General features: G+C 51.4%; 51 protein-coding genes (1 of these 51 cut by a window edge). 21 read left to right on the top strand and 30 right to left on the bottom strand.

Going from position 1 to position 57,671, the window contains the following annotated elements; translation table 11 throughout:
• The 7 genes from QZ310_RS07890 to QZ310_RS07860 all read left to right on the top strand — a co-directional run.
• Positions 1–2,152, top strand: partial view of a hypothetical protein gene (locus QZ310_RS07890; protein ID WP_297071963.1) — the 3' portion only. 170 nt of this gene lie to the left of the window's left edge; 2,152 of the gene's 2,322 nt are visible here — the last part of the coding sequence; its start codon lies beyond the left edge, outside the window; the stop codon is at positions 2,150–2,152.
• A gap of 242 nt (positions 2,153–2,394) precedes the next feature.
• Complete coding sequence (locus QZ310_RS07885; protein WP_297071962.1) at positions 2,395–3,351, top strand: RnfABCDGE type electron transport complex subunit D; 957 nt, start codon at positions 2,395–2,397, stop codon at positions 3,349–3,351.
• Positions 3,348–3,926, top strand: coding sequence for an RnfABCDGE type electron transport complex subunit G (locus tag QZ310_RS07880; protein ID WP_297071961.1), 579 nt, complete (start codon positions 3,348–3,350; stop codon positions 3,924–3,926). The genes QZ310_RS07885 and QZ310_RS07880 overlap by 4 nt, the downstream gene beginning before the upstream one ends.
• Positions 3,927–3,941: 15 nt before the next feature.
• The gene (locus QZ310_RS07875; protein ID WP_297071960.1) at positions 3,942–4,535 is read left to right on the top strand and encodes an electron transport complex subunit RsxE; all 594 of its coding nucleotides are present in this window, start codon (positions 3,942–3,944) and stop codon (positions 4,533–4,535) included.
• Positions 4,536–4,578: 43 nt separating this feature from the next.
• Complete coding sequence (locus QZ310_RS07870; protein WP_297071959.1) at positions 4,579–5,160, top strand: electron transport complex protein RnfA; 582 nt, start codon at positions 4,579–4,581, stop codon at positions 5,158–5,160.
• Positions 5,161–5,413: 253 nt separating this feature from the next.
• Entirely contained in the window at positions 5,414–6,286 is an 873-nt protein-coding gene (locus QZ310_RS07865; RefSeq protein ID WP_297071958.1) for a serine hydrolase, read from the top strand.
• A 57-nt stretch (positions 6,287–6,343) separates the two neighbouring features.
• Positions 6,344–6,901, top strand: a complete 558-nt coding sequence (locus QZ310_RS07860) for a sugar O-acetyltransferase (RefSeq protein WP_297071957.1) — start codon at positions 6,344–6,346, stop codon at positions 6,899–6,901.
• A gap of 191 nt (positions 6,902–7,092) precedes the next feature.
• Here the strand turns inward: QZ310_RS07860 and nhaD are convergent, their stop codons facing one another.
• On the bottom strand, positions 7,093–8,385 hold the full coding sequence (nhaD, locus tag QZ310_RS07855) for a sodium:proton antiporter NhaD (protein WP_297071956.1): 1,293 nt from the start codon (positions 8,383–8,385) through the stop codon (positions 7,093–7,095).
• A 230-nt stretch (positions 8,386–8,615) separates the two neighbouring features.
• Here nhaD and QZ310_RS07850 point away from each other — a divergent pair, with 230 nt between their 5' ends.
• Positions 8,616–9,404, top strand: a complete 789-nt coding sequence (locus QZ310_RS07850) for a HipA family kinase (RefSeq protein ID WP_297071955.1) — start codon at positions 8,616–8,618, stop codon at positions 9,402–9,404.
• Positions 9,373–9,759: a DUF3037 domain-containing protein gene (locus QZ310_RS07845; RefSeq protein ID WP_297071954.1), complete on the top strand. Its 387-nt coding sequence runs from the start codon at positions 9,373–9,375 to the stop codon at positions 9,757–9,759. Before QZ310_RS07850 ends, QZ310_RS07845 begins: the two co-directional genes overlap by 32 nt.
• 446 nt (positions 9,760–10,205) lie before the next feature.
• Here the strand turns inward: QZ310_RS07845 and QZ310_RS07840 are convergent, their stop codons facing one another.
• The 7 genes from QZ310_RS07840 to mce form a co-directional block, all read right to left on the bottom strand.
• Positions 10,206–10,979, bottom strand: coding sequence for a tRNA threonylcarbamoyladenosine dehydratase (locus QZ310_RS07840; protein WP_297071953.1), 774 nt, complete (start codon positions 10,977–10,979; stop codon positions 10,206–10,208).
• A gap of 4 nt (positions 10,980–10,983) precedes the next feature.
• A complete protein-coding gene (locus QZ310_RS07835) occupies positions 10,984–11,358 on the bottom strand; it encodes a hypothetical protein (RefSeq protein WP_297071952.1) in 375 nt (124 codons plus the stop codon).
• A gap of 341 nt (positions 11,359–11,699) precedes the next feature.
• Positions 11,700–12,854: a sodium ion-translocating decarboxylase subunit beta gene (locus QZ310_RS07830; RefSeq protein ID WP_297071951.1), complete on the bottom strand. Its 1,155-nt coding sequence runs from the start codon at positions 12,852–12,854 to the stop codon at positions 11,700–11,702.
• Between the two features lie 68 nt (positions 12,855–12,922).
• The gene (locus QZ310_RS07825; protein WP_297071950.1) at positions 12,923–13,357 is read right to left on the bottom strand and encodes a biotin/lipoyl-containing protein; all 435 of its coding nucleotides are present in this window, start codon (positions 13,355–13,357) and stop codon (positions 12,923–12,925) included.
• A gap of 68 nt (positions 13,358–13,425) precedes the next feature.
• Entirely contained in the window at positions 13,426–14,352 is a 927-nt protein-coding gene (locus tag QZ310_RS07820) for an OadG family transporter subunit (RefSeq protein WP_297071949.1), read from the bottom strand.
• Between the two features lie 86 nt (positions 14,353–14,438).
• Positions 14,439–15,992: an acyl-CoA carboxylase subunit beta gene (locus tag QZ310_RS07815; RefSeq protein WP_297071948.1), complete on the bottom strand. Its 1,554-nt coding sequence runs from the start codon at positions 15,990–15,992 to the stop codon at positions 14,439–14,441.
• A gap of 67 nt (positions 15,993–16,059) precedes the next feature.
• Positions 16,060–16,479 (bottom strand): methylmalonyl-CoA epimerase, encoded by a 420-nt coding sequence (gene mce, locus QZ310_RS07810; protein WP_297071947.1) that lies wholly within the window; start codon positions 16,477–16,479, stop codon positions 16,060–16,062.
• A 687-nt stretch (positions 16,480–17,166) separates the two neighbouring features.
• Here mce and rd point away from each other — a divergent pair.
• The gene (gene rd / locus QZ310_RS07805; protein WP_297071946.1) at positions 17,167–17,331 is read left to right on the top strand and encodes a rubredoxin; all 165 of its coding nucleotides are present in this window, start codon (positions 17,167–17,169) and stop codon (positions 17,329–17,331) included.
• Positions 17,332–17,522: 191 nt separating this feature from the next.
• Here rd and QZ310_RS07800 read toward each other — a convergent pair whose 3' ends face one another.
• From QZ310_RS07800 to QZ310_RS07755, 10 genes are all read right to left on the bottom strand, one after another.
• The gene (locus tag QZ310_RS07800) at positions 17,523–19,121 is read right to left on the bottom strand and encodes an FGGY-family carbohydrate kinase (RefSeq protein ID WP_297071945.1); all 1,599 of its coding nucleotides are present in this window, start codon (positions 19,119–19,121) and stop codon (positions 17,523–17,525) included.
• A gap of 18 nt (positions 19,122–19,139) precedes the next feature.
• Complete coding sequence (gene araA, locus QZ310_RS07795; RefSeq protein WP_297071944.1) at positions 19,140–20,675, bottom strand: L-arabinose isomerase; 1,536 nt, start codon at positions 20,673–20,675, stop codon at positions 19,140–19,142.
• A gap of 36 nt (positions 20,676–20,711) precedes the next feature.
• The gene (locus QZ310_RS07790; RefSeq protein WP_297071943.1) at positions 20,712–21,383 is read right to left on the bottom strand and encodes an NUDIX domain-containing protein; all 672 of its coding nucleotides are present in this window, start codon (positions 21,381–21,383) and stop codon (positions 20,712–20,714) included.
• Between the two features lie 84 nt (positions 21,384–21,467).
• Positions 21,468–23,171: a sodium:solute symporter gene (locus QZ310_RS07785; protein WP_297071942.1), complete on the bottom strand. Its 1,704-nt coding sequence runs from the start codon at positions 23,169–23,171 to the stop codon at positions 21,468–21,470.
• Positions 23,172–23,307: 136 nt separating this feature from the next.
• Positions 23,308–24,471, bottom strand: coding sequence for an aldose epimerase family protein (locus tag QZ310_RS07780; protein WP_297071941.1), 1,164 nt, complete (start codon positions 24,469–24,471; stop codon positions 23,308–23,310).
• Between the two features lie 249 nt (positions 24,472–24,720).
• Positions 24,721–26,343 carry an Rne/Rng family ribonuclease gene (locus QZ310_RS07775; protein WP_297071940.1) on the bottom strand — a complete coding sequence of 541 codons (1,623 nt, stop codon included), beginning with the start codon at positions 26,341–26,343 and terminating at the stop codon, positions 24,721–24,723.
• A 340-nt stretch (positions 26,344–26,683) separates the two neighbouring features.
• A complete protein-coding gene (locus QZ310_RS07770; RefSeq protein ID WP_107032403.1) occupies positions 26,684–26,965 on the bottom strand; it encodes an HU family DNA-binding protein in 282 nt (93 codons plus the stop codon).
• A gap of 176 nt (positions 26,966–27,141) precedes the next feature.
• Positions 27,142–27,876, bottom strand: coding sequence for a YjjG family noncanonical pyrimidine nucleotidase (locus QZ310_RS07765; RefSeq protein ID WP_297071939.1), 735 nt, complete (start codon positions 27,874–27,876; stop codon positions 27,142–27,144).
• A complete protein-coding gene (locus QZ310_RS07760) occupies positions 27,866–28,552 on the bottom strand; it encodes a queuosine precursor transporter (protein WP_297071938.1) in 687 nt (228 codons plus the stop codon). The genes QZ310_RS07765 and QZ310_RS07760 overlap by 11 nt, the downstream gene beginning before the upstream one ends.
• Entirely contained in the window at positions 28,549–29,034 is a 486-nt protein-coding gene (locus QZ310_RS07755; protein ID WP_297071937.1) for an HAD family hydrolase, read from the bottom strand. Before QZ310_RS07755 ends, QZ310_RS07760 begins: the two co-directional genes overlap by 4 nt.
• 149 nt (positions 29,035–29,183) lie before the next feature.
• On the opposite strand from QZ310_RS07755, the gene guaA reads away from it, so the two are divergent.
• The 4 genes from guaA to QZ310_RS07735 all read left to right on the top strand — a co-directional run bounded on the left by guaA (position 29,184) and on the right by QZ310_RS07735 (position 33,442).
• On the top strand, positions 29,184–30,707 hold the full coding sequence (gene guaA, locus QZ310_RS07750; protein ID WP_297071936.1) for a glutamine-hydrolyzing GMP synthase: 1,524 nt from the start codon (positions 29,184–29,186) through the stop codon (positions 30,705–30,707).
• A gap of 78 nt (positions 30,708–30,785) precedes the next feature.
• Entirely contained in the window at positions 30,786–31,682 is an 897-nt protein-coding gene (locus tag QZ310_RS07745) for a DNA adenine methylase (protein ID WP_297071935.1), read from the top strand.
• A gap of 39 nt (positions 31,683–31,721) precedes the next feature.
• On the top strand, positions 31,722–32,435 hold the full coding sequence (locus QZ310_RS07740) for a helix-turn-helix domain-containing protein (protein ID WP_297071934.1): 714 nt from the start codon (positions 31,722–31,724) through the stop codon (positions 32,433–32,435).
• A 503-nt stretch (positions 32,436–32,938) separates the two neighbouring features.
• Positions 32,939–33,442: an RNA polymerase sigma factor gene (locus tag QZ310_RS07735; RefSeq protein WP_297071933.1), complete on the top strand. Its 504-nt coding sequence runs from the start codon at positions 32,939–32,941 to the stop codon at positions 33,440–33,442.
• Between the two features lie 366 nt (positions 33,443–33,808).
• Here QZ310_RS07735 and QZ310_RS07730 read toward each other — a convergent pair whose 3' ends face one another.
• The 7 genes from QZ310_RS07730 to QZ310_RS07700 form a co-directional block, all read right to left on the bottom strand.
• Positions 33,809–35,134 (bottom strand): ATP-binding protein, encoded by a 1,326-nt coding sequence (locus QZ310_RS07730; RefSeq protein WP_297071932.1) that lies wholly within the window; start codon positions 35,132–35,134, stop codon positions 33,809–33,811.
• Between the two features lie 340 nt (positions 35,135–35,474).
• Positions 35,475–36,536, bottom strand: coding sequence for a 3-isopropylmalate dehydrogenase (gene leuB / locus QZ310_RS07725; protein ID WP_297071931.1), 1,062 nt, complete (start codon positions 36,534–36,536; stop codon positions 35,475–35,477).
• Positions 36,537–36,597: 61 nt separating this feature from the next.
• Entirely contained in the window at positions 36,598–38,106 is a 1,509-nt protein-coding gene (locus QZ310_RS07720) for an alpha-isopropylmalate synthase regulatory domain-containing protein (RefSeq protein WP_297071930.1), read from the bottom strand.
• A gap of 130 nt (positions 38,107–38,236) precedes the next feature.
• Entirely contained in the window at positions 38,237–38,824 is a 588-nt protein-coding gene (leuD, locus tag QZ310_RS07715; RefSeq protein WP_297071929.1) for a 3-isopropylmalate dehydratase small subunit, read from the bottom strand.
• Positions 38,825–38,844: 20 nt separating this feature from the next.
• Positions 38,845–40,239 (bottom strand): 3-isopropylmalate dehydratase large subunit, encoded by a 1,395-nt coding sequence (gene leuC / locus QZ310_RS07710; RefSeq protein ID WP_297071928.1) that lies wholly within the window; start codon positions 40,237–40,239, stop codon positions 38,845–38,847.
• A 42-nt stretch (positions 40,240–40,281) separates the two neighbouring features.
• On the bottom strand, positions 40,282–41,778 hold the full coding sequence (locus tag QZ310_RS07705; protein WP_297071927.1) for a 2-isopropylmalate synthase: 1,497 nt from the start codon (positions 41,776–41,778) through the stop codon (positions 40,282–40,284).
• Positions 41,779–42,232: 454 nt separating this feature from the next.
• Positions 42,233–43,237 (bottom strand): alpha/beta hydrolase, encoded by a 1,005-nt coding sequence (locus QZ310_RS07700; protein ID WP_297071926.1) that lies wholly within the window; start codon positions 43,235–43,237, stop codon positions 42,233–42,235.
• A 359-nt stretch (positions 43,238–43,596) separates the two neighbouring features.
• Between QZ310_RS07700 and QZ310_RS07695 the strand changes: the two genes are divergently transcribed.
• The 3 genes from QZ310_RS07695 to QZ310_RS07685 all read left to right on the top strand — a co-directional run bounded on the left by QZ310_RS07695 (position 43,597) and on the right by QZ310_RS07685 (position 48,769).
• Complete coding sequence (locus QZ310_RS07695) at positions 43,597–46,215, top strand: outer membrane beta-barrel protein (protein WP_297071925.1); 2,619 nt, start codon at positions 43,597–43,599, stop codon at positions 46,213–46,215.
• Positions 46,216–46,360: 145 nt separating this feature from the next.
• Positions 46,361–47,935, top strand: a complete 1,575-nt coding sequence (locus QZ310_RS07690; protein WP_297071924.1) for a hypothetical protein — start codon at positions 46,361–46,363, stop codon at positions 47,933–47,935.
• 225 nt (positions 47,936–48,160) lie between these two features.
• Positions 48,161–48,769 (top strand): hypothetical protein, encoded by a 609-nt coding sequence (locus QZ310_RS07685; RefSeq protein ID WP_297071923.1) that lies wholly within the window; start codon positions 48,161–48,163, stop codon positions 48,767–48,769.
• Positions 48,770–48,858: 89 nt separating this feature from the next.
• On the opposite strand, the gene QZ310_RS07680 is transcribed toward QZ310_RS07685, so the two are convergent.
• The 5 genes from QZ310_RS07680 to QZ310_RS07660 form a co-directional block, all read right to left on the bottom strand.
• Positions 48,859–49,944, bottom strand: coding sequence for an LptF/LptG family permease (locus QZ310_RS07680; protein WP_297071965.1), 1,086 nt, complete (start codon positions 49,942–49,944; stop codon positions 48,859–48,861).
• Between the two features lie 42 nt (positions 49,945–49,986).
• On the bottom strand, positions 49,987–51,117 hold the full coding sequence (gene tgt, locus QZ310_RS07675; protein ID WP_297071922.1) for a tRNA guanosine(34) transglycosylase Tgt: 1,131 nt from the start codon (positions 51,115–51,117) through the stop codon (positions 49,987–49,989).
• Between the two features lie 38 nt (positions 51,118–51,155).
• Positions 51,156–51,722 carry an FKBP-type peptidyl-prolyl cis-trans isomerase gene (locus QZ310_RS07670; RefSeq protein WP_297071921.1) on the bottom strand — a complete coding sequence of 189 codons (567 nt, stop codon included), beginning with the start codon at positions 51,720–51,722 and terminating at the stop codon, positions 51,156–51,158.
• 9 nt (positions 51,723–51,731) lie between these two features.
• The gene (locus QZ310_RS07665) at positions 51,732–52,310 is read right to left on the bottom strand and encodes a LemA family protein (protein WP_297071920.1); all 579 of its coding nucleotides are present in this window, start codon (positions 52,308–52,310) and stop codon (positions 51,732–51,734) included.
• A 204-nt stretch (positions 52,311–52,514) separates the two neighbouring features.
• The gene (locus tag QZ310_RS07660; protein ID WP_297071919.1) at positions 52,515–54,059 is read right to left on the bottom strand and encodes a glycine--tRNA ligase; all 1,545 of its coding nucleotides are present in this window, start codon (positions 54,057–54,059) and stop codon (positions 52,515–52,517) included.
• Positions 54,060–54,361: 302 nt separating this feature from the next.
• Here QZ310_RS07660 and QZ310_RS07655 point away from each other — a divergent pair, with 302 nt between their 5' ends.
• From QZ310_RS07655 to crcB, 4 genes are all read left to right on the top strand, one after another.
• The gene (locus tag QZ310_RS07655) at positions 54,362–55,165 is read left to right on the top strand and encodes an Imm26 family immunity protein (protein WP_297071918.1); all 804 of its coding nucleotides are present in this window, start codon (positions 54,362–54,364) and stop codon (positions 55,163–55,165) included.
• A 155-nt stretch (positions 55,166–55,320) separates the two neighbouring features.
• Complete coding sequence (locus QZ310_RS07650; RefSeq protein WP_297071917.1) at positions 55,321–56,196, top strand: zinc ABC transporter substrate-binding protein; 876 nt, start codon at positions 55,321–55,323, stop codon at positions 56,194–56,196.
• Positions 56,197–56,289: 93 nt separating this feature from the next.
• On the top strand, positions 56,290–56,991 hold the full coding sequence (locus tag QZ310_RS07645; RefSeq protein ID WP_297071916.1) for an ATP-binding cassette domain-containing protein: 702 nt from the start codon (positions 56,290–56,292) through the stop codon (positions 56,989–56,991).
• A gap of 29 nt (positions 56,992–57,020) precedes the next feature.
• Positions 57,021–57,398, top strand: a complete 378-nt coding sequence (crcB, locus tag QZ310_RS07640) for a fluoride efflux transporter CrcB (protein ID WP_297071915.1) — start codon at positions 57,021–57,023, stop codon at positions 57,396–57,398.
• The last annotated feature ends 273 nt before the right edge of the window (positions 57,399–57,671 follow it).

Below are 57,671 nucleotides of genomic sequence, written 5' to 3'. Positions count from 1 at the left end.
CGGAACACGTGTGATCACTGAAGAACTCAACACTGTTGAACTCGCATGGTATGGTGTCGACGGTGCGGCCGGTTATGAAATCGCCTACGGACTCATGCCACCGTTGACCAATCCTGCCGGATGGGACGATGAGAATAACCTTGCCGTATGGCCTGACGGAAAGCATACAAAAGTTGTTCCGGCTGACCAACTGACTCTCCGTATCGAAGACCTCGAATACGGTACAGACTACCGTTTCTCAATCCGTGTTCTTCATCCCGATGGTGTGGAAGAGCATCATTCAAAATGGTATGGTCATGGCGACGGTCGCCAATGGGCTGATTACTGCGGTCTCAAAACTGAGGACCGTTATGTGACCCCCGGTATCATCAACGTTGGCAACATATCTGAAAACCGCGATGCGTTCACCGTATATATTGACCTCAACGTTGCCTCCGCTCTGTCCGGTTCGAACGATGAAAAGGCCATCATGTTCAAGGAATTTCAGGAAAATTTCGAACTCCAGAAGGATGGCAATGAAAATGACATGACCAAAGCTAAGTTCAAAGTCGACAAGCTCACCGTGCTTCCCTCTTCTGAGACTCCCAATGCTACTGTCGATGCAATCTGGCAGGATTATCCCCTTTCAGATGCAGACTTTGTCGATGGTAAGGCTGAACTCCGCATTACCGGTCTCACTAAGAATGCAATCTATCTCGTGAACGTACTCAACTCCAACATCCCTGTTCTTGTTGATGCCCGCTACAACACCATCCGTAAACCTATTTATGGTGATCCCGGCGATCCTCGTCTTATCAAGCACACTGTCCGCGCCACTGACTCTATCCCCGGTGAGGTAAAGTATCAGGCTTGTTATCTTGATGACATCATCGGCTCATTTGCAACTGATATTACCCTTGCTGAGGGTCAGACTTTCTATCTTGAAGGTGACAAGGCTTATTTCTTCTTCGCCAACCCGACACTTTCAAAGGGTTTCACCCTTGAAACTGATCCCGCAGATGTCGCTCAGGGCAAGAGAGCTAAAGTCTACCTCGGTGGTATCGGCGTAGGTCTGGATTCTGACGGCAACCGTACAGGTGACCTTGCCACATGTAACTTCATGTTCGGTAAGCAAAAGGCCGCCGGCGAGGCTGACTGTCCTATCGAAGTAGGTTCTGTCATTTTCCGTAACATTGACTTTGACTGTCCGGAAGCTTACAACTACGGCCACCAGATGGAAAACGTCCACAATGCATCCGGTAACTACTTTGCCAACATGTATTCCAACGGTATGGAAGTTTCTTTCAAGTCATTTGAGGTTTACAACTGTACATTCCAGCGCATGATCCGCGGTTTCTTCCGTGTCCAGGGTTCCAAAGACAAGACCTTCGAGAAAATCGTCATTGATGGTAATCTCTTCTACAACTGCGGTTACTATGACAACAACGGTCGTGGCTATGCATGGTTCGCAGGCGACGGTGGCCGTGTATCATCCAATGTCTACAAGGACTTCACATGGTCTAACAACACAATGTATGACTGTCCTCGTACCGCGATGATTTCCGACAATGACAAGAACATCAACTATGAGTCGAACGTGCAGTGGAACATCAAGATTGAGAATAACACCTTCTTCAACTTCTCAACCCGTTCCACAGGCCGTAACTTCTTCCAGACCCGTTATGTTCCCAGTGGTTCTCACTACACCTTCAAGCGCAACCTCATCGTCCTTGCCGCAGCAGACAATGACAACCGTGCCCTAAACCAGTATGGTGCTGACATCCGTGAAATCAAGGGTGAAGGTCTCTTCTCATTCGACGTAGCCGACAACTATTCTATCGGTTGCCGTGACAGCCATCTTGCTGATGACAAGATTTTCAACGGCTCTCAGTTCTCCAATGCCAAGAACTCTTTCGGTGCCGTCACCTGGACTCCCGGTAACGATGGTTCTGCTGAAGACCTCGTGGTTAAGGCCGTTACTGAAAACGGAAAGGCACTCAAAGCTACCGAAGTATTCAACAACCCGAATCCTCCCTTCACCTCACACAATCCTGCCTCTGCAAACCATCGCGACCATGAGGCTCCCGCCGACATCTTGAATGCACTCCGCTACAAGATGGTGCCATCGGTAATCGTCGAGAAGAACATCGGTGACCCCCGCTGGCGTAACTAAGAAGTGCTTGTGATTTCAACGCTTGATGCGTAATTATCACAATCCATAGACCACTCAGGCCGACTCCACTCCGGAGCCGGCCTGAATTTTTTCTGCCCGGCCATTGTTTCAAGTCATCCGTAAACCACTATGAATTATGCTCTCCAAAACATGAATTGTGCATTAAGTGAAGATTAATTATGCAATATTTTAAAATTTTTTCTTAATTTTGCACCGACTAATACCAATTTCAAAACTTAGTAATGAGCCAGCTTATCACCATTTCACCTTCGCCCCATGCGCAGACATCTGTCACGGTGAAGAAGCTGATGACGCATGTCATCATTGCACTTCTTCCCGCCGTCGCTTTGGCGCTCTACTGCTTCGGTATCGGCGCAGCAATCGTAATAGTCACGTCTATAGTCGGTTGCGTAGCCGTTGAATATCTCATCTCGCGCTACATGCTTGGAGAACGTCCCACAATCGGCAACATGTCGGCTGTGCTTACCGGTCTTCTTCTCGCGCTCAACCTCCCGTCGAATCTTCCGATCTGGACAGTCCTCATCGGTTGCGTCATTGCAATCGGTATCGGCAAGATGACTTTCGGCGGTCTCGGTTGCAACATTTTCAATCCCGCACTTGTCGGTCGTGTGTTCCTGCTTCTCTCTTTCCCCGTGCAGATGACCACATGGCCTCTCCCGATGGAAAACCGTCTCAACTACCTTGATGCGACAACCGGTGCCACAACCCTCGGTCAGCTCAAGATGGATCAGATTTCCGGTGCTGATGTCGACCTTCTCACGCAGGCGCTCGGTTTCACCGGCGGTTCGATGGGTGAGATCGGAGCCATCGCGCTTCTCATCGGTTTCATCTACCTCCTTTGCACCCGCGTAATCACCTGGCACATCCCCGTTGCCATCCTTTGCACAGTCGCCGTCTTCTCGCTCTGCATCGGCGCCAATGTCGGTGTGCAGTTGCTCACAGGCGGTCTGATGCTCGGCGCTATCTTCATGGCGACTGACTATGTCACCTCGCCCATGAGCCATGCAGGCATGATCATCTACGGTATCATGATCGGTATCATCACCGTGGTTATCCGCCAGTGGGGTGCATATCCCGAAGGCGTTTCCTTCGCCATCCTTATCATGAACGGTCTCACTCCGCTCATCAACCGCTATGTCAAACCCCGCAAATTCGGAGAAGGGAGGGTAGCAGCATGAAATCATCGCTCGTAAACATGGTGCTTTCGCTCGGCATCATCACTGTCGTGGCCGCTGCCGCGCTTGCCGGAGTCTACACCGCAACCAAGGAGCCTATCGCACAGGCCAAGGCCGAGAAGCAGAAGGCTGCAATCGGTCAGGTGCTCCCCGACATACAGTTCAACAACAATCCTGCCGATGAGGCTTCGGAAGTGACTGTCGACGGCGAGACCGTCACCGTTTTCCCCGCCCGTCAGGACGGCGAGCTCGTCGGCATAGCTGTCGAGAGCCACGACACCAACGGTTTCTCCGGTCTTATCACCGTGATGTATGGCTTCAATCCTGCCGGCGACATCACCGGCTATGCAGTGATGCAACATGCCGAGACCCCCGGCCTCGGATCAAAAATGGGTGAGTGGTTCTGCAATCCCGCCCACAGCATCATCGGCCTCAACCCCGCCACCTCCAACCTCACAGTCAGCAAGGATGGTGGTGATGTCGACGCCATCACTGCTGCGACCATCTCGTCGCGCGCGTTCCTGAGAGCTCTCACACTCGCCAATCAGGCTTCACAACAATTTGCCGCACAGCAATAAACCCCTCATCAAGCCATGAACGATAAACTTAAAATACTTTTCAACGGTATTATCGCCGAAAACCCGACATTCGTGCTGATGTTGGGTATGTGTCCCACTCTCGGTACCACCGGCAGTGCCCTCAACGGCATGAGTATGGGACTTGCCACAATGGCAGTGCTCATCTGCTCCAACGTGGTGATCTCGCTCATCAAGAACTTTGTGCCCTCAAAGGTGCGCATCCCTGCCTACATCGTCGTGATCGCAGCCTTCGTGTCGGTGCTTCAGCTTGTCATGGAAGCCTACGTCCCCTCGCTCTACGCCACTCTCGGCATCTTCATTCCCCTTATCGTGGTGAACTGTATCGTCCTCGGACGTGCTGAAGCCTTCGCTTCGCGCCACGGTGTCCTCGACAGTTGCCTTGACGGTATCGGCATCGGCCTCGGCTTCACCATCGCGCTCACACTCCTTGGCGCTGTGCGTGAATTCCTCGGAACAGGTAAGATTTTCGACCTCACCATCTATCCCGAGCAGTTCGGTTCGCTCGTCTTCGTCCTCGCCCCCGGTGCGTTCATCGCCCTCGGTCTTCTCATCGCGCTCTTCTCGAAACTCCGTGCGAAATCCTGCTGATACTTTATACTTAGTCCTTAATATTTAATACTTAACTAAGTTTATGTTAGAATACATTTCCATCATCATAACGGCAATCTTTGTCAACAACATCGTATTTGCCCAATTCCTCGGCATCTGCCCCTTCATCGGTGTTTCGCGCAAGCTGTCGAGCGCTGTCGGCATGGGTGCAGCCGTGACTTTCGTCATGCTGCTTGCCACTGCCATCACATGGCTCCTCCAGGACCTCGTCCTCACTCCCTTCGGCCTTGGGTTCATGCAGACAATCGTCTTCATCCTCGTCATCGCCGCTCTCGTGCAGATGCTTGAGATTATCCTTAAGAAGATTGCTCCGGTGCTCTACAGCGCACTCGGTGTGTTCCTTCCCCTCATCACAACCAACTGCGCCGTGCTCGGTGTGGCCATCACTGTTGTCCAGAAGGGCATGAACCTCGGCGAGAGCATCGTCTATGCCTTCGCAACCGCCGTCGGTTTCACAATGGCAATCGCCATCTTCGCCGGTATCCGCGAACAGCTTGCCTGGACTTCCGTACCCAAGGCTATGCGCGGTGTGCCCATCGCCATGATTTGCGCAGGTCTCCTCGCCATGGCCTTCATGGGATTCTCCGGCATCAAGATCGGTTGATTCCTCCATCCCTCAGTCTGTGCAACGCCCCGTTTGGGGTGTGCAACGATAAATCCCGAAGCCTTTCGGCTTGCCTTCATAAGCATGACGAAAGGCTTCGTCGTATAATCTCCGAAGGCTTATTCCGACAGCCTTTGAGGGAGTTGCAGAGGGGGTATCACCTTTTTCCGTCTCAGTCATAAATCCGATAATTTGTAAAACTCCATTCTCTATGCGCAATCTTTCATCATTTCAGTCTTTTCTGATTTTCATCGTGACTATTTTTATTGCAGTATGTTCCTGCAAGACCGCTCCCACGCTCGAATCGCAGTTGATGGATGTGGTGAAGGATGCGAAAGGGGATGTCGGTATAGCAGTGATTATCGACGGCAAGGATACCGTTACGGTCAACAACGACGGTGTCCGCTACCCGCTGATGAGTGTGTTCAAACTTCATCAGGCCGTAGCTCTCTGCGCGGTTCTTGACGGCATGTCGGTGGAAATTGACACCCTTGTGCAGATCCGACACGGCGAACTCAATCTTCAGACATGGAGTCCGATGCTGAAAGACTATCCGGAAGGTGATTTCTCCCTCCCGATGACCGACCTGCTTGACTATCTGCTCTTGCTGAGCGACAACAATGTCAGCAACATACTCTTTGACCGTTTCTGTTCGCCCGAACGGACCGACAGTATCATCCGCCGAATGACTGGCATCACTGATTTTTCCATCCGTCACACCGAGCACTCCATGCAGCTCGACCATTCGTTGGCTGCCGACAACTGGTCGTCACCCTTGGCTTGTGCGGCGCTCATCAACCGTGTGTTCACCGACAGCCTCGTTACCCCTCGGAAGCAGGAATTCCTCATCTCGGCGCTGAAACGCTGCGAGACGGGCCGTGAACGCATTCCTGCGCCATTTTTCGACAATGACAGCATCACTGTCGGTCACCGCACAGGCAGCGGCTACATTAATGAGGACGGTGTGATTGCGGCGGTCAATGATGTGGCCTACATCACCCTTCCCGATGGGCATTCCTATTCCCTCGCCGTACTCGTGAAGGATTTCGATGGCACAATGGAGGGTGCCGAGCGTCTGATTGCCCGCATCTCCGCCACTGTCTATGGATATGTGACGGCCAATTGATGACGGGTAAAAACATTCTCTTTGAAATTGTAAAATAACTCTATAATCACCTTTCCAATGGATTCGGAGAAAGAAAAAATGCTTCGCGGAGAGCTTTATGATGCAAACTACAATCCGCAACTCATCGCCGAGCGCATGGAGTGCAAGAAGCGCTGCCGTGCCTACAATGATTTGCAACCCGACATGCTTGAGGAGCGTAAAGCCCTCATGAAATCGCTTCTCGGCAAGACTTCCGGTGAGTTTTTCATCGAGCAGCCGTTCTATTGCGACTACGGCTACAATATTGAAATCGGGGAGAATTTCTATTCCAATGTCAACCTTGTCATTCTCGACGGTGCCAAGGTTACTTTCGGCGACAACGTGTTCATCGCTCCCAACTGCGGTTTCCACACTGCAGGTCATCCTCTCGATGTCGCGCAGCGCAATCAGGGCCTCGAATATGCCCGTCCTATCACCGTTGGCAACAATGTGTGGATCGGTGCGGGAGTGAATGTGCTTCCCGGTGTCACGATAGGCGACAATTGCGTGATTGGTGCAGGAAGTGTGGTTAACCGCGACATCCCGGCCAATTCACTTGCTGTTGGCAATCCCTGTCGTGTTGTCCGTTCGATTTGACGGGGTGTTTGAGGTTCATCTGGCCACTATTTTGGGGGTGTTTGAGGTTCATCCGGCATACGCGCTACAGCGCGTCCCTACAAGCGCCTGATTTTAATTGAAAATTAGTCATAGCCTAAAAATAAACCATCCGGCATTGCAACTCACGCAATGCCGGATGGCTTATTTTTAGGCTATATGTTTTAAGTGCCTTAGCCCATGAAGAGGGTTTCGAGGGCATAGACGGCCATACCGGCTATGTAGCCGACGAATGCAATCCATGTGAATTTCTTGAGATACCATCCGAAGCTGATTTTCTCCAGACCCATCACGACCACGCCTGCGGCAGAGCCGATGATGAGCATCGAGCCGCCGACACCGGCACAGTAGGCGAGGAGCTGCCAGAAGAGGCCGTCGCAAGCGAAATCGCCGGTTGCAGCGATGGGATACATATCCATGCAGCCTGCAACGAGAGGCACATTGTCAACAATACTCGAAACAACGCCGATGACACCGGTGACGAGATAGTGGTTGCCGTTGGAAACCTCGTTGAGCCACTGGCCGAAGGCTGTCAGCACGCCTGTTTCCTGAAGGGTCGCAACCGAGAGAAGGATGCCGAGGAAGAAGAGGATGGTGGCGAGGTCGATGCGTGAGAGAAGTGTTGTCACTTTCAGATGGCTGTCCTCAACAACGATTGATGCGCGGGTGGTGCGCCATTCGCTGACAAGCCACAGAACGCCGAGGGCGAGAAGGATGCCCATGAAGGGAGGAAGTCCGGTGAGCATACGGAAGATGGGGACAAAAATCAGACCGCCGACACCGAAGAAGAGGATGATTTTCCTGTCGGCAGGGGAGTTGGCAGGGAGGTTTGAGGCCGAACCGGCTGGAGCTACGACATCGCCTTTAAGATAGAGCGACACGCAGAGAGCCGAGACGACAACCGAGACAATCGAGGGGAGGATGAGCTGTGAAATCACACCGCCGGTTGAGATCATACCCTTGATCCAGAGCATGATGGTGGTGACGTCGCCGATGGGCGAGAAGGCACCGCCGGCGTTGGCTGCGATGATGATGATACCGCCGTATATCATACGGTCCTTGTGGTCTTCGATGAGTTTTCTCAACACCATAATCATCACGATTGAGGTGGTCAGGTTGTCGAGGATTGCCGAGAGGATGAAAGTCATTGCGGTGATTCGCCAGAGGAGCGCGCGTTTGCTTTTGGTGGCGAGAGCGTCATGGACGAAGTAGAAGCCGCCGTTGGCGTCGACAATCTCCACGATTGTCATGGCTCCCATTAGGAAGAAGAGGATTTCGCAGGTCTCGCCCAGATGGTGGAGCAGACGGCCGGAAGTGTCGGCCTCGCCTCCGACTCCGCAGGCATAGAGTGTCCAGCAGACCACGCACATCAACAGCGCGGGCACGGCCTTGTTGATCTTGAGCACGCTTTCAAGAGCGATGCACAGATAACCGAGAATAAAAAACGTGACGATAGCAGTTACCATTTTCTAAATAGATTTCATGGATTATAGTTAAAGATTCAGTTAATTCTCTGCGTTACCGACCCCGGCTTCACGCCCATGTCGGTTGCAATCCGTCGGTTTGTGGCGAATCTATGCGCAAAGGTCGCAATTATCATTCTGACTTCAAAATTTACAATAATGAAATATTTCTTTAATGCGCTTTCCCACAAATCAGTAGGAAAAATGTTGTAATTTTGTAGACAATAAAGAATATGAAACTCGATATACGACATGAATCAACCGCCCTCTACATGCAGCCTCTTCGCGAGGGTGGTTCACTTCCCGGCCTCGTGGAAGCGACGGACGGTTTCAAGTATGTGGCCAAGTTCCGTGGAGCCGGTCATGGCACAAAAGCGCTTATCGCTGAATTTATCGGTTCGGAAATCGCCCGTGCGGCAGGCTTCCGTGTGCCCGAACTGATTTTTCTTGATCTTCCGGAGGATTTCGGGCGCACCGAACCCGATGAGGAGGTGCAGGATCTGCTGAAAGGAAGTGCAGGGTTGAATCTGGGTGTCCATTTCCTTTCGGGGGCACTGACGTGGGATGTGCTGGCCAACCGTATGGACGAGCTGACAGCCTCGCGTCTTGTCTGGCTCGACGCTTTCCTTACCAACATCGACCGCACGGCGCGCAACACAAACATGCTCCTCTGGAACCGCGAACTGTGGCTAATCGACCAAGGAGCCTCGCTCTATTTCCATCATTCATGGTCGGATTGGGAAAAGGCAGCCCTGAGTCCATTCCCCTACGTCAAGGACCATGCTCTCATCCGCCACGCTACCCGCATGGAGGAGGCTGACGCGGAAATGCGCGCGAGGATTACTCCCGAAGTGATTGATGCTGTTGTCGATGCCGTCCCGGATGACTGGTTGGCCGCTTCCGGCACTCCCGCATCGGTCGCTGAGCAGCGCGATGTCTATAGAAATTTCTTGAAGACCCGATTGTCAAATTCTCAAATATTCGTCAGCAATGCAAGCAGGACCCGAAAGACACTTGTTTGAATACTCCGTCGTGCGTTTTCTTCCGCGTGTGGAGCGTGAGGAATTTATCAACATCGGATTGGTGATGATGTGTAAGCGCCGTCGGTGGATACGTGCGCGAATCAGCATTGACGAATCGCGGCTGAAAGCTTTCTGTCCCGATGCCGATATTGATGCCTTGCGCGGTCAGCTCGATGCGTTCTGCCAGGTGGCCGACGGATGTCCCGGAGCGATTGGTGAACTCGACCCGCACGAGCGTTTCCGCTGGCTGACGGCTGTGCGCAGTGCCTGTCTCGCAACCTCACGTCCCCATCCCGGCCTCACCCCCGACCTCGATGCGACCTTCGACCGCCTGTTTGCGGAGTTGGTGTTGTGAGGGGTGGGAGAGTTGTGAGTTTTTAGTTTTTAGTTGTGAGTTGTCAGTTGTGGGCTGTCAGTTGGTTGTAGGGACGCGCTGTAGCGCGTATGCCAGATTACCCTATACGACCCACCCGATTAACCCATTATTCCCCGAACGGGGGTACAGAAATTCAGAAATTACAAAAATAACAGACTATTATTTATCCTATTTGCATTTGCCGAATAGCATACATCAACTGTCGCATGGTAAATGTCGCGTAGTTTAAATAATAGTCTGTTATTTTTGTGATTTCTGAATTTTTGTACCTCCGAAAATATGGCAATCGTCGTGTGAAATGTCGGATATGGTCATCGGGCATACGCGCTACAGCGCGTCCCTACAACCAACGAATGCAGTTCACAACTGTAAACTGACAACTCGCAACTGACAACTCAAAACTCACAACTAACAACTCACAACTTTCACCTCCCCACTACCTCCCGGATTGCCAGTGAGGCGAGGGTTATGCCGAAAATGGCGGTGATGTGCATCATCGCGCCGTTGGTTGCAACCTTGTTGTAGGTCATCGCGCCTGAGTGGTCGGTAAGTTCGGCTGCATCTTTATGGTTGGCGACAAGTTCGTCGGAGTACACACATTTGAACTTCCTTGCAGGAAACTCACCGCTCTTCTTGAACTTCCTGCGGAGAGCGGCCGCGAGCGGACACCCTTTCACCTTCCAGAATTCAGCCACAGCGATGCGCGAAGGGTCCATTTTCAGTGCCGCGCCCATTGACGAATAGAAGCGTGTCGGTCTTTCGCTCTTGGCAGTGGCAGCGGCGGCTTCTGTAGCCTTCAGTATGAGCAGAGCTTTGTCGGAAAGGGAATCAATGGCATCAATGACTACATCGAAATCCGTCAGGACATATCTGTCCTGCGTTGATGAGTTGTAAAAATCGTGGATAGCCTCGATTTCCGCATCAGGATTGATGTCGAGGAGTCTTTTTTTCATGGCTTCGACCTTCACCTCCCCGAGTGTCGAGGTTGTTGCCGGAAGCTGACGGTTTATGTTGGAAAGGGCTATGCGGTCGGCATCGACGATGGTCAGTCGGGAGAATCCGCTCCTGACAAGAGTCTCGGCAGCCCAACTGCCGACACCTCCCATGCCGAAAATTATCACCCGTGCTTCTCCGAGACGGTCGAGATTGTCGCGCCCGATGAGCAGGGCTGTGCGGTTGAATACTTCTTCGCGGTTCATCTTATCAAAGGAGTGCGCAGCGTGTGGCTCCGCGTCTGCTTGCAAGCGAATCCTTCAGTTTTGACCACACAGAGGGAGTCTCCATGCGCAGATGGACGTTCACGTCGGAGTTTTCCTTGTTTAAGAATATGATGGAATTGCGCAGCACGATGGCTATGCAGGTCTCGAATTCGAGAATTTCGCAGATATGGCGCAAGGGGATTGTCGCGAACGGAGATTTCGGATCGACACTGCCGATATAGAGATCATTTTCATCAATGACTATCCCGTGGTTCTCCAGGGCGTAGGCAAAGAGAAGTCCGAGGTTGAGCTCGTCGGGCGAGGCCGGCGGACGCTTGTAAAGCTTGTAAATCTTATCAATGAGTTGTCGTGTTACCATATTCTCTAATGTAAAAGAATTTTTTTGCCGGAATTGGCAGGTTGGCTTCTTTATAGAGACAGTTTCACTGTGGGTGATGAAACACTTGTGATGAATTTCTTTATGCGCGGTGAAGTTGTCTGTACTTATAAAACAACCATGAATGGCTAAGGTTTGATGGTAAACTGTTAAAAAGGATACATCTTTTGGTCGGAACGTCTTTTTTTATCCGGCTATGCCGTGAATGGCACTGAGGGGAGTTGACTATTGTGGAAAAAAGAGCGCAGGGACATAACTTCATTTCAGTAATTATGTCCCTGCGCGGGGTATCGGACGAAACGGATTCGTTGGGTTCGGATTGATTAAGCAAGGAATCCGAGGAGGACACCTGCGGCTACGGCTGAACCGATGACACCGGCCACGTTCGGGCCCATGGCGTGCATGAGCAGATAGTTGCTCGGGTCATATTCAAGACCGAGGTTGTTGGAGATACGGGCCGACATGGGCACTGCCGATACACCGGCGTTACCGATGAGCGGGTTGATCTTCTTGGATTTCGGCAGGAAGAGGTTGAAGAGCTTCACGAAGAGCACACCGCTGGCCGATGCGATGACGAAGGCCATGAATCCGAGAAGGAAGATGCGGATGGTCTCTGAGGTGAGGAACTCCGAAGCCTGGGTGGATGCGCCGACGGTCATACCGAGAAGGATGGTGACGATGTCGGTGAGGGCGTTGCTTGCCGTCTTTGCAAGACGGTTGGTCACGCCGCATTCACGAAGAAGGTTGCCGAAGAAGAGCATACCGAGCAGGGGCAGACCGGAGGGAACCACGAAGCAGGTGAGGATCATACCGACGATGGGGAAGATGATCTTCTCGTTCTGCGACACGGCGCGCGCGGGCTTCATCTTGATGACGCGCTCGTTCTTGGTGGTCAGCAGGCGCATCAGCGGGGGCTGGATCACGGGGACGAGGGCCATGTAGGAGTAAGCCGACACTGCGATCGCACCCATGAGGTTCGGCGCGAGTTTCGACGAAAGGAAGATTGCAGTCGGGCCGTCGGCACCGCCGATGATGGCGATTGCACCTGCCTGGTCAGGCGCGAAGCCGAGAAGGAGTGCGACCATGTAGGCACCGAAGATGCCGAACTGGGCGGCAGCACCGATAAGCATGAGTTTCGGATTGGCGATGAGGGCCGAGAAGTCGGTCATTGCACCGATGCCGAGGAAGATGAGCGGGGGATACCATCCGGCGCTGACACCATTGTAAAGAATATTGAGCACCGAGCCTTCTTCATAGATACCGATTTCGAGACCGGCGGTGGTGTTGAAGGGGACGTTGCCGATAAGTATACCGAAGCCGATGGGCACGAGGAGCATCGGTTCGAAATTCTTCTTAATAGCGAGCCAGATGAAGAACAAGCCCACGACGAGCATCACCAGATGCTGCCATGTGGCGTTGTAAAAACCTGTCAGATGCCAGAACTCCTGAAGGTTTTGAAGTAAGAATTCGCTAAACATAATGTTTGTTGGTTACTTAGATGTGAGGTTTTCAAAAAGTGTGAAGCTTTGTAAGACGCTCACTCTACTTATTCAAGGGTCAGGAGGGGTGTGCCCTGAAGGACGGAATCACCTGTGGCTACATTGATGGCAGCCACCTTGCCGTCTTGGCCGGCATGGATGGCATTTTCCATCTTCATTGCCTCAAGCACGGCTACGGTGTCGGCAGCCTTGACGGTGTCGCCGACCTTGACGTTGATTGAAAGCACAACGCCGGGGAGCGGAGCCTCGACTGCGTGACCGCCGGTCTTGACCTGGGGCTTGTTGATGACCTTGGCGCCGCTCTCGGTGCGGGGAGCTGCCGAGGGACGGGGTGCCGAAACGATGGTGACAGGCTTTTCAGTCTTCTGGAGTTCGACTTTGTAAGGAACACCGTTGACCTCCACCTTGGCGAGATTATTGTCGATATCGCCGATTTTCACCGTATAGAGGTTACCGTTGATTCTATATTTATACTCTTTCATTTCTGTTTTGAATGTTTCAAATGGTTGAAGCGGGGGAAATTTTTAAATGACTTTGGGGTCCTGGCGCTTTAACGGCGGGGGAGTTCGCGGAGACTGTAGATCTTCGAGCTCCAGGGTGAGTAAGCGCGGCGTACCTTGTTGATGGTGAGGACGGTGCTCTCGCGGTCGTGTGCATCAAGATGCTCTGCGAGTGCGGCCGAGATGGCTGCGATGACCTCACCCGAATCCTGTTCGTGGTGGTGGTCCTCGATTTCATCGCTGTCGCCTGCGAGGGCTTGCACCTTACGCTTGCGGGAGATCGACGCACCGATGGAGTTGATGATGTAGAAGCAGATCGAGAGGACAAGAAGAGCGGTGAACACGATACACATTGCCATCACTGCCATTGCGAAACCGTGGGGGTCATGCTCGGCGAAGCTGTCGACCTTGTTGTTTGTGCTCTTGATGATGTTGTTGCTCGACGGAGTGATGTAGTGAGCTTCGGAACCGTCGCGCACTTCCCAGTCGTCGGGATTGTTGATTCCCCCTTCGCCGTCAGCCTTGCGGGCGTATGACTGGCCCGGAAGCAGGTTGCCCGGGACGACGATCTCGTCGATGAGGCTCAGACCGTTGGCATCGTAGATGGCAATGTAGTTGTCCTCGCCGGGGGTGAAGGTGAAGTTCGTGTGGAACGTACCCTTGTTGGGTTCGCCGTCAGCCCAGAAGAGGATGTGCTGGCGCGAGGGAATCTCGGTGTTCACATCGCCTAAGGGGACGGGATAAAGCGTATTGTTGTTGCGGTCGTTGGTGAGGAAGACGCTTGAGATTTCAAGCGGGGCGAAAGTCGAGTTGTAGAGCTCGATCCATGCCGAGTACTGTCCGAAGTCGTCAACCACGCTTGTGGAGTCGTTGACGATCATCACCTCGTTGATGCGCAGGCCGCGTCGTCCTTGGGCGGAAACGGCCATGACACATGCGAGAGTCACCAGCAGCAGCGATAAAAGTCTTTTTTTCATAACTTTTGTTGAGATGATTAATAAGATTTACAGGCTGTCCGCGCCAATGGCCTTCGCGTGGAGGCCCTGACGCGGGAGTGACCCTCTTAGAGAGGTATGTTGCCGTGCTTCTTGGCAGGGTTGACCACCTTCTTGGTGGCGAGCTGCTGAAGGGCGCGGATGATGCGGAAACGGGTGTTGCGCGGCTCGATGACGTCGTCGATGTAGCCGTAGCGGGCTGCGTTGTAGGGGTTGCAGAAGAGCTTGTTGTACTCTTCCTCCTTCTCGCGGAGCACCTTGGCGGGATCTTCGGCTGCCTTGGCTTCCTTGGCATAGAGGACTTCGACGGCACCTGCACCACCCATTACGGCGATTTCTGCGGTAGGCCATGCGTAGTTCATGTCGCCACGGAGCTGCTTGCACGACATCACGATGTGTGAACCGCCGTAGCTCTTGCGGAGTGTCACAGTCACCTTGGGCACTGTGGCTTCGCCGTAGGCATAGAGGAGCTTCGCACCGTGGAGGATAACGCCGTTGTATTCCTGGCCTGTTCCGGGGAGGAAGCCGGGGACGTCGACGAGGGTCACCAGAGGAATGTTGAATGCGTCGCAGAAGCGGACGAAACGTGCGCCCTTGCGCGATGCGTTGCTGTCGAGCACACCTGCGAGGAACTTGGGCTGGTTGGCGACAACGCCGACGGCCTGACCGTTGAAGCGGGCGAAGCCGATAATGATGTTCTTGGCGTATTCGCGCTGGATTTCAAGGAACTCACCGTTGTCGACGATGGCGTTGATGACCTCATACATGTCGTAGGGGCGGTTGGCCGAGTCGGGAATGATTTCGTTGAGTGAGTCTTCGAGACGGTCGATGGGGTCGTTGCACTCAACCAGCGGGGGCTCTTCGAGGTTGTTCTGGGGAATGTAGCTGAAGAGCTTGCGGATGATTCGGAGGGTTTCCTCGCCATCCTCGGCTGCGAAGTGGGCAACGCCGCTCTTCTGTGAGTGAACGGTTGCGCCACCGAGAGCTTCCTGGCTCACGTCTTCGCCGGTCACGGTCTTCACAACCTTCGGGCCGGTGAGGAACATGTAGCTGATACCCTTTGTCATGATGGTGAAGTCGGTGAGGGCGGGAGAATATACCGCACCACCGGCACACGGACCGAGGATACCTGAAATCTGGGGAATCACGCCCGATGCGAGGATGTTGCGCTGGAAGATTTCAGCGTAGCCTGCGAGAGCGTTGATACCCTCCTGGATACGGGCACCGCCCGAGTCGTTGAGGCCGATGACGGGAGCTCCCATCTTCATTGCCATGTCCATGATCTTGCAGATCTTGAGGGCCATGGTCTCGCTGAGCGAACCACCGAACACGGTGAAGTCCTGGGCGAATACATATACGAGACGACCGTCGATCGTTCCGTAGCCTGTCACAACGCCGTCGCCAAGATAGCTTTTCTTTTCCTGGCCGAAGTTGTAGCAACGGTGACGTACAAACATGTCGATTTCCTCAAAAGAACCTTCGTCGAGAAGCTGGGCAATGCGCTCGCGGGCGGTGTACTTGCCTCTTTCATGCTGTTTCTGGATGGCCTTTTCACCGCCGCCCAGACGAGCTTCTTCGCGAAGGGCGATAAGCTCTTTTACTTTTTCAAGCTGGTTACTCATCTGTGGAGATTATGTAAGAGTTGGTTTGTGATTTGTTGATGTTGTCGGATGTCCGGATTTTTCAATTTTACTTGTTGGGGTCCTCGCAAAGCTCGATGAGGGTTCCGCAAGTTGATTTCGGGTGGAGGAAGGCGATGTTGAGGCCTTCGGCACCCTTGCGGGGAGCCTTGTCGATGAGGGCGCAGCCCTTCTCTGAAACTTCGGCGAGAGCGTTGGCAACGCCGTCCTCGATGGCGAATGCGATGTGCTGGATGCCGCCGCGGCCACCGTTCTTCTCGATGAACTTCGAGATTGCGCTTTCGGGCGAAGTGCCTTCAAGGAGTTCGATTTTGGTCTGGCCTACCTTGAAGAAGGCTGTGCGTACTTTCTGATCCTCAACTTCTTCGATTGCGAAGCATTTGAGACCGAGAGTGTTTTCATAAAAAGCGATAGCTGCCTGAAGGTCGGGCACTGCGATGCCCACATGTTCGATGTGTGAAATATCCATGATAAATGATTGTGTTTGGTAAATTACTTTTTCTGATTCATGTTGTTTCGGGGGTGGATAGAATCTGCTGAAAATATTTGTGCAGATTTTTTCACCGTTGCAAATTTAAGTATAAAAATCGGTGATGGCAAAATTATGATTACCCAATAATTACGCAAAATTCAATAAATTCAGTACTAAGAGGGTGTTTAATAACAAATGTTAAACCAGAGTGGATGTATTTCTTTCTCGACAAGCTCGAAAGCGGCAAGCCGATGATTGAGATAAATTATTCATAATTAGAGGGAGCATAGCTGTAGCTATGTGACCGAGGATTATGAATAATTTAGCCAAAAAGACATCCATGCAGCAAAACAATTAAAATTCATAAAAATGACATTATGTGTAAATGAAAAAATATTACTTCGGCCGCATCCAATCTCATGGATGTCTTCCGCCCTGAAAATCGGTCACATAGCTACAGCTATGCTCCCTCTTTTCATGCCGGAATCCATCTCATGAGATTGGACTCTGGTTTTAACATTTGTTGTTAAACACCCTCTAAAATTAAAAAGTGGCCAAAATGTCACGGTTATTCGGATTGATGGCTGCTGTCGGGTCGGGGAAATGAAAGAGGGGTTAAACAATGTGTAAATATGAGGTGTTGATAGTTAAAATTATGTCAAATTTATACAAATAAGAATCACTATGGAAAAATATGTATGTGAAGTATGCGATTGGGTATATGATCCCGAGGTAGGCGACCCCGAAAACGGTATTGAACCCGGCACATCGTTTGCCGACCTTCCCGATGACTGGGTTTGCCCTCTTTGCGGTGTAGGTAAGGACCAGTTCCGCCCCGTCGACGAATAATCCCCCTTCACCTCCTTCGACCACTATTTTGAGGGAAGGGTACAAAAGGACATAAGTTCAAGAAGGGACATAAGTTTTTTTATCTGTCGGATAGACTGAATATTGCAGTTCTCCGGTTAAACGAAAAAACTTATGTCCCTTCTTGAACTTATGTCCTTATGTACCCTTCCATCGGAGGGGTATTTTGGGGATTATGACTTGGCTTCTGTGGCGGTGCGCTCGATGGCGAGGCCGCGCTTGTAGTTTTCGAGGTAAGCGTTGAAGCCTTCGACTTCTTCGGCTGTCGGAGCTATTTCAGTTCCGGCGTTGCCGAGGAACACATTGTCGTTGAGGAAGCCTGCGAGCGACTGGCCCTTGGTGTTGTTGGCAAGGTAGGCCGCAAGGAGGGCGATGCCCCATGCTCCGCCTTCGCCTGCAGTCTCCATAACTGAGATGGGAGAGTTGAGGGCGGCGGCGAGGATGCGCTGACCTACTCCGGGGGTCTTGAACAGACCGCCGTGGCCGGTGATGCGGTCAACCTCGACCTTCTCTTCGTTGAAGAGGATGTCGTTGCCGATTTTCAGCACGCATACCGAAGCATAGAGGTTGGCGCGCATGAAGTTTGCGAGGTTGAATTTGTCGTTGGCCGAACGGACGAAGAGGGGACGACCCTCTTCGAAACCGGTGATGGGTTCTCCGGAGAAGTAGTTGTAGGAGATGAGACCTCCGCAGTCCGTCTCGCCTTTGAGGGCGTTGTTGTAGAGCAGGCCGAAGACCTGGTTCATGTTGACGGGGATGCCGAGGAGTTCCTGATACTCCTTGAAGAGATTGACCCATGCGTTGAGGTCGGATGTGCAGTTGTTGCAGTGGACCATTGCGACGAGGCTGCCGTCGGGGGTGGTCACCATGTCGATCATCTCGTAGGGCTTTGAAAGTTCCTTTTCGAGAACGATCATGGAGAACGATGATGTTCCGGCCGACACGTTGCCTGTGCGCTGGAGGACAGCGTTGGTGGCGACCATGCCTGTTCCTGCGTCACCTTCCGGTGGACAGAAGGGGATGCCGGGTTTCAGATGGCCCGACACGTCGAGGCGTTTTGCGCCTTCGGCGGTGAGGGTTCCCGCATTCTCGCCTGCGACAAGCACCTTGGGCATGATGTCGAGGAGCTTCCATGAGAAACCCTTCGGCTCGATGAGCTTGTCGAACTTCGCAACCATTTCGGAAGAGTAGTCCTTGGTCTGCGGGTCGACGGGAATCATGCCGGAGGCATCGCCTACGCCGAGGACCTTCTCGCCGGTGAGCTGCCAGTGGATGTAGCCCGCGAGGGTGGTCAGATAGTCGATGTCCTTGACGTGGGGTTCGCCGTTGAGGATGGCCTGATAGAGATGCGAGATGCTCCAGCGGAGGGGGATGTTGTAGACGAAGAGTTCCGAAAGTTCCGCAGCGGCCTTACCGGTGTTGGTGTTGCGCCATGTGCGGAAGGGAACGAGAATTTCCTCCTTGTTGTCGAAGGGCATGTAGCCGTGCATCATAGCGCTGATGCCGATAGCTGCGAGGTTTTCAATCTCGATGTCGTAGTCCTTGCGGACATTAGCACGGAGGTCGGCGTAGCAGTCCTGGAGACCATACCAGATGGCCTCGGTGCTGTAGGTCCAGAGTCCGTCGGCAAGCTGGTTTTCCCACTCGTGGGAACCTTGTGCGATGGGCTTGTTCTCCTCGTCGATAAGCACGGCCTTGATGCGGGTCGAGCCGAACTCGATGCCGAGGATGGCCTTGCCCTGCTCTATGGTTGATTTGGGATCAAGTTTCATAGGTCGGCGGGGATGGGCTTAGAGATAGAGTGACTTGTTGAGCATATAGTAGACCTCACCCATGCGGAGCGAGTTCTTGAAGTTCTCGATGGTTGTGTTCTTGTCGATGTGTACCATCTCGATGCCTGCGATTTCGGCGTAGTCTTCCCAGAATTCGGGAGTGACAGCGTAGGAGAAGCAGGAGTGGTGGGTACCTCCGGCGAGAATCCATGCGGTGGCGCCTGTCTCGAAGTCGGGCTGCGGAATCCAGAGGGCTGAGGCCACGGGGAGTTTGGGCAGGGGCTTGGACTTGATGCAGTCAACATCGTTGACGATGAGGCGGAAACGGTTGCCCATGTCGACAACGGTGGCGGTGACACCTGCGCCGGGCTTCGAAGTGAAGACGAGACGTGCGGTCTGGGTCTTGCGGACACCGATGCCGAGGAAATGCACTTCGAGGCGGGGACGCTCTTCTGCGATGAGGGGGCAGACTTCAAGCATGTGGGCCTGAAGGATTGAGCTTTCCTTGCCGTTGAAGTTAAGGGTGTAGTCTTCGAGGAATGAGCATCCGCCTTCCATGCCGCGTGTCATGACCCAGAGGGTGCGGTAGAGTGCAGCCGATTTCCAGTCGCCTTCGGCACCGAAGCCGTAGCCTTCGGCCATGAGGCGCTGAGATGCGAGGCCGGGAATCTGGTCGAAACCGCGTCCGGTCTGCTCTACATGGTAGTCGCCGAGGTCATCGAAGTTGGTTGTGAAGCCCTTGGCACCGGTGTCTTTGAGCATGGCGCGGAGGGTAAGCTCAGCCTTAGCTGCGTTCCAGATTTTGGTGTAGGCTTCGTTGCCCTTGTCTTCAAGAGATGCGTCGTGGGCGTAGAGACGGAAATATTCCTGAACGAGAGCGTCGACATCTTCGTCCTTCACCTCGTCGAAGTATTTCATGAGTGAGCTGAAGGGCATGTAGTCCACATGGTAGCCGAGACGGATTTCAGCCTCTACCTTGTCGCCGTCGGTCACGGCAACGTTGTTCATCTGGTCGCCGAGACGGATGATGCGCATGTCCTGAGCGTCAGCCCAGCCGATGCAGACACGCTGCCATACGGCGATGCGTTCGAGGGTCTTGGCATCCTTCCAGTAGCCGGTGACAACCTTGCGGCGCACACGCATACGGGCGCAGATGTGTCCGAACTCGCGGTCGCCGTGGGCGCTCTGGTTGAGGTTCATGAAGTCCATGTCCATAGTGTCCCAGGGAATTTCGGCATTGTACTGGGTGTGGAAATGGAGAAGGGGCTTGGAAAGGATTTTCAGACCGTGGATCCACATCTTGGCGGGAGAGAAGGTGTGCATCCAGGTGATGATACCGGCACAACGGGGATCGTTGTTGGCGGCTTTCATGATGTCCTCGACTTCGTGTGAGGAGTTGGCTGTGCCCTTATATACGACTTTTACGGGAAGAATTCCTGAGTTGTTGAGGCCGTCGACCATTTCTTTGGAATGAGCATCGACGCTTACTACTGCGTCACCTCCGTAAAGGAGCTGCGCACCGGTTACCCACCATATTTCATAGTTTGAGTACATAGGCTTTAGATTGTTTAGATTGTTTGTTGTAAGAGGTTAGATTTTAAATTTCGGATGGGAGAGATAGACACGGTCGTTGATGCGGTAGAGCGAGGCTCCGCGCCGAGAGCCGGTCTTGTCGATGAACTCCGTCTTCTCGATGCAGTCGGTCTCGGCCACGCGCTTGCGGAAATTGCGCTTGTCGAGGCTTTCGCCGAGGATGGTCTCGTAGAGCGACTGCAACTGGGTGAGGGTGAACATCGCGGGGAGGAGGTTGAAGCCGATGGGCTCATGGGAGCATTTGACTCGGATGAGCTCAAGGGTCTTCCTGACCATTTCGGGATGGTCAAAGCCGAGGGGTGGGAGATTGTTGATCTCCACCCACACGGCGTTGTGTTTCGAAAGCAGTTCGAGGTTGTATTCATCGGGACCGAGAAGGGCGTAGTAGGCGATGGAAATCACTCTTTCACCCGGGTCGCGGTTGACAGCCCCGAAGGCTTGCACCTGCTCCATGTAGATGTCCTCCAGGCCAGTGAGGTCGCGGAGCACACGGCGTGCGGCATCATCGACACTCTCGCCTTGCTGCACGAATCCTCCCATGACTGACCATTTCCCCTTTTCAGGCTCGAAAAGGCGCTTGGAGAGGAGAAGGCAGAGCTTTCCGTCGACCAGACCGAAAATGATGCAGTCGACCGCTACAAAAAATTGAGGATTTTCAGAATAAAACATCTTGGGACAGGTTATAGTTGCTTAAGCTGAGTTATAGTTGCTTAAAACCGGGAGATCAGTTTCAAAACCGTAAACTGGAGTCGTTTACCAGAAGTAGACGTAGAAGGCTACTGTGATACCAAGGATGATGATTGAGTTGATGACATCCCAGGCGTTCCAGCTTGCGCGGGTCACGGCGCGCTGCTCGGCAGTGGATGTGCCGAACACGAGGCCCTGAATCTTTTCGGGATCGGGAGCCTTGGTGCAGAGTGATACGATCACACCTACCGCGAGGCAGAACACGAGCATCCAGCCGCAGAAGAAGAGCCAGTTGCAATCATAGAAGATGTACTGGAACCAGCTTGAGTCCGCACCGGGAATCATGTCGGCATTGCTGTAGTAGACCTTGGCACCGAGACGGGTGAGACCGATGATGAGACCTGAGAGAAGGGCCCACATGCCACCCTGGGCAGAGGCGCGCTTCCAGAGAATACCGATGAGGAAGGCTGCGGCGATACCGGGGGCAAGCACAGACTGCACGTCCTGGAGGTAGAGGTAGAGCACGTCGCCGACCGAGCGCATCACGGGAATCCAGAGGATGCCGAGAATCACGATGACAACAGTAGCGGCCTGACCGATGCGCACGAGTTTCTTGGGATCGGTCTTTGGACGGTAGCGCTGGTAGAAGTCGATGGTGAAGAGGGCTGCCGAGGAGTTGAAGAGCGAAGCGAGTGACGACATGAGGGCTGCGAGGATACCGCAGACGATAAGACCTTTCACACCGGCGGGGAGGAGCTTGGCCACGAGGGTGGGGAAGGCTGCGTCGGAGTTGACGTTGCCGTTGGCAAGCATCGGGAGGAAGCCTTCACCTCCGGCGGCGATGGCGTTCTGATGGATTGCGAATGCAATCATACCGGGGATGAGGAAGAGGAACACGGGGAGGAGCTTGAGGTAAGCGCCGAAGATGGTGCCTCGGCGGGCTTCCTTCTCGTCCTTACCGGAGAGTACGCGCTGAACGATGAACTGGTCGGTACACCAGTACCAGAAACCGATGACGGCAGAACCGATGAGGGCACCGAGCCAGGGATAGTTGGGGTCGTTGTTGTCGCGGATGAGGTTGACCATTGTGTCGCCGTAGTCATTGACCTTGACGCTCGAGCAGATGCGCATCATCTCGTCCCAGCCACCGAGTTCCTTAAGACCGAGAACAAGGATGATGAGTGAGCCGAGGAGAAGGATGGGGGTCTGGAGGACTGAGGTGTAGAGCACGGATTTCATACCGCCGAAGATGGTGTAGAGAGCGGTGATGAGGACGAGGCCGATAGCTGCAATCCAGAAGAAGTCGATGCCCCAGAGGGTGTCGATGCCGAATACCTGCTGGAACACGAGGCCACCTGCATAGACAGTCACAGCAACCTTGGTCAGCACATAGCTGATGAGCGAGATTGTGGCAAGGATTGTGCGTGATTGGGGATTGAAACGCTTTTCAAGGAATTCAGGCATGGTGTAGACCATGGAGCGGGTGTAGAAGGGCACGAAAACCCAGCCGAGAAGAAGTATCATCCAGCCCTGGATTTCCCAGTGGGCCATTGCCATGCCGGAAGATGCACCTGAACCGGCGAGGCCGATGAGGTGTTCGGAACCGATGTTTGAAGCGAAGATCGAGGCACCGATCGCAATCCATGTCGCGTCTTTGCCACCGAGGAAGTAGTCAGCGGCGTTGTTTTGCTTCTGTCGCATCACCCAGACGATTACGCCGATGAGGGCAAGAGCAAAGATGCCGATGACAATCCAGTCAAGTAATGCCATAGTTTTCTTTTGAGTATTATAAGGTTAGAAATAGAAGATTATTTTCAGGATTGTGATTTCAGGGCCTGAGGATGGGTTAAATCCTCAGGGCCCGTAAATGTGGTTGGTGGTGGAGAGGTTTAATTAGTGGAAAAGCTTAATTGTAGGTTGAGAAAGCGAAGACGGTGTGGCTCTTGTAGGTCTCGCCGGGACGGAGGACAGTCGAGGGCCATTCGGGCTTGTTGGGGCTGTCGGGGTAGTGTTGTGTCTCAAGGCAGATGCCTGTGCGCTGGTTGTAGACCTTGTCACCCTTGCCGGTGATTGTTCCGTCGAGGAAGTTTCCGGAATAGACCTGGATGCCGGGTTCGTCGGTAAAGACATTGAGCACGATGCCGGTCGAGGGTGATCTGAGTGTGGCTGCTGAGACAGTGACATCGCCGTTGGTATCGAGCACCCAGTTGTGGTCATAGCCGTTGCCGTTGCGGATCTGCTCATAGTCGGTCTCGTTGATGCGTTCGCCGATGAGGCGGAAGCCTGTGAAGTCCATGGGAGTGCCGGTGACGGGGATGATCTCGCCTGTGGTCATGTAGGTTGAGTCAACGGGGGTGAAATTGGTGGCGTTGACATAAAGTTCGTTGTCCGTGATGGGCTTCGAGGGGTCGCCGTTGAGGTTGAAGTAGGCGTGGTTGGTCATGTTGATGACGGTGGGCTTGTCGGTGACAGCCTCGTAGGCGATGTCAAGACGGTTGTCGGAGGTCAGTGTGTAGGTGACCTTGGCAGTCACGTTGCCGGGGAAGTTGTTGTCGCCGTCGGGAGAGTGCATTGTGAGGACCACGGTGGAGTCGTTGGGCTGCTCGCCTTCGTAGACCTGATACTGCCATCCGGTGGGACCGCCGTGGAGGCAGTGGCCGAAATTGTTGGTCGGGAGCTGGATGGTGTCGCCGTCAATCACGAAACGGCCTTGGTTGATGCGGTTGGCATAGCGTCCGATTGCAGCGCTGAAATCGGTCTGGTTGTTTTCGGGGAAGTAAGCGGCGATGCTGTCGAAGCCGAGGACCACGTCGCGCAACTCACCGTCGCGTCCGGGAACCATGAGGGAGACGATGCGGCCACCGAAGTTGGTGATGCAGGCTTCCATGCCGTTGGCATTTTCGAGAGTGTAGAGTGCGGTAGGCTTGCCGTTGTACTCGCTGATGAATTTTTCGGGGTCAATGCCGGATTTGGTGATGCTTGGTGTTGATGTTGAGGACTGATTGCAGGCGGCTGTAATCATTGCAATTCCTGCCCCTAAGGCAACGACATGAGGTAAGATCCTTTTCATGGTCTGGTTAAATGAATTGAGAGATTTGATGTTTGATTTGATGGTCGGAAGATTCTGTGAGAGAAGTTTATAGATTAAGTGTAGATTTTACACTTATTTCTGTTTGCAAAAATACAATCTATTGCGAATGTAGCAAAATAAATACTTATGTTATACAACATAAAACTGCAAAATAAAAACCTCCGCACCGGTTTTTTTCTGGCCGGGGGCGGAGGTTGATGTTGTTCGGATGTTTTAGCGGACTGAGTGCTAATCTTCCTTGGATCGGTTCTTTGCTTTGGATTTTGATTTTGTTGCCGAGGAGTCCATGTCCTTTTCTTCCTGCAGGTCGATTTCGTTGTGTTCGCGGTCGACAACCTTGTATTGCAGGTAGGCGAGCGATTCGTCGGGGACGATGCGGAAGTTGAAGCCGAATTCGAGTTGCCAGCGACGGTAGAGCGACGGGAAGCCCTTTTTCAGATAAGCTGAGACGAAGGGGTGGACGTAGAGAATGAAGTTCTTGACTTTGAGAGTGTTTACGAGATAGTCAAGCTTCTCATGGAGGGTGTCGGTGAATAGGAGCGACGGGCGCACTTTTCCTTTGCCGTGGCATGACGGGCATTCCTCAGTTGTGTCGATGTCGAGGGCCGGACGGACGCGTTGGCGTGTTATCTGCATCAGGCCGAATTTGCTCAGGGGGAGGATGTTGTGGCGGGCACGGTCGTTGGCCATCACTTCGCGCATGTGCTCGTAGAGCTTCTGGCGGTGTTCGGCCTTGTTCATGTCGATGAAGTCGATGACGATGATTCCGCCCATGTCGCGCAACCGGAGCTGTCGTGCGATTTCGTCGGCGGCACGGAGATTGACTTCAAGTGCGTTGCTCTCCTGGTCGGGAGCTGCTTTGGAGCGGTTGCCGGAGTTTACGTCGATGACGTGGAGGGCTTCAGTGTGTTCGATGATAACGTAGGCACCCGATTTGAACGATACAGTCTTTCCGAAAGACGATTTTATCTGGCGGGTGATGTTGAAATGGTCAAAGATGGGTACGTTGTCCTCGTAGAGCTTGACGATGTCCTTGCTCTCGGGAGAAATTAGATTGACGTACTTTGAGATTTGACTGAAGATTTCCTTGTCGTTGACATGGATGCTCTCGAAAGTGGGGCTGAAGACGTCGCGCAGCATCCCGACGATGCGGCTCTCTTCCTCGAAGATGAGGGCGGGGGCTGTGGCGGTGCGCGCCTTTGTGACAGTCTCGTCCCAGCAGCGGAGCAGTGTCCGGAGCTCGTGGTGCAGTTCGCGCACGCTCTTTCCTTCGGCTGAGGTGCGGATGATTACCCCGAAGTTCTTGGGTTTGATGCTCTCGATGAGCTGGCGCAGACGGAGTTTCTCCTCCGTGGTCTTGATTTTCTGCGAGATTGAGATTTTGTCGCCGAAAGGAATCAGCACCATGTAGCGTCCCGTGAAGGTGATTTCGGTGGTCAGACGGGGGCCTTTGGATGAGATAGGCTCCTTGACGATCTGCACCATCAGTTCCTGCCCGGGTTCAAGCACATTGGTGATTGAACCATGCTTGTCGATGTCGGGGAGGCGTTTGATTTTCGAGACTGAGGCGTCGGTCTTCTTTTCGGTGATGGCGGCCTTGAGGAAGGCCGAGTAGGTGGAGAATTGTGAACCGAGATCCAAATAATGAAGAAAAGCGTCCTTCTCGTAACCTACGTTGACGAAGGCGGCATTCAGGCCGGGCATCAGTTTTTTGACTTTGGCCAGGTAGATGTCACCGACGGCGTAGGCGATGTTGCGCGACTCCTTCTGCAGAGAAACGAGCCGCGAGTCCTCGAGCAAGGCAATTGATACCTCACCGGGCTGTACGTCTACAATAAGTTCACTTTTCATTAGTCGGTTGGAGATCTGTAAAAGATTCTTTTGATTGCTGAGGGGAGGTTGGAGGAAGCCGCCGATGGAGCGGCCGGGGAGCGGTTTGCGTCAAACAACGCAAAGAACAAACCGTTGAGGGGGCCTTATTGTTGTGTGCCTGTCAAAAGTTTGTTCTTTGTGTTATTTACGCGTCTACGCAAGAAGTAGCAGGCGAGGCCGGCTTATTTCTTCTTGTGACGGTTTTTGCGAAGGCGTTTTTTACGCTTGTGTGTGGCCATCTTGTGGCCTTTTCTTTTCTTTCCGCTGGGCATAGTAGGAAGGGATTAATATTATTGTTTGACAATAGTTGTTTTCTATATTATTTCAGATCCTTCACCTCTTCCATGAACACCTTTGCGGGCTTGAAGGCGGGAATGCGGTGTTCGGGGATGATGATGGTGGTGTTTTTGGAAATGTTGCGGGCTGTCTTTTCTGAACGAACCTTGGTGATGAAACTACCGAATCCACGCAGGTAGACGTTCTCGCCATGAGAGAGAGACTCTTTCACTGTTTCCATGAACTTTTCGATGGTTTCGAGTACGTTGGCTTTGTCGATGCCGGTAGATTTCGAAATCTCGTTGACAATGTCAGCTTTAGTCATTACAATATTAATTTATAATTGGTTAATATCTTTGATGTTGCACCTATTGAGGGCGCAAGTTTTTTGCAAGTGCAAATATCGGAACTTTTTTTGAATTATCAGCTATGTTTGTGCTAAAATTTTGCTTAAAATTCACTTCCTCACCACGTTAGAGGTGAAAACGGGGTGTCGGGAGGTTAAAACAGCTCTTTTAGCAGAACAAGTTTGGGTGTCACAATGACACTATCAGGCTCAATCCTTGGCTCTGCTGCCCGCGGGTCGAGCCATATCGCGCGCCAGCCGGAGGCGAGGGCCCCGGCTATGTCGGTGGCGCGATTGTCGCCGATCATGACATGGCGCGAGGGGTCAGTGTTGCCGGTGCGCTCCATTGCATGGCGGTAGAGGCGCGGATCGGGTTTGTTGACTCCGATGTCGTCGCTCAGCACCATTAGGTCGACCATCCGGTCGAGGCCGGTGTTGGTGAGTTTGCGGTGCTGCACGTCGGTGAAACCATTGCTCAGGACACCTATATTATAATCATGCGCGCGCAGGTGCGCGAGGATTTCGAATGCTCCTTCAATCATGACTGTCTGCTCGGCAAGCCGGCCGAGATAGATGGGGTCGAGGGCGCGTGAGAACTTATTCAGTTTATCATCGCTATCGGTCCAATGTGGACGCAGGGGTGTGGCGAAACGGTCGAGGCGCAGGAAATCCTGGGTGATTTCCGCACGGCTGTAGGCATCCCATAGTTCCTTGTTGTGAGTCTCGTAGGCCGTTATCCATTCTTCCGGCGTAGGGTAGAAGCGGTCAATAGCGCATTCGTCGTAGACGATGCGGAGTGCGAGACGCGAGTTTGTATGGAAGTCGATGAGGGTGTCGTCGAGGTCAAACCATATCCAGTCGGCGTTCTTCATACTGAGGTCAGATTTCATTGATTTTCCACCATTTATATGACATGCCCGGAGTGTCGGTCACGTCGCCTCCCTCATGGTCGCGGAGGAATTTGACGGCGCGGAGAGTGACGGGGAGGATGAGGATTTCGTAGGCGGTCTTGAGGAGTGTCTGGGTAAGGATGAGCATACCGATTTCGCTCCATGCGAGGATGCCGCCAAAAGCGATGGGGAAGAAGATTACCGAGTCGACCCCTTCGCCCCAGAGTGATGAGACGATGGCGCGCAGCGAGAAGCGACGTCCACCGGAGGCGACTTTCATGCGCGACATGACGTAGGCGTTGACCATTGAGCCACACAAGAAGGCGATGAAACTTGCGGCGAAGATTCTCGGGACGGCTCCGAAAATGGTTGTCATGGCTTCCTGTCCGGTCCAGGATTCAGAGCCGGGGAGCCAGATGCCAAGCTGGAGCAGCAGGGAGACGAGGAGGTTCATGCCGAAGCCGAGCCAGATGACGAGACGGGCCTTGTTGAAGCCGTAGACTTCGACGATGCAGTCGTTGAGAATGTAGGAGATAGGAAAGACGATGACTCCGGCGGTGATGGTGAGGGGGCCGAGGTCGACAGTCTTGATTTCCATTAGATTGCTGACAATCAGGCAGACGCAGAAGGTCACCGCAAGCAGCATGAAGGTGACTGAGATTTTGACTTTGCTCATGCCTTGCTCCTTTCGTCGAGAATGATGTTGGCAAACTCGCGGACACAGCCTTCGCCGCCTTTGAGATTCATGACGCGGATGCCGGGGAGGGATTTCACCTCCGGCATTGCATCGGCCGGACATGCGCGGTGGCCGACGGCTTTGAGGATTTCGACGCAGTTGACATCGTCGCCGATATAGGCTACTTCGTTGAGGGAGATGGCAAGACTCTCGCAGATGTCGGCGCAGGCGGCGAGTTTTCCACCGTCGCGCTTGCCCTGCACGAGAAAGTCGACACCGAGTTTTTCGGCACGACGTTTCACAAGCTGAGTGTCCTCGCTTGTTATGATTCCGACTTTAATGCCGGCTTTCTGCAGAAGTTGGAGACCCATGCCGTCGCGCGCGTTGAATTTTTTCATCACGTCACCGTCGGCAGTGTAATACATGCCTCCGTCCGTGAGCGTGCCGTCGACATCGGTGAGGAAAAGACGTATATTTTTCATCAAAGGATATTGAATTGAATGCACTGTTCTGATTTTTAGGGTGCAAAATTACTCAAAAAAATTAGATTATCCCTCTAAAAATCGGTTAATTCTGTGTAACTTTGCACTCAGATTCAATCATTATCAACTAATATACCTCTTCCCACATTATGCAGGAAAAGATTATTATTCTCGATTTCGGGTCGCAGACCACGCAACTTATTGGCCGTCGCGTTCGTGAGCTTGGCGAATATTGCGAGATTCTGCCCTACAACAAATTCCCGTATGACGATCCGTCGGTCATCGGCGTGATTCTCTCGGGTTCGCCTTTCTCGGTCTACGACGAGAAGGCATTCAAGACAGAGCTTGACCGTCTGCGCGGTCATCTTCCCGTGCTTGGCATCTGCTATGGCGCGCAGTTTATAGCCTATACCTCCGGCGGCAGTGTCGAGCCTGCCCCCTCGCGTGAGTATGGCCGTGCCCATCTTACAAAAATTGACACTTCGAGTCCCCTCTTCAAGAATATCCCCGTCGGTTCGCAGGTGTGGATGAGCCACGGCGACACCATCACTTCAATCCCCGAAGGCTTCAAGACCATCGCTTCGACCGACAAGGTTGCCATCGCCGCTTATCACGTCGAGGGCGAGCAGACCTGGGGCGTACAGTTCCATCCCGAGGTCTATCATTCGGAGCATGGCACACAGTTGCTGCGCAATTTCGTCGTTGACATCTGCGGCGGCAAGCAGGACTGGACAGCCGAATCATTCATCGAGAGCACCGTGGCCCAGCTTAAGGAACAGCTTGGCGACGACAAGGTGGTGCTTGGTCTGAGCGGTGGTGTGGATTCTTCGGTTGCAGCCGTACTTCTCAACCGCGCCATCGGCAAGAATCTGACCTGTATCTTCGTTGACCACGGTATGCTGCGCAAGAACGAGTTCCGCAACGTGCTCCATGACTATGAGTGCCTCGGCCTCAATGTGGTCGGAGTTGATGCTTCAGAGAAGTTCTTCAGCGAGCTCGCCGGTGTGACCGAACCCGAACGCAAGCGCAAGATTATCGGTAAGGGCTTCATTGATGTTTTCGATGAAGAGGCCCACAAGATTAAAGATGTGAAGTGGCTTGCACAGGGAACCATCTATCCTGACTGCATCGAAAGCCTTTCGATAACCGGCACGACCATCAAGAGTCACCACAATGTAGGCGGTCTGCCCGAGAAGATGAATCTCAAGCTTTGCGAACCCCTCCGTCTGCTCTTCAAGGACGAGGTCCGCGCCGTTGGCCGTCAGCTCGGTATGCCCGAACATCTCATCAAGCGTCATCCCTTCCCCGGTCCCGGTCTGGCAGTGCGTATCCTCGGCGACATCACTCCCGAGAAGGTGCGCATACTCCAGGATGCCGATGATATTTTCATCCAGGGTCTCCGTGACTGGGATCTCTACGATAAGGTATGGCAGGCAGGTGCTATCCTCCTCCCCGTCCAGAGTGTCGGTGTGATGGGCGATGAGCGTACCTACGAACGTGCGATCGCTCTCCGCGCCGTGACCTCGACCGATGCCATGACTGCTGACTGGGCCCATCTCCCCTACGACTTCATGGCCAAGGTCAGCAACGACATCATCAACAAGGTCCGTGGCGTCAACCGCGTCTGCTACGACATCTCCTCAAAACCACCGGCAACAATCGAGTGGGAGTAACCAGGTGTTCTTAAGAACGATTCTATAATATAGTGTCTCCATATTGTATGGGGGCACTTTTTTTGTTATATTTGCGATATGAAAGGAAGCATACCGCATATTGTCCAGTATCAGGGTTCCAAAAGAAAACTGGCGCCTCAGATTCTATCTTATTTCCCGCAAAGGTTCAATCGCCTTATTGAGCCGTTTGCAGGAATGGCTGCGGTTTCCATCGCTACAGCTAAAGAACATCGGTGTCCCAGATTTTTCATAAATGACCTGAATGAACCCTTGCTGGGGATTTTGAGAGAGGCAGTGAATAATCCTGATAAAATTGTTTCGGATTATACTGCTATCTGGGAAGAGCAATTCAGATATGAGGCTGGTTCGGAAGCCCATTATTATCATATCAGGGAGCGTTTTAATAATGGTGAAAAGGATCCCTCCATGATGCTTTACATACTGGCAAGATGCGTTAAAGGGGCTGTGAGATATGGCTCGAACGGACGCTTCAATCAATCACCGGACAAACGGCGCAACGGTACGAACCCACAGACTCTGAGGAGGAATATAGCCGGGGTGTCGCAACTGCTCCGTGGGAAGAGTGAGTTTTATGCGATGGACTACCGTGAGGTCCTTGATATGGCTGCTCCGGGGGATGTCGTATATCTTGATCCGCCGTATCAAGGTGTGTGTACAGGACGCGATTCACGCTACTATTCAGGTATAGCCTTTAATGAATTTGTAGAAGCATTGGATAAGCTCAATTCAAGAAATGTCGACTACATTGTTAGTTATGACGGTTTCTGCGGGGATAAGAGCTATGGGGAAATTCTTCCGGATGATCTTGGCTTGAAATTGTCATATCTTAATGCCGGATTGTCGACACAATCCCTTTTTAATGGAGAGAGAGTTGAAACAAAGGAGGCGCTGTATGTGAGCCGCAATCTGGCTAAATCCGGAATGGTGTTGCAACCCTCCTTGCCTTTGTTTTAGAAGCCGTTTCCACTCATTTGTTTAATTCTTATTCGCACCATGTCTGATTTTCCACGGGAATTTATTGATAAGTTAAAGTCGGTTACAGGAAAACGACCTGCAACCATCATAAACCATATTCTTCAACATGGATATATCACATCCGAGGAAATCAAGGATGTCTATGGCTATAATCATCCTCCGAGAGCCATACGGGATGTCAGAGAGCAGGGAATTCCGGTTGAAACATTCAGGGTCAAGGATAAACAGGGCCGAAATATAGCGGCATATAGATTCGGAGATCCTTCCGGGCTGGACGACTCTCTTTCGAAGGTGCGTGGTCGGACCGCTCTTGCAAAAGCGCTTAGGGATGCACTGATTGAAAAATATGGAAGCCGATGCTTTATCTACCAACAGGAAGTAGAAGTGTCATTGTTGCAGATCGACCATAGAGTCCCATACGAAATTGCCGGAGAGGTATCGAAGGAGATAGATGCCTATATGCTCCTGTCGCCTTCTGCAAACCGCGCAAAGTCGTGGGCATGTGAACATTGCCCTAACTGGAGCATGAAAGACAGTAGTTTTTGTGTCCAATGTTTTTGGTGTCATCCTGAAAATTACACTCATATTGCCGGCAAGGAGGAACGCCGTATAGTGCTTACTTTCACTGGTGATGAAATCAATGACTACAATCAATTGATTAGTCAGGTCGGAGTGGAAGAAGCAGAACGGACGATAAAGTCTCTAATCCATGAGAGACTGAATGCCGATTGATTTTGTCTGATAGATACATCTAATATATACTATACAGGTATACGATGGTCCTGATTCTGTTTTCGGAGTCGGGACTGTTTTTTTGTACGGTCCGGAAGAGAATGTGGGAGTGTTGTGAGGTGGTTCATGACTGTGTGGATGTTTTGATGTGATTATTTCTGTTTTGCCCGTATGCAAAGATAATGTTGATTAGGGGCGGAAAAGGTGCGATAATGCAAGCGTTGTAATAAAAATCCGATGTTTTTTGGTTAAATTGTTGCAAAATCAGTTACATTGTAACAATTTTGTAATCATTGTTATTTGTGGCAATATCCAGTAAATCAATAAGATATGATATTTGTAACAAGTTTGTCATTGAATTAACATATTTTTACATAAAAATTATTCGCATCGCTGATTTTCGTTGTAATTTTGAAGTGTCAAACAAAAACAACAACTCATCACAGACCGCCTTTCACCAGAAAGACTCTCACAAAAGTTCAACTCATCAAAACACAATAATTATGGGAACTCAGGAATTTCAGAACAAGCTTATGAGCCTTCAGGGCAACCTTCTTAACTTTGCCTACATGCTCACCTCTAACAGAGACAACGCTTACGATCTTCTCCAGGATACTACCCTGAAGGCCCTTGATAACGAAAGCAAGTATGTTGACAACACCAACTTCAAGGGTTGGGTTTTCACCATCATGCGCAACATCTTCATCAACAACTACCGTCGTGTTGCCCGCTCGGCAACAGTCATCGACCAGACTGAAGACCTCTACCACCTCAATCTCTCTCAGGATTCAGGCCTTGAGACTCCCGAAGGCTCATTCGGCGCCAACGAGATTTCAGACGCAATCAACGAATTCCCCGACGAATACCGCATCCCCTTCTCGATGCACGTCGCCGGTTACAAATACAACGAAATCGCCGAGAAGATGAATCTTCCTCTCGGAACAGTGAAGAGCCGTATCTTCTTCGCACGCAAGAAACTCCAGGTGCGCTTCGCCGACTACCGTTGATAGCAGTTCGGTTGTGGCAATCGCCGCAAGAAATTCTTCCCGAAAGATTATGCAACTTCTACACGAAATACACACATAGTTTCCGAAACGTACAGATTTGAAAGGTAAAATAAGATTGGTTCATTTAGGTATAAGTTTTCGATTAGGTATTGATTCAAAGGTAAGATAAGATTCGTTTTAAGGATTCAGTAAATAAGATAATAATAGATAAGATTTAAGACTAAGATTTTTCATGTTAAGGTATTGGTAATCTACACTATAATAAAAAACACACCCACACAAACAAAAGCGCCGCGAAGTGATTTCGCCGGCGCTTTTGGCATTTTGTCGGAGAGCGAAGATTGGTGGTGACCAACGGATCCGTGTTCATTTTCCGTTTGCAATCCGGATTAGTCTTTTGGTCCAGTCTGCGAGAAATAGGGGAATATGGATGACGTTGTCGGCAATACGCAGATTATTGCGTGAGTATATGATGGCTAATTGCGGAGAATATTTCTTGACGTAGACCGAGAGGCTTTTTCCGGAAGTGTTAGTCCCGGATTTTACCTCCATCGGGATTATGTCAAGGCCATCCTGAGTGATGAAATCGACTTCCGCAGTTCCGTTGGAGGTCCAGTAGCGGGGCGACGGATTGAAGTCGGGGAGCAATGCCTGAAGTATGGCATTTTCTGTCAGTGCCCCTTGAAATTCCTGATAAAGCGGATTTGATGTCCAGAATATATCCGGGGGAAGTGCTGCAAGTGAGCGTAGCAATCCGGTGTCACACATATAGATTTTGAACGATGAAACATCGTCATAGGCGCTCAGTGGCAGCCCCGGTTTTGACAGACAGAACACTCTATAGATCAATCCGGCCTGTTGGAGCCACAGAAGAGCGTCTTCATATTCGCGTGACCGTGCTCCCGGCTTCACGAGCTTATAGACAAACTTGCGGTTTTCGCGGGCAAGCTGCGACGGGATTGAGTTCCATATTGAGGTTATGCGAGGAATCTCGCGAGTCGGTGCATGTTTGGCAAAGTCAAGAGTATAGGCCTGTAGAATGTTGGATTGTTCCTTTTCTACGGCTCCTATCCCACGGTTTTCAAGCATTGCGACTGCAGCGCCGGGCATCCCTCCGCATGTCATGTAGCGACGGTAGGACTCAGTTGTCCTGTTCATGATTATTTCCGGCAGGGTTTCAATAGCGCTTAATCCGTCAAGATAATCATGGCATTTAGGGTCGTCGACACGCAAGAATTCCTTGAATGTCACAGGATACATCTGAAGGAAGTCAACTTTGCCAACGGGAAAGGACTCTCCTTGCGAAAGCGCCACACCGAGCAATGATCCTGCGGCGATAACGCAGTACTGCGGCGCATCCTCACAGAAATATTTCAATGAGTTGAGCGCACGGTTACTCTGCTGGATTTCGTCGAATATGATTAATGTCTCTCCGGGTATGATTGGGCAGTCGGCATACAGACCGAGTATTCCGATGAGGCGGTCAGGGTCTTTTGTGTTCTCAAATTCCCGGCAGAGTTCTTCAGAGTTGTCGAAGTTGAAATATGCGGTATGCTTGAAGTATTCCTTTCCGAAATGCTTCATAAGCCATGTCTTGCCAATCTGACGTGCTCCTGAAATGATGAGTGGCTTTCGGTTCGGACTTTCCTTCCATTCAAGCAGCTTTTCGATGATGTCTCTTCTCAGTTCCATGGGATTTGAATTTTTATCATTCACAAATATAATGATAATAACAAAATAAATCATATTTTTCCAACGAGAAATGTGTGGTTTCTCACATTTTTCCAACATAAAATGTGAAAACTTACACATTTTTCTAACTTACGGGACTTTTGAGGGGTTTCTGCGGGTTGAGGCGATAGGTTGAAAAAATCAGGAATCCGCGGAATGTAGCCCTTGTTTACGGCGCGATTGCTTTTGCGCCGGTGGACTATATTTCGCGGATTCCTGATTTTTTATGGACTTGAAGTCGGGAAGTCAGAGTTTAATTGACCTCTACTTTCTTATGGGTGGATTAGGCCCTTTTTGTAGATTAAGCTTTTTTGATGTAGTCGACAATCCAAGCGCCGACTGCGTCAGTGCCGTAGTTGGCACCACCTTCAACCTGAATTTCAGGTGTGCGGACATTGGCATCGAGCGAAGCGTTGACAGCTTCACGGATGAGTTTGCCCTCTTCGGTGAGATTGAAGTATTCGAAGAGCATTGCCACAGAGAGAATCTGGGCGAGGGGATTGGCTATGTTCTTGCCTTTTGCCTGAGGCCATGAACCGTGGATGGGTTCAAACACCGGGGTTTTCTCGCCGGTTGAAGCCGAGGGGAGGAGGCCCATTGAGCCGGAGATTACCGAGCCTTCATCTGTAAGGATGTCGCCGAAAGTATTTTCAGTGACCATCACGTCGAAGAAGCGGGGCTCCTGAATCATGCGCATGGCAGCGTTGTCGACATACATGAAGTCGGTTGTAACGTCGGGATACTGCGGAGCTATTTCCTGTGCGACCTTGCGCCAGAGACGTGAGGAAGCAAGCACGTTGGCCTTGTCGACAACAGTAAGGTGTTTGTTGCGACGGAGTGCATAGCTGTAAGCAACGTGGAGGATGCGCTCGATTTCGGGACGAGTGTATGCATTGGTGTCGTAGGCACGTTCGTCGCTTTCAAACTTCTCGCCGAAATACATGCCGCCGGTCAGCTCACGGATACAGATGAAGTCAGCGCCTTCTACGAGTTCTGCACGGAGCGGAGATTTGTGGATGAGGCATTTGAATGTCTCGACCGGACGGATGTTTGCAAAAAGACCGAGTTTCTTACGCATGGCAAGCAGTCCCTGCTCGGGTCGCACCTTCGCGTTGGGATTATTGTCGAATTTGGGATCGCCTACGGCTGAGAAAAGAACCGCGTCGGCCCAAAGACAGGTTTCGTAGGTGTCTTCGGGGAAGGGATCGCCTACCTTGTCGATGGCATCCGCTCCGCAGATGGCATAACGATACTCGACACTGTGGCCGAATTTCTCACAAACGGCGCTCATCACGTCGACGCCCTGACGGGAAATCTCGGGTCCGATACCGTCGCCGGGCAGAACTGCTACTTTAAGATTCATCTTGATATATATGTTATATTATTGTTATTATCTGAAAACTAAAAACTCACAACTTCCCCCCTCACCTCGGGGTGCTCTCAAGCATATTGAGCATCTTGACGGTGGCCTGGATGGCTGCTTCCGTCTGGTCCGGATCGAGACCACGGGTCTTGAATACATTGCCCTCGAAGCTCCATGTGATGGTGGTGTGGACAAGCGCATCCGTCTTTCCACCCGGAGGGATATTGACGGAGTAGTTGACGAGCGAGGGGAAGGGACGTTGGAGTTTTCCTCGGTAAATGTTTCGGACAGCACGCATGAAAGCGTCGAACTGACCGTCGCCGACCGCAGATTCCTGAAATTCCGCTTCGCCGACAATGAGTTTGACTGTGGCTGTCGGTCGCAGACCCTGGGTCAGGGTTAGCACATAGTTGTCCACACGAACATCCGAAGGAAGGGTCGGATGCTTGAGCACATCGGCGATGATGAAGGGGAGATCGCCTTGTGTGACAATCTCCTTCTTGTCGCCAAGCTCGATGATGCGTTCCGTCACCTTGCGGATGTCGGAGTCACTTAACTCTATGCCGAGAGCCTCAAGATTTTTCTTGATATTTGCCTTTCCGGATGTCTTGCCGAGGGCATATTCGCGTTCGCGGCCGAAGCGTTCGGGAAGAAGCTCGTTGAAATAGAGTTGGCTCTTGTTGTCGCCGTCGGCATGTACGCCTGCACACTGGGTGAACACACTGTCGCCGATGATGGGTTTGTTGGGTGGCACCATGATGCCGGAGAATGACTCGACGATATGACTGACCTTGTTGATTTTGCTTTCGTCGATGTCGGTCGTGTCACCGAGTTGGTCATGGATGACGGCTACTGTGCTCGACAGTGTCGCGTTTCCTGCACGTTCACCCAGTCCATTGATGGTGCAATGCACACCTTTTGCTCCCCCTTTCACGGCTGCGAATACGTTGGCTGTGGCAAGGTCGTAGTCGTTGTGGGCATGGAAGTCGAAATGGAGAGCGGGGTAGTGCTTCACGATGGTGTGGACGTATGACAGCGTGTCATACGGATTGAGGATGCCGAGGGTGTCGGGAAGCATGAAGCGGCGGATGGGCAGGTCCTTGATGGCTTCCATCAGTGCGAACACATAGTCGCGCGAGTGTTTCATTCCGTTTGACCAGTCCTCGAGATATATGTTTACGGCAAGCCCGGCCTCACGTGCGCGGGCCACTTCGGCGGCTATGGCTGCGAAATGTTGTTCCGGGGTCTGTTTGAGTTGCAGACGGCAGTGCTTTTCCGACCCTTTGGCCAAAAGATTTATGACTTTTCCGCCGACATCGCTGATCCATCTCACCGACTCGCCTCCGTCAAGGAAGCCGAGCACTTCGATGCGGTCGATGTAACCGTTGCGCTCCGCCCAGGAGCAGACTTTGCGCACAGTCTCACGCTCTCCATCCGAAACTCGTGCCGACGCGATTTCAATTCGCGGGACGTGGAGTTCCTGAAGGAGCAGGCGTGTGATTGCGAGTTTCTCGGAAGTCGAAAACGAGACTCCCGAGGTCTGCTCTCCGTCGCGGAGAGTTGTGTCCATTATTTCAACATACATGCCTTACAGGGGGTATGATAATATGTGTGGGTATATGGTGTGACTATGTGTGAGGAGGATGGCCGGGAGCTGTATCATAATTCAATTCATCAGTTTTTTGATACAGCACCTGCGGTCAGCGTTTCGCTTCCCAGGCTTCGATGTCGTCTTTCTTTGAAAGCAGATATTCAATGTCGTCAAGACCTTCCGACAGGCATTGCTTCTTGTAAGCGTTGATGTCGAATGTCTCGCTGTTGCCGGTTGCAAGGTTGGTGATTGTCTGCGAGGGGAGGTCGACTTTCACTTCCGTGCGCGGATTTGCGGCGATTGACTCGAAGAGTTCTGCAAGGAAAGGTTCGCTGACCACCACTGGGAGCACGAAGTTGTTGAGCTCGTTGTTTTTGTGGATGTCGGCGAAGAAGCTCGACACGACCACGCGGAAACCGTAGTCATGAATTGCCCATGCGGCATGTTCGCGGCTTGAACCGGAGCCGAAGTTCTTTCCGGCCACGAGGATGCAGCCTGAATAGGTCGGGTCGTTGAGCACGAAGTCCTTCACCGGATTGCCGTCCTTGTCATAACGCCAGTCGCGGAAGAGGTTGTCGCCGAATCCTTCGCGAGAGGTGGCTTTGAGGAAGCGGGCAGGGATGATCTGGTCGGTGTCCACATTCTCCATGGGGAGGGGGACACAGGTTGATGTTATGGTGCTGAATTTTTCTTTCATGATGCTTTCGGTGGATGGGTTTAGACGGTGCGGGGATCTGTGAGCACTCCGGTGACTGCTGAGGCTGCGGCTACGAGAGGTCCGGCGAGGATTGTGCGTGAGCCGGGACCCTGACGGCCTTCGAAGTTGCGGTTTGATGTCGAGACGGCGAGTTTGCCTGCGGGAACCTTGTCCTCGTTCATTGCGAGGCAGGCCGAGCAACCGGGCTGACGGATTTCGAAGCCGGCTTCCGCAAGAATCTTGTCCAGTCCTTCCTCGCGTATCTGTGCGTCCACTTTCCATGAACCTGGAACAAGCCATGCTGTCACGCCGGGAGCTTTCTTCTTACCCTTGACAAAGTTTGCGAATGCGCGGAAATCCTCGATGCGTCCATTCGTGCAACTGCCGAGGAACACATAGTCGATGGGGGTTCCGGCGAGCACCTGTCCCACTTTGAAACCCATATAGTCGAGCGATTTCTCGTAGGAGATTTTTCCGGCCTCATCCTCGGGATCGGGAGCTGGAATCGGATCGTTGATGCCGATGCCCATGCCCGGGTTGGTTCCGAAAGTGATGCGGGGTTCGATGTCGGCTGCGTCGAAGTTGATTTCACGGTCAAATTCAGCATCCGGATCGGAGGGAAGAGTGCGCCAGTAGGCCACAGCCTTTTCCCATTCCTCACCCTTGGGTGCGAATTCGCGTCCTTCGACGTAGGCGAATGTCGTTTCGTCGGGAGCGATCATGCCTCCGCGCGCACCCATCTCAATCGAGAGGTTGCAGACTGTCATGCGCTCTTCCATCGAGAGATTGCGGATGGTGTCTCCGGCATACTCTACAAAGTAACCTGTCGCGCCGCCGGTGGTCATCTTGGCGATGATGTAGAGGGCGATGTCCTTGGCGGTCACTCCCGGACGGAGCTTACCGTTGACATTGATGCGCATTGTCTTGGGTTTGGGTTGGAGGATGCACTGCGATGCGAGTACCATCTCCACTTCGCTTGTACCGATGCCGAAAGCCACTGCGCCGAAAGCTCCGTGGGTCGATGTATGGCTGTCGCCGCAGACGATTGTGTAGCCGGGAAGCGTAAGGCCATTTTCCGGGCCGATGACATGGATGATGCCGTTTTTGGCGTGTCCGAGGCCGAAGAGTGTTACTCCGAACTCATTGGCGTTGCGGGTGAGGGTCTCGACCTGATTGCGCGACACGGGGTCGGCAATCGGCTTGTCCTGATTGAGGGTAGGGATGTTGTGGTCGGGCGAACAGAATGTTTTTTCCGGACGGAACACTTTCAGACCGCGTGTGCGCAGTCCCTCGAAAGCCTGGGGGCTGGTCACTTCGTGGCAGTAGTGACGGTCGATATAGAGTTGGGATGGGCCCCCTTCGATGTTGTTTACGACGTGAGCATCCCAGATTTTGTCAAAAAGAGTTTTACCCATGATAAGCGTATGGTCTTTGGATGGATTTATTGTGAATGATGATTAGCGGACAAACTTGTTGATAGCGTCGATGAATGCCTCGGCACTGGCTCCGACGATGTCGGTATTGGCCGAGAAGCCGTAGTAAGGCACACCTTCATGCTCGACAGTCATGTGGACCTTGCCCACATCGTTGCTGCCCTTGTTGATGGCCTGGATGAGGAATTCCTTGACGAGCATCTTGCGGTGGATTATGAGCTTGATGGCGCTGATGGCTGCGTCGACAGGACCGTTGCCCGATGCACATGCCTCGAATTTCTCGCCTGCGATGTCGAGACCCACGCTTGCAACGGAGTGTACGCCTACGCCGCTCGTCACCTGGAGGAAGTCGAGCTTGATGCGGTTTGAAGCCTTGCGGTGGGCACCGGCAATCATCAGCACGTCGTCATCATTGATTTCCTTCTTGCGGTCAGCGAGTTTGAGGAAGGCCTCGTATGCTTTGTCGAGGTCTGCGCCCGAAAGCTCGATTCCGAGGACATGGAGACGGTGTTTGAGTGCGGCGCGTCCGCTGCGGGCGGTGAGGACGATGGAGTTCTCGTCGATACCCACATCCTTCGGGTCGATAATCTCGTAGCTCTCGCGGTTCTTGAGGACTCCGTCCTGATGGATACCTGACGAGTGGGCGAATGCATTGCGGCCGACGATAGCCTTGTTGGGCTGCACGGGCATGTTCATGAGGCTCGACACCATTCGGCTGATGCCGGTAATCTTTGTGGCGTTGATGTTTGTGTCGATACCGAGGTCCTTGTGTGAGCGGAAAGTCATGACCACCTCTTCAAGCGAAGTGTTGCCGGCACGTTCGCCGATACCGTTGATGGTGACTTCTGCCTGACGTGCGCCGTTGACAACACCTGTGACAGTGTTTGCCGTGGCCATGCCGAGGTCATTGTGGCAATGTGTGGCGATGACAACCTTGTCGATGCCGTCGACATTGTCCATGAGGTATTTGATTTTCGCGCCGAATTCTGACGGCAGACAGTAGCCTGTTGTGTCAGGGATATTGATGACTGTTGCACCTGCGCGGATGACGGCCTCTACCACACGGGCGAGATACTCATTGTCGGTGCGTCCTGCATCCTCGGCATAGAACTGAACGTCCTCGACGAATTTCTTGGCGAATGATACGGCTCCGACAGCACGTTCGAGAATGTCGTCGCGGGTGGAGTTGAATTTATATTTGATATGGTAGTCGGAGGTTCCGATACCGGTGTGGATTCGTGGATGTTTGGCATATTTCAGAGCCTCGGCAGCCACGCGGATGTCGTTTTCGACGGCGCGTGTGAGTGCGCAGATTGTCGGCCATGTCACTGCCTTGGAGATTTCGACCACGGAGTTGAAGTCGCCCGGGCTTGACACAGGGAAACCCGCCTCAATCACGTCGACGCCGAGGGCTTCGAGTGCCTTTGCAACTTCAATTTTTTCTACTGTATTGAGCTGACAACCGGGCACCTGCTCTCCGTCGCGAAGTGTCGTGTCAAAGATGAAAAGCCTGTCACTCATATTCGGATATATAATGTATGGATGTTTTTATTTATTTATGTGCGGGCGTTTGATTGGAAACTTGACCTAAAACAAACTTCTCCAAAGCAAGGAAAGAATATTTTGGAGATAATTAGCTGCAAAATTACAAATTATTTACAAAATGCCACAATAAAATTACAAATTTATCGCTTTTCGCTCTTTTTGTGGTGAAAATCGAAAGTTGCGTGGTGCGTGATTTATAATGAAAGTAAGGCGGAGTCAACGTCTTTCGCCTACTGGATTCGATGTGTATGGTTGCGAAGGGGTAATGTCTTGATAAAGATTGCATTTGCACGGTTGGATAGACTGCAGAAGGTCGTTCGGACCAGAGTATCAAGCCGGATGGTATGACTTGAGGCTCTGGTCTGAACGACCTTTTTGTATGGAGTGATGCTCGTCAGCCTTTTTATTTTTGAGGCTGATATGCGGTTAATTAACGCATGTATTCGGTGTAGAAAGCCGCGATTTCGTCAAACGGAATTTTATCAAGCCGGTCGTAGAGGTCGCAGTGGGTTGCATCCTTCACTGTGAGCAACTGTTTGTTGTCCCCTTTCAGTAAAGCGAATGTATCCTTTCCGAAATAGTAGGAATGGGCTTTGTCGCCATGAACGATGAGGACGGCGTTTTCGAGTTCTCCGGCATACTCAAAGAACTTGAAGTTCATGAACGGCAGGGCAGATGTGGCATTCCAGCCGTCGGTGGAATTTCCGCTGCGGGGATGGAAACCGCGAGGGGTTTTATAGTAGGCATGGTAATCCTTTACGAACTGAGGAACATCCTCGGGCAGAGGATCGACGACTCCGCCTGCGCGCTTGTAGGAGCCGTTGCGGTAATCCTCGGTTCGCTGTGCGGCAAGGGCTTTTCGGTTGGCGTTGCGTTTTTCAGCCGAATTGTCGGTGTCAAAATATCCGTTGGCAGTCACGCGTGTCATGTCATACATGGTTGATGCTACGGTTGCCTTGATTCGAGGGTCGTTGATGGCTGCCTGAATAGCAATACCACCCCAGCCGCAGATACCGAGGATGCCTATACGCTCCGCATCGACATTTGCTTGCACCGAAAGGAAATCAACTGCGGCCGAGAAGTCCTCGGTGTTGATGTCGGGTGAGGCCACACGGCGTGGCATACCTCCGCTCTCTCCGGTGAACGATGGGTCAAAAGCGATTGTCAAGAACCCGCGTTCCGCAAGCTGCTGGGCATACAATCCGCTCGACTGCTCTTTAACGGCTCCGAAAGGTCCGCTGACGGCGATTGCAGGCAAATTGCCGCTTGCATTCTTCGGAATATACATATCGGCGGCAAGTGTGACACCATAGCGGTTGACGAATGTGACCTTTCGATGGTCCACTTTTTCACTCTTTGGAAATACCTTATCCCATTCCTGTGTCAGCTCCGGGGATTCCATCGGAGCGACAGACATGTTTGTGTTCGGATTCATATTATTGTTGTTATTTTGATTTGTCAATACCCGCGCGTTGCATTGCATGGTGATTATGCTCAGCGCTCCAAAAGCTATTGATATTGCAAGTTTTTTCATGCTGCAAAATAACAACAAAACCTCCTTCCGTGGCTTACCATTATAAATGGAATCCTTACCTAAAATGGATTACCACACATTTTACATATATAATATATCACGAGTATATAATAGGTAGATGGACATGGCAGGGAAGTCGTATTGAACAAAATATTGAGCTAAATTATGTGGCATCAGTTAAATTAGGTTAAGTTGCTCCTACCAGTTTGGCTGTCATGGGATAAAAATGTACTTTAGTCGGGCAAATGTCAGGATAAGCAATGGAATCTCACCGTGTCATAACAGCCTTGATTGCTTTCATGCTTCTATTCTCTCTCGCAGCCGGACAGCCATCACGCATCCGTGCAGAGGTGGGTATGGAAGCTGACGAGATGTCGCGGCAGCATGTCACGACTCTTCCTGATGGTCCCGGTTCAGACAGTTTGCTGATTGCCGGGATGGATTCGCTGCTCACCACCATCAATCTTGATGAGGTTGTGGTTGTTGCTCCAATAAAGCCGGTGACGGTCAAGGGCGACACTACCATTATTGATACAAGAGCGTTCAAGACGCGCGACGGTGCCTATCTCGAGGACCTCGTCAGGCTTATTCCGGGAATGGCATACGACAAGAAGACCGGCTCACTGACCTACAATGGTATTCCCCTTACAGATATAAATATCAATGGAGAATCGTTTTTCAAGGATGGCAAGACCCTTGCGCTCGAAAATCTTAGGGCTGATATATTCAGCAAAATAAAGATTTACGACAAAGCGAGCGATGAGGATAAATTCATGGGGGTCAAAGGCAACGGAAAGAATTATGTACTCGACTTGCAGACATATTCCGAGTTCAACGGGACATTGATGACCTCGGCCACACTTGCCGGAGGAAATCAGGGCAGGAAAAAAGCCGAGCTTATGGCTCATTCGTTCAAACCCAAGGGTGATAATTTCTCCTTTCATCTATCTTCCGGCAATATAAATCCATTTTCCACCGGTAAGCGCGACCGAATGGATGATGCTTCGTTCAACATTTCCCGGCGGTTGAATGACAAGTTTTATGTCTCCGCAGGATTGATGTATTCATATTCGCGAGCTGGACAGGAGTTCTCGTCTTCGCGTGAGGACTATCTGCCTGCAGGGAACACCTACACCTACTCCCGGGCCGACAATCGTAACAGCAATCGTCACCTCCGTTCGCATCTTACCCTAAACTGGAATGTTGATGACAAGACCATGCTGACGCTTTCGGGAACGCTTGGAAACAACGCTTCAAAAAGTCAGAACGATTCTCGCAGCATGTCTTTTGATGCGGATCCCGGACTCAATGTGAAAGATCCGTTTGCAGATGATGCTCTGGAAAGGATTGATCCGTCGACACGGATAAATGAGAATGAGGCGGTCAGCCAGTCGAAGGACCGTTCCAAAAATTACTCGGTTGAAGCATCAGTCACGCGGCGGTTGAATGATGCCGGTACGGCTCTCTCGCTAAATCTTGAGATGACTGACGACACCCGTAAGGGGCGCGCCTTCAACGTGAGCACAACCAACTACTATCGTCTTAAAGATCATGCCGGTCTTGACTCCATCCTTCATCGCGACCAATACAATCTGACTCCGACTGTCAACCGTTCGCGAGGGGTCGGATTGCGTTTCGTGCAGCCTTTGATGAAGCATCTGAAACTTGAGTTGGCCTACCGTTACCGACAGACGCGTGAAAAATACTCGCGTAACACCTTCGACCTCTCGCCGTTCTTTGACCGTGACGAGGACCGCCGCCCCGGACAGCTTCCGGAGGGATACGAAAGCGCATACATCGACAGTCTTAGCAACCATAGTTTCAGTCGTGTCGAGAAACATGAGGCAGAGGTGAGGCTGATGTACACGAAGCAGAATTACACCATGATATTCTCCTTTGTCGCAGAACCTGAGAGAAGGAGGCTTGACCAGAAAACAGGCGTGATGCAGGCCGACACACTCAGGTCGTCGGTCAATTTCCGTCCGTCGTTAAATTTCCACCATAATTCTGAGAAATTCGACTTCCGGTTCAATTATGACGGTTCGACAAATCAGCCCGACCTATCGTCGTTGCTATCGCTGACCGACAACAGTAATCCTCTCTACATCACCCGTGGCAATCCCCGGCTGAAAGCCGCTTATCGTCAGGATTTCAACGTTGGCGTGACCCATAATCCCTCAGGCCTGTCGTGTGAGATGAGTTTCTCGAACATATATAATGACCAGACTATGGCTGTGTTCTATAATCCCGAGACCGGTGGCAGGGTCACGACTCCTGTAAACATCAACGGTAACCGCAGCGGTCGGTTGGATTTGAGATACTTCAAGTTTAATGGCAAGATGCTGATTTCGGGAATGATCAATGCGGGATTTGACAGAAGTGTGGGTATGGTTAACGAGGATCTCTCCGAGGCTCCGCGCAAGAGCGTCACGAACAGCGACAATTATGCAATCACTGTCAATTGGAACTATATGCCTAAATGGGGTGGAGTGAATGTCAAGGGGGAATGGAATTTCCGTCATTCCTCAAATGATATGCGCGATGACGATGACTCGGTCCACTCATGGTCGTTTGGATTGTCGCCCTACGTCCAGCTACCATTCGGACTCAATTTCGATACGGATTTCAACTACCGTCTGCGGACAGGCACAAATATCGTGCGCAAGGACAATGAGGAATTCTTGCTAAACACCCGGATAAGCTACAGATTCCTCAAAGGCCGCGTGGCTGAGGTAGGGTTTGAATGGAAGGATATTCTTAACAACAAGAAGAACTATCACCGCTACTCGACCTATTCAGGCATAAGCGAATTCTACACCGTCGCACTCGGCTCTTACTTCCTCGTGTCGTTCAAATATAGATTCAGCAAGAATTTGTAGGAGGACTGATTAAGATATTTTTGGTTATTCCTGCTGGGGAAATGAGAGAAATGTCCTGTGATTGGAATTTAAAAATTACGGAATAACAGATATTTTCGCTATATTTGCTTGCCAATCGTATATATACGTCCTTAATCAATAGCAAATGGACAGATCTGAAGCCTTGAAATTGCCAATCAAATTATTGCTGCTCTGTGTGCTGTCGACCATTGCAGGATGCGCTCCGCGCGCTCACGATGACCCTGCTTCACAGCGGGTTCTTGATCGTGTCTACTCCGAAATCGGTGATTCGGCGATAATCCATGGCATTGGCAATATCGGTGAAAAAGATTCTCTGACTGATGCCATAAAGCAGCATATCAATGGGAATGGCACCTATGGATTCAAGGCCCACTTCATCTCAGCCATGATTGCCGCAGGTCACTTCAACTATCCTTCAGCGATGCGTGATTTGCTTTGGGCCGACAGGATTGCGGTCGAGAATGACGATCACGAAGGAGCCTACAGGGCACGGATTGCAATGATGCAGCTTTGCGGATGCGTGTATGATATGAATGGAGAGCGGGAATTCGGGCTTCGTGCCTACGATTCTTTAAAGGCCGCCGGTATAAAGGACCTTAAGAGGTGGAATTTTGTCGTGAGACTTTTTAAGATTAATGAGTTGGGTAACAGGATTGACAATGAATTTATGGAAGAACTGTTGGAGGACTACCGTAATGTCTCGGATGAATATGGCGATTCGATAAGTGAATTGGATGTTTGGGTCTGTGAGCTTTTAATGGATCATGCCAATATGGAGGAAAATGGAAAAATGATTCCGTTCACCAGATTTGAGCAATTCAAAAATGAGATTTATGAAAGAGAAATGGCTCCTGAATTCCTGCTTCCGGATACATTGGTGATAATGTTGTCCCAGTTCCATGATTTCATCACGGATCTTCATAACGAAGGAAAATCTGAACTGGCCGGAAAGTTCATGAATGAATTGAAGAAGGACTTTAAGGCCGATGATTTCATGAATACATGGATTGTTGATGCTCGTCCTGCCGGTTCCAAACATGTCTATGCCTACGAATCTCCGAGTTGGGAAAAATTGATGTCGACATTTCAGGGCGATGTAAATATGGAGGTGAAAAACTTCGACAATGATGAGATACTAATGCGCAATCAGATTGTCAGCCAACAGCGCAGAATTGTAATGCTTACTGTCGGCTTGTTAGTTCTGGTTGTCGGGTTCTCAGTATTCTATATCCGCATGTTGAGGGAACGAAGCAGACGCCGGCATGAGGAACTTTTGGATTCGGTCAAAGCTTTGGATGCGAATTTCAAGCGTGTCCAGAAGGATTTGTATAAGAAAATCTCAGGTTTGTGTGATGTCTACTATAAAAACACTGTGCAGGGGAATGACAGGATTGCGCGCGAGTGTCTGAAATCCATCGAAGGATTCGTTCAGTCACCCGATGTTTTCGGAGAACTGGAGGCATGTCTGAATGGCGAGACCGATGGCCTGGTGATCCGTTTCAGAGAGCAGATGGGAGGATTGAGAGAGGATGAATACCGCTTGTTTATATGCAATGCCCTCGGATTTTCAATCCCAGCATTGTCGATGTTGTTGAATGAGAAACGAGAGGTTATCTACAACCGACGTTTGCGTTTGAGGAATAAAATTGAGGAGCTTAATCCGCCGGATGTGGAAGAATTCAAAGCCAAATTGGTTTGATGTGTGCGATTAATAAAATTTAACATTAATCCGCCTGTTGCAAAGCCGTTGGATGACAGCTCAGTTGGCAATGATGAATACTGGTTTCCATTTATCAATGGAAATAGTTTGAAATACAACAGATTACAAAGATGATGATGAATCATTTTCCATGCCTTAAGTTTTGAAATAAAGGAATGCAGAGCGTAAATTTGCGATACATTCTTTACTAAACTTAATTGCATTATGAAAATGAAATCAATTGTCATGCTTGTGCTGTTGTTCTTAGCCACAAGCTGTTCAGCTGAAGAGCCAACGTTAAGAAGAGATGCTTGGGGAGATGTGATTCCTGAGAATATCACATACGAGTGGGTGCTGCAACAGTATCTGATGAACGGATACAAAATCGATTCTCTGGCCTCAGACAGACCGGATTCTTTTGCGTCCCCTCAGGAAGCGTGGGAGATGTTGAAGAAGGAGATTGCTGATAGGGATTCTTTATGGGTCGCAAACAGGATGTCAAGAGCTCAGAAGCGTATACCTATTAGTTATATGAATAGAGGAGGAATTGGTTATTGCTCGTTTCAATATGATATTATAGAGGTCTATTTTACGTATTTAGGTGGTAATAAGATTGATGATGTATTTATTGGACTTGATGATATCTCCATTGGTGATGTCGCATATAGCCCGAATTTTTCTTTGAGAGAGAATGGCGAACATCTTGAATTAAGGGTGATAGTTGTAGGGCGTAAAATGGTGACAGTGGGCGGTGTGACTACTTACACTCACTATAAAAATTTTGAATATAGATTTACGTTGGATTTAGGCCGCATGTTTGCAATTACCTTTTGACATATATAGACTAAACCTCGCGCCTGACAAGCTGCGATGAGATTGGCTTGTCAGGTGCGAGTTTTTTATGTTGTCTGGTCTTGAAGTTATTACTGGTGGGAGACCTTGTAATAGAGGAAGATGGCGATGAGGGTGTAGAGGATGTTGGGGATCCACATTGCGACCATCGGGGAGGTGTAGCCGGAGACGGCGAAGGTTGAGGTGACGGTCATGAAGAGGATGTAGCTGAAGCTCAGGACGAGTCCAATGCCGATGTTGACACCCATACCACCCTTGATTTTGCGCGAGGAGAGCGACATGCCGATGACCGTCAGGATGAATGCTGCGGCAGTCATGGCGTAGCGCTTCTGATTCTCGATTTCAAATGACTTGATGTTGGCCACACCGCGCTCCTTCTGACGCGAGATGTATTCGCGCAGGTCGGGCGAGGTCATGGTCTCATGGTCGTTTTTGGAAATGAGGAAGTCGCGCGGTTCGATGGGGATGATGGTGTCCAGACGACTTCCGCGACGGATTTTCTCGCGCTGACCGTCGAAGTCACGAATCATGTAGTCGCGGACGGTCCAGCGGTGGAGTGTGTCCCAGCGGATTGTCTGAGCGGTAAGGCGCGACACGAGCTTCTTGTCCTCGAAGGATTCGAGCGAGAATTTGTAGCCTGTCTTGCTTGTGTTGTCGTAGCGCGACATGTAGGCAATCTCACCCTTCGCCACCTGAAGCTGGATGTTGGTACCGTAGTCCACGCGCTTGTTCTTGACGTAGGTGTTGGTGTATTCGATTCGCTCGACGTTGGCCGGAGGGATGATATAGGCGCTGAGGATATAGGTCGCGATGGCGATGACCGTCGCGCTTATCATGTAGGGGCGCAGCAGACGCCGGTAGCTCATGCCGGTCGAGAGCATGGCGATAATCTCGGAATTGTCGGCCAGTTTCGACGTGAAGAATATCACGGCGATGAAGGTGAAGAGCGGACTGAACTGGTTGGCGAAGTAGGGCAGGAAGTTGAGGAAGTAGTCAAACACAGTGGCTTTCAACGGCGCTTTGAGGAAAGCGTCGAGTTTCTCGTTGATGTCAAACATGATTGTGATGGCCAGAATGAGGGCTATCGCAAAAATGTAGGTTCCAAGGAACTTTTTGATGATATACCAGTCGAGAATCTTCACGGCAATGTCTGTGATTGATTTTGGTCGGTGCTAAAGAATATGGGGGTTGGTTGCTTGTCAGAGGCGGCGGCTGACACATTCGAGCATCTCGGTCTTCCACTGCTTGAAGTCGCCTTCGATGATGTGGCGGCGTGCTTCCTCGACGAGCCAGAGATAGAAAGCGAGATTGTGGATGGATGCAATCTGCATTGCCAGAATCTCGTCGGCTATGAAGAGGTGGCGGACGTAGGCCTTCGAATATACCTGGTCAACGTATGCGGGACCATCTTCCTGAAGGGGTGAGAAATCGTCGGCCCACTTCTTGTTGCGCATGTTCATTGTGCCGTGGCGGGTGAAGAGCATACCGTTGCGTCCGTTGCGCGTAGGCATTACGCAGTCCATCATGTCGACACCTCGGTCAATGGCTTCGAGGATGTTGGCCGGAGTGCCGACGCCCATGAGATAGCGCGGTTTGTCGGCGGGAAGAATCTCGTTGACCACCTCTATCATGTCATACATCACTTCGGCGGGTTCGCCTACGGCCAGACCGCCGATGGCGTTGCCGTCGGCGCCGAGTTCAGCCACGAATTTTGCGGATTCACGGCGGAGTTCCGGATATGTGACACCCTGGACAATCGGGAAGTAGGCCTGTGAATAGCCATACTTTCCTTCGGTTTCCTTGTAGCGTTTCCAACCGCGTGTCAGCCAACGGTGGGTAAGGTCAAGCGATTTGCGGGCATAGCTGTAGTCGGCTGTACCGGGAGGACACTCATCGAGGGCCATCATGATGTCGGCACCGATCGAACGCTCGATGTCAACGACCTTTTCGGGAGTGAAGAGGTGTTTCGAACCGTCGATGTGTGAGCGGAACCATGCGCCTTCCTCGGTCAGCTTGCGGTTGGCCGAGAGGGAAAACACCTGAAAACCGCCGCTGTCGGTGAGAATCGGGCGGTCCCATCCGTTGAACTTGTGAAGACCTCCGGCCTTTTCGAGAATCTCGATGCCCGGACGGAGATAGAGGTGATAGGTGTTGCCGAGAATGATCTGAGCCTTGACGGCCTCGCGCAGTTCATGCTGATGGACAGCTTTGACACTGCCCTGAGTGCCTACGGGCATGAATATGGGTGTACGAATCTCTCCGTGGTCGGTCGTGATGACTCCGGCGCGCGCGGCGGTGCCGGGAGCGGTTGCTTCTAACTTGAAATCCATCGGTTATAATCTACATGTCAGTAACCGAAGTCTCCCCGTCAGGGACGCACTTCGTAGTAGGGAATGTCGACGAGTTTCACGTCGAAAACAAGAGTTGAGTAGGGGCTGATTGAACCTGAGCCTGACGATCCGTAGCCCATGTTGTAGGGGATGACGATGCGGGCGCTGTCGCCGACACGCATGTTCATGAGCGCGATTGTCCATCCCTGGATAACGGAGCCGGGAGTGGTACGGAAGATGCTGTCGCCGTAGGATGCGGTCAGACGGTAGGACGAGTCGAAAGCCACACCGTTGTAGAGGCGGCCGATATATTTGACATCGACAGTCGAGGTCAGAAGCGGCGAGAGGTTGCCTTCGGTCTGCTTGCGGTCGTTGAGATAGCGCATGAGGATGTTGGCCGAGGGATTCCATGAAGGAATCACGGTCTGGTAGACGTTGGCACCATCCTCGATGAGGAAGCGCTGTTCGTCATAGAACTCCTCGTTGGCGATGCGCCATTCCTTGTAGTCGTCCCAGACGTTGTCATCATCGCCACACGATGTTGTGAACATGCCTGCGAGGCTTGTGAGGATGAAGAGTGTAAAGAATAATCTGAATTTAGCCATGATGTGGTCTTAGAATTTCACTTCGGGTGCGCGCTGGGCCGATTCGTCGGCCTTGAACTGGGGCTGCGACTCGAAGCCGAACCAACCTGCGTAGATATTGGTGGGGAATTTTTTTATTGAGGTGTTGTAGTCGGCAACTACCTGAGTGTAGCGTCCACGTGCGGTGGCGATGCGGTTCTCAGTTCCTTCGAGCTGCACCTGAAGGTCGCGGAAGTTTTCGTTGGCCTTGAGGTCGGGATAGGCTTCGGTCACTGCGAGGAGCGATTTGAGTGCTCCGGTCAGTTCGTTTTGCGCGGCCTGGAACTTGGCGAGGGTTTCCTCGTTGAGATCGTCGGCATTGATGTTGACCGAAGTCGCTGCGGCGCGGGCCTGTGTCACCTTCTCAAGAGTCTCGCTTTCGTGGGTGGCGTAGCCTTTGACTGTGGCGACGAGGTTGGGGATGAGGTCGGCGCGACGCTGATACTGGTTCTGGACCTCGGCCCATTGCTGCTCTACTCCCTGCTTCTTCTCGACGAGGGAGTTGTAGTTACACGAGGAAAGCATGGGGATGAGGAGGGCTACAATGAGCAGTAGTTTGAAATTCTTCATTGTTTAAGGGGAGGGGTGTGAATTATGTTTCGAAAGATGGTTTGTGGCCTGTCGAATCATGAAATTTTTTGATACAAAAGAACATAAGTGCAGAAGTGACAAAAGTAGATATACTTGTAATTAGTTGCGGACAATAATTAAACTATATCGTCTGTTTCTTTTGCTCTTTTGTTCTTTTGTATCCAAATATTTCGTATGGGTGGATCAGGCGAGCTTGCGGAGGAGTGCGTTGAGCGAGACTGCGCTGTGGATGAGCTTGTGGAGGTCTTCGACTTTCACGCGCTTCTGCTCCATTGAGTCGCGTTCGCGGAGGGTGACGGTGTTGTCTTCGAGGGTCTGGTGGTCGACGGTGATGCAGAAGGGTGTGCCGATTGCATCCTGACGGCGGTAACGCTTACCGATTGAATCCTTCTCCTCATAGTGGGTTGAGAAGTCGAATTTGAGTTCGTTGACAATCTCGCGGGCCTTGTCGGGCAGACCATCCTTGCGGACGAGGGGCATGACGGCACACTTCACCGGAGCGAGGGCTGCGGGGAGGTGGAGCACGACGCGCTTGTCGCCGCCTTCGAGTTCCTGCTCCTCGTAGGATGAGCAGAGGACTGAGAGGAACATACGGTCAACACCGATGGATGTCTCGATGACGTAGGGGGTGTAGCTCTCGTTGAGCTCGGGGTCGAAATACTGGATTTTCTTGCCGGAGAATTTCTCGTGCTGCGAGAGGTCGAAGTTTGTACGCGAGTGGATACCTTCGACTTCCTTGAATCCGAAAGGCATCTGGAATTCGATGTCGGTTGCGGCATTGGCGTAGTGTGCGAGCTTCTCGTGGTCGTGGTAACGATACTTCTCGTCGCCGAGGCCGAGAGCCTTGTGCCAGCGCAGACGGAATTCTTTCCAGCGCTTGAACCACTCCATTTCGGAGCCGGGGCGCACGAAGAACTGCATTTCCATCTGTTCGAACTCACGCATACGGAAGATGAACTGACGGGCCACAATCTCGTTGCGGAATGCCTTGCCAATCTGTGCGATACCGAAGGGGATGCGCATACGGCCGGTCTTCTGCACGTTGAGATAGTTGACGAAGATACCCTGTGCGGTCTCGGGACGGAGATAGACGGTCATCGCACCATCGGCAGTCGAACCCATTTCAGTCTTGAACATGAGGTTGAACTGACGCACCTCTGTCCAGTTCTTGGTTCCGGAGATGGGGCAGACGATTTCCTCGTCGATGATGATTTGGCGGAGTTCGTCGAGGTTGTTGTCGTTCATGGCCTGGGCGAAACGCTCATGGAGGGCGTTGCGCTTGGCTGCGTGTTCGAGCACACGGGGATTGGTCTGGCGGAACATGGCCTCGTCAAAGCTTTCGCCGAAGCGTTTTGCAGCCTTGGCCACTTCCTTTTCTATCTTGTCGTCAATCTTGGCGATCTGTTCTTCGATGAGCACGTCGGCGCGGTAGCGCTTCTTGGAGTCCTTGTTGTCAATCAGGGGGTCGTTGAATGCGTCAACGTGGCCTGAAGCCTTCCAGATGGTGGGGTGCATGAAGATAGCGGAGTCGATGCCCACGATATTCTCGTGGAGGAGGGTCATCGAATCCCACCAGTAGCGCTTGATGTTGTTTTTCAGCTCAACGCCGTTCTGTCCGTAGTCATAGACGGCGGAAAGACCGTCGTAAATTTCGCTTGATTGAAACACGAAGCCATATTCCTTGGCATGGCTTACTATTTTCTTGAAAACCTCGTCTTGTGTTGCCATTTCGGTTATGTGATGGAAATGATTATATACTTAGATTACAAGTTGCAGTCGTCAGCTTGCCCGCAAAAAGGCAAACCGTTGATAATTACAAGATGCAAAGGTAATAAAAAAATCTGAATCACAGCACCATTTGCCACCCCGCCGCCCCCAAAGCACCCCAAAAACACCGATTTAACAAATAATTTGTTGATTTTGAAATTTATTCATAACTTGCAGTCCCGATAAAATATCAGTCTTCGCAGGAAAAATGGTGAGACTTTCGGAGTGTCCTTTCATTTATTATTGCATATTGATCTGTAATTATGGCAAAGAGAACAGTGACGCGCATAGGGGATATATTCTGTGCGGAGATAGATAATGAGTATAAGTGCTATTTCCAGTATGTAGGAAAAGACTCATATCAGTTGGGAGGAGCCCTTATCCGTGTGTTCCGAAAACGTTATCCTCTTGATGCGAATCCTTCGATGGATGATATTACAGCTGATGAGGTTGCATTTTATACTCTGACATATATTCAGCCCGGAACTTATGACAATGCATGGTATAAGGTTGGAAAAGCCCCGATCCGAAATGAAGAAGCTTTGAAGGATATTATCTTTGGAAATCCAAGAAGATACATGACAGATATGGCTACATTGGATACTTATGATGTCAATCCGTTGGAACACTGGTTTGTTCGTTATTTTAATTGCTACGCCGTCGATCTTGGCGTTTTACCGGAAAAACTTAAGACCTCAGTAGAGTGGGATAGTGTACATCCATACTCGGATGTTGTGGACCGAATGCGGTATGGTTACTTTAAAGCAACAGGTTTTTTCTATACCGTTGTGAAGCGTATACCGTGGCCCGACGTACATAGTTATACAATGTCGAAGAATATTGAGAATGGCGATATGCATTACTATCATTTTTTGGGAAATGTGGCAGCCAGAGAGGTAATCGTGAGACCTGACGGTAAAATCATACGTCTTATAGGAAGTAATCCCGAACGTGATGGTTATCGTCTTTATTCAAGAGATTTCGGCGATATCAACTGGCATTATTTAGATTTCCTTACCCGTGAGGAGTTTGAATCAATGTGGGAGCTTGGAAAGATTGACGGGTGACTTGTAATAGTAGTTATTCGGGATTTTGCAAAACCGTTTTTTATAGGTTGGAAGAGAATAATTGTGAAATTTTGATTGAATTCAAAATTTTTCTTAACAAGATGGGGTGGAATTGCTAAAAATTGCTTATATTTGCAAAAATTTATGCAATAAAGATGAAATCCCATATATTTTTCTTTCCGATTATAGTCACTATTGCCGCATGGCTTGGCCTTTTGGCTGCGTGTACGGCAACGACGCATGATAAGCCGATAGTCACGGTCAGCATCGAGCCTCAGAAGTATCTTCTTGAACAGATTACGGGTGACCGTGTTGAGGTGCGTACTCTGATTGCCAACGGAGCGAATCCGGAGACTTTCGACCCGTCGGTCAACCATATCATGAATCTTGCGAAGTCGATTGGCTTCCTGCGAATGGGCAACATCGGTTTCGAGGCTGCTATCCTTGACAAAGTCCACGGCGAACATCCTGATTTGCCCATATTCAACACTTCGATAGGGGTGATACCTGTGACCGGAACCCACAGCCACGACGGCGTGACCCACAATGTCATTGACCCCCACACATGGACTTCGGTCAAGAACGTGAAAATCATCACCAAGAATATGCTGAATGCCATGACGGAGATTGACCCTTCGAATGCGAGCTACTACAGAACTAACTACGAGCATTTTGCAGCCCGTCTGGATTCGCTCGACAATGCTTTTGCCGAAAGACTCGCCCCACACAAGGGTGAGGCATTTATGGTGTGGCATCCGTCGCTCAGCTATTTCGCGCGTGACTATGGCCTGGAGCAGATTCCGGCTGGAAGCGCCGACAGCAAGGAGATGGCGATGGGCGCACTGAAGGATGTGATTGACCATGCAGCCGACCACAATGTGAAGGTGTTTTTCCTTCAGAAAGATCTCGATGGCCGTCAGGCCGAGGCCCTCGGTGCGCAGCTCGACATCGAGAAGGTGACCGTCAATCCGCTTGCCTACGACTGGGAGACGGAGATGACAGCCATAGTGGATGCGATTGCCGGAAAGTGACATGTAGAGAGGGGGCGACGCGGTCTGATTTTGGATTTTCAGGTCTGATGTCGTATATTTGCGGACGCAATCAATTGCGTCCCGACATTGTATATGGATAAGAATATAATCATTTCCCTGCGCAATATCAGCAAGCGCTGGGAGCATAAGGAAGTGCTGACGGACATTAATTTCGATGTCCGCCGGGGTGATTTCATAGCCATCACCGGTCCGAACGGTGGCGGTAAGACAACGCTTCTGAGGATATTGCTGCGACTTTTGAAACCTACAGAGGGATCGGTGACATATTTCCACGACGGAGTGCCCGTCGACAATCTCTCGATAGGCTATCTTCCGCAGAAGAATCTCATTGACTCGAAGTTCCCGATTGATGTTGAGGAGGTGATAGCTTCCGGTCTTATCGGAGAAAAACTGTCGAAGGATGAGGTCAGGACAAGGGTAGGGGAAGTGACCCGGTTGATGGGGCTGGAAAGCCACTCACGGGCCAGTATCGGTAATCTTTCGGGCGGTCAGTTGCAGCGGGCACTGTTAGGGCGGGCGATAATCTCGCGTCCGAAACTGTTGGTGCTTGATGAGCCTCTCAGCTATGTCGACAAGCGTTTCGAACATTATATCTACGACCTCGTAGCGGAGCTTTCGAAGACGACAACCCTCCTGCTTGTATCCCACGAGATGTCGACCATCGCCGGTATGGCCAACCGTCATCTCATCATTGACCACTCGCTGACAGAGTGTCATTCCGCCCACCATCATGTCCATTATGAGTGTGACGACGAGGATTGCGGTTGCTGTTGAGATGGCACTAAGATTGAATTGCGGACGGTATGCTTAGGACGATACTCTACATAGCTCTCGGAAGCGGTCTGGGAGGTGTGATGCGTTTCCTTGTAAGCCGATGGGTGCAGGCGTTTTTCGGAAATGCAATTTTCCCGTGGGGAACATTCGCAGTCAACGTCATCGGTTGTTTCATCATCGGTGTAATTTACGGTGCTGTTGACCGTGGCTGCGAACTTTCGCCGGAGATGAAGGCTTTCCTCACGGTGGGTCTGTGTGGCGGTTTCACCACCTTTTCAACATTCATACATGAGAATTACCTGCTTTTCAACAGCTCGGAGTTCCCGACGGTGGCACTGTATGCCGGAGCGAGTTTCACGGTAGGCCTGCTGATGGCCTACGCCGGTCACTTGTGCATGAAAGTGTGAATGCATGGTTTGTAGGGACGCGCTGTAGCGCGTATGCCGGATGAAAATAACCAAGCCAAAGAAGGGCACAGAAGGACATAAGGTCAGAAGTCACAGATTTTTTATAATTATAAATCTATGTAGCTTCTGACCTTATGTCCTTCTGTGCCTTTCTTTGGCTTGCGGTATTCAACAGCTCGGAGTTCCCGACGGTGGCACTGTATGCCGGAGCGAGTTTTACGGTAGGCCTGCTGATGGCCTACGCCGGTCACTTGTGCATGAAAGTGTGAATGC

Source organism: uncultured Duncaniella sp. (assembly GCF_910577345.1).
Lineage (GTDB): Bacteria > Bacteroidota > Bacteroidia > Bacteroidales > Muribaculaceae > Duncaniella.
The sequence above is the reverse complement of the archived record's forward strand: the minus strand, read 5'-3'. Positions and strand labels throughout refer to the sequence as shown.

What these genes read in the sequence shown, in the direction of transcription:
- QZ310_RS07780 (WP_297071941.1), bottom strand. Translation starts at nt 24,471, where the DNA reads ATGAAAAGGATCTTACCTCATGTCGTTGCCTTAGGGGCAGGAATTGCA.
- QZ310_RS07665 (WP_297071920.1), bottom strand. Translation starts at nt 52,310, where the DNA reads ATGAAGAATTTCAAACTACTGCTCATTGTAGCCCTCCTCATCCCCATG.
- tgt (WP_297071922.1), bottom strand. Translation starts at nt 51,117, where the DNA reads ATGGATTTCAAGTTAGAAGCAACCGCTCCCGGCACCGCCGCGCGCGCC.
- QZ310_RS07755 (WP_297071937.1), bottom strand. Translation starts at nt 29,034, where the DNA reads ATGAAAAATATACGTCTTTTCCTCACCGATGTCGACGGCACGCTCACG.
- QZ310_RS07860 (WP_297071957.1), top strand. Translation starts at nt 6,344, where the DNA reads ATGGATTCGGAGAAAGAAAAAATGCTTCGCGGAGAGCTTTATGATGCA.
- leuD (WP_297071929.1), bottom strand. Translation starts at nt 38,824, where the DNA reads ATGAAAGAAAAATTCAGCACCATAACATCAACCTGTGTCCCCCTCCCC.
- QZ310_RS07670 (WP_297071921.1), bottom strand. Translation starts at nt 51,722, where the DNA reads ATGGCTAAATTCAGATTATTCTTTACACTCTTCATCCTCACAAGCCTC.
- QZ310_RS07660 (WP_297071919.1), bottom strand. Translation starts at nt 54,059, where the DNA reads ATGGCAACACAAGACGAGGTTTTCAAGAAAATAGTAAGCCATGCCAAG.
- QZ310_RS07740 (WP_297071934.1), top strand. Translation starts at nt 31,722, where the DNA reads ATGTCTGATTTTCCACGGGAATTTATTGATAAGTTAAAGTCGGTTACA.
- araA (WP_297071944.1), bottom strand. Translation starts at nt 20,675, where the DNA reads ATGTACTCAAACTATGAAATATGGTGGGTAACCGGTGCGCAGCTCCTT.
- leuC (WP_297071928.1), bottom strand. Translation starts at nt 40,239, where the DNA reads ATGGGTAAAACTCTTTTTGACAAAATCTGGGATGCTCACGTCGTAAAC.
- QZ310_RS07800 (WP_297071945.1), bottom strand. Translation starts at nt 19,121, where the DNA reads ATGAAACTTGATCCCAAATCAACCATAGAGCAGGGCAAGGCCATCCTC.
- QZ310_RS07730 (WP_297071932.1), bottom strand. Translation starts at nt 35,134, where the DNA reads ATGGAACTGAGAAGAGACATCATCGAAAAGCTGCTTGAATGGAAGGAA.
- guaA (WP_297071936.1), top strand. Translation starts at nt 29,184, where the DNA reads ATGCAGGAAAAGATTATTATTCTCGATTTCGGGTCGCAGACCACGCAA.
- QZ310_RS07685 (WP_297071923.1), top strand. Translation starts at nt 48,161, where the DNA reads ATGAAAATGAAATCAATTGTCATGCTTGTGCTGTTGTTCTTAGCCACA.
- QZ310_RS07655 (WP_297071918.1), top strand. Translation starts at nt 54,362, where the DNA reads ATGGCAAAGAGAACAGTGACGCGCATAGGGGATATATTCTGTGCGGAG.
- QZ310_RS07775 (WP_297071940.1), bottom strand. Translation starts at nt 26,343, where the DNA reads ATGAAAAGTGAACTTATTGTAGACGTACAGCCCGGTGAGGTATCAATT.
- QZ310_RS07770 (WP_107032403.1), bottom strand. Translation starts at nt 26,965, where the DNA reads ATGACTAAAGCTGACATTGTCAACGAGATTTCGAAATCTACCGGCATC.
- QZ310_RS07840 (WP_297071953.1), bottom strand. Translation starts at nt 10,979, where the DNA reads ATGAACCGCGAAGAAGTATTCAACCGCACAGCCCTGCTCATCGGGCGC.
- crcB (WP_297071915.1), top strand. Translation starts at nt 57,021, where the DNA reads ATGCTTAGGACGATACTCTACATAGCTCTCGGAAGCGGTCTGGGAGGT.
- QZ310_RS07690 (WP_297071924.1), top strand. Translation starts at nt 46,361, where the DNA reads ATGGACAGATCTGAAGCCTTGAAATTGCCAATCAAATTATTGCTGCTC.
- QZ310_RS07845 (WP_297071954.1), top strand. Translation starts at nt 9,373, where the DNA reads ATGCAAGCAGGACCCGAAAGACACTTGTTTGAATACTCCGTCGTGCGT.
- nhaD (WP_297071956.1), bottom strand. Translation starts at nt 8,385, where the DNA reads ATGGTAACTGCTATCGTCACGTTTTTTATTCTCGGTTATCTGTGCATC.
- rd (WP_297071946.1), top strand. Translation starts at nt 17,167, where the DNA reads ATGGAAAAATATGTATGTGAAGTATGCGATTGGGTATATGATCCCGAG.
- QZ310_RS07760 (WP_297071938.1), bottom strand. Translation starts at nt 28,552, where the DNA reads ATGAGCAAAGTCAAAATCTCAGTCACCTTCATGCTGCTTGCGGTGACC.
- QZ310_RS07765 (WP_297071939.1), bottom strand. Translation starts at nt 27,876, where the DNA reads ATGAAATCTGACCTCAGTATGAAGAACGCCGACTGGATATGGTTTGAC.
- QZ310_RS07850 (WP_297071955.1), top strand. Translation starts at nt 8,616, where the DNA reads ATGAAACTCGATATACGACATGAATCAACCGCCCTCTACATGCAGCCT.
- QZ310_RS07700 (WP_297071926.1), bottom strand. Translation starts at nt 43,237, where the DNA reads ATGAATCCGAACACAAACATGTCTGTCGCTCCGATGGAATCCCCGGAG.
- QZ310_RS07735 (WP_297071933.1), top strand. Translation starts at nt 32,939, where the DNA reads ATGGGAACTCAGGAATTTCAGAACAAGCTTATGAGCCTTCAGGGCAAC.
- mce (WP_297071947.1), bottom strand. Translation starts at nt 16,479, where the DNA reads ATGGATATTTCACACATCGAACATGTGGGCATCGCAGTGCCCGACCTT.
- QZ310_RS07650 (WP_297071917.1), top strand. Translation starts at nt 55,321, where the DNA reads ATGAAATCCCATATATTTTTCTTTCCGATTATAGTCACTATTGCCGCA.
- QZ310_RS07645 (WP_297071916.1), top strand. Translation starts at nt 56,290, where the DNA reads ATGGATAAGAATATAATCATTTCCCTGCGCAATATCAGCAAGCGCTGG.
- QZ310_RS07785 (WP_297071942.1), bottom strand. Translation starts at nt 23,171, where the DNA reads ATGGCATTACTTGACTGGATTGTCATCGGCATCTTTGCTCTTGCCCTC.
- QZ310_RS07880 (WP_297071961.1), top strand. Translation starts at nt 3,348, where the DNA reads ATGAAATCATCGCTCGTAAACATGGTGCTTTCGCTCGGCATCATCACT.
- QZ310_RS07720 (WP_297071930.1), bottom strand. Translation starts at nt 38,106, where the DNA reads ATGGACACAACTCTCCGCGACGGAGAGCAGACCTCGGGAGTCTCGTTT.
- QZ310_RS07705 (WP_297071927.1), bottom strand. Translation starts at nt 41,778, where the DNA reads ATGAGTGACAGGCTTTTCATCTTTGACACGACACTTCGCGACGGAGAG.
- QZ310_RS07825 (WP_297071950.1), bottom strand. Translation starts at nt 13,357, where the DNA reads ATGAAAGAGTATAAATATAGAATCAACGGTAACCTCTATACGGTGAAA.
- QZ310_RS07790 (WP_297071943.1), bottom strand. Translation starts at nt 21,383, where the DNA reads ATGTTTTATTCTGAAAATCCTCAATTTTTTGTAGCGGTCGACTGCATC.
- QZ310_RS07870 (WP_297071959.1), top strand. Translation starts at nt 4,579, where the DNA reads ATGTTAGAATACATTTCCATCATCATAACGGCAATCTTTGTCAACAAC.
- QZ310_RS07745 (WP_297071935.1), top strand. Translation starts at nt 30,786, where the DNA reads ATGAAAGGAAGCATACCGCATATTGTCCAGTATCAGGGTTCCAAAAGA.
- QZ310_RS07815 (WP_297071948.1), bottom strand. Translation starts at nt 15,992, where the DNA reads ATGAGTAACCAGCTTGAAAAAGTAAAAGAGCTTATCGCCCTTCGCGAA.
- QZ310_RS07835 (WP_297071952.1), bottom strand. Translation starts at nt 11,358, where the DNA reads ATGGTAACACGACAACTCATTGATAAGATTTACAAGCTTTACAAGCGT.
- QZ310_RS07695 (WP_297071925.1), top strand. Translation starts at nt 43,597, where the DNA reads ATGGAATCTCACCGTGTCATAACAGCCTTGATTGCTTTCATGCTTCTA.
- leuB (WP_297071931.1), bottom strand. Translation starts at nt 36,536, where the DNA reads ATGAATCTTAAAGTAGCAGTTCTGCCCGGCGACGGTATCGGACCCGAG.
- QZ310_RS07885 (WP_297071962.1), top strand. Translation starts at nt 2,395, where the DNA reads ATGAGCCAGCTTATCACCATTTCACCTTCGCCCCATGCGCAGACATCT.
- QZ310_RS07875 (WP_297071960.1), top strand. Translation starts at nt 3,942, where the DNA reads ATGAACGATAAACTTAAAATACTTTTCAACGGTATTATCGCCGAAAAC.
- QZ310_RS07820 (WP_297071949.1), bottom strand. Translation starts at nt 14,352, where the DNA reads ATGAAAAAAAGACTTTTATCGCTGCTGCTGGTGACTCTCGCATGTGTC.
- QZ310_RS07830 (WP_297071951.1), bottom strand. Translation starts at nt 12,854, where the DNA reads ATGTTTAGCGAATTCTTACTTCAAAACCTTCAGGAGTTCTGGCATCTG.